The organism is Noviherbaspirillum aridicola, assembly GCF_019656455.1.
GTDB lineage: Bacteria > Pseudomonadota > Gammaproteobacteria > Burkholderiales > Burkholderiaceae_D > Noviherbaspirillum > Noviherbaspirillum aridicola.
Genome location: NZ_BPMK01000011.1, coordinates 112909 through 169508 on the forward strand (window position 1 = coordinate 112909; position 56600 = coordinate 169508).

The window sequence follows — 56600 nt, forward strand, 5'->3', positions numbered from 1 at the left end:
GCTCGCCTTCTGCGGCAACCTGCATCTGACTCCGCGCCCCGAGAGCGGCGTGCGCGAACTCAATCCGGCGCAGACGCTCATCCTGCAGCTGATGGACATGGTGCGCAAGAACGCCGACGTCAGGCAGCTCGAAAGCGTGCTCAAGCGCGACGCCGCGCTGTCCTACAAGCTGCTTCGCTACATCAACTCCGCCGGCTTCGGCCTCGGCTGCGAGATCCAGTCGCTGCGCCACGCCGTCTCCATGCTCGGCTATTCGCCGCTGTACCGCTGGCTGGCGCTGCTGCTGGCGACCGCGACCACCACCGGCTATTCCCCGGTCCTGATGCAGACCGCCGTGATCCGCGGCCGCTTCTCCGAGCTGCTGGGCGCCGGCTTCCTGCCGAAGAACGAGGCCGAAAACCTGTTCGTGGCCGGCATGTTCTCGCTGCTCGACCGCCTGCTCGGCGTGCCGATGGAAGACGTGCTCGAAAAGATCCAGCTGTCCGAGTCCGTCACCCAGGCGCTGCTTGCGCGCGAAGGCATCTACGGTCCCTTCCTCGCGCTGGCCGAAGCCTGCGAGCTGCACGATCCGAAACTCGACAGCATGGCCACCTCGCTCTGCCTCGGCAGCCGCCACGTGAACGAATCCCAGATGGCCGCCCTGGCCTGGGCACAGAACCTGGACATTTAGCAGGTTACAGGCTACAGGCTACAGGCTACAGGTTACAGGTTACAGAGGTCAGTACCAGAGGTCAGAGGTCAGGGGACAGAGGTCAGACACGCAAGAAATGGCCTTAGCATTCCTCTCTGACCTCTGTAGCCTGACCTCTGGTACTGACCTCTGTAACCTGACCTCTGACCTCTGATACCGATTAACGCGGCTTTTTTCCCCCTGTTCCCCGCATGGTTGTCCTGACATTTCGAGAATAATGCAGGCTATCCATCCGTGCGCGTCCATTCGGAAAGCGCGCCGGACGAAACAGGAGTGAGTCGGCGATGGCCGAGGATAGCGATCTCGAAAAAACCGAACCAGCGTCGCCCAGAAAACTGGAGCAGGCGCGAGAGGAAGGCGACATTCCCCGCTCGCGGGAACTCGCTACCTGCACGGTTTTGCTCGCGGCCGGCCTCGGTCTCTGGGTGACGGGGGAGCAGCTGGTGCGCCGCCTCAACCACATGCTCGCCGAAGGTTTGTCCTTCGAGCGCGAGCAGGCCTTCGATTTCAGCCTGCTGCTGATGCGTCTCGGCGACGCCTGCATCGATGTGCTGATCGCGCTCGCGCCGCTCGCCGGCATCCTGCTCCTCGTCGCGCTCGGCTCGCCGCTCCTGATCGGCGGCTGGCTGTTTTCCTCCAAATCCCTGGCGCCGAAGTTCGCGCGCCTGAATCCGCTTTCCGGCATCGGCAACATGTTCTCCACGCGTTCGCTGGTGGAGCTGATCAAGGCCATCGGCAAGACCGTGCTGGTCGGCGTCATTTCCTGGACCGTGATCGCCGGCCAGCTCGAACCCATGCTCGCGCTGAGCACCGAGCCGCTGCAGAACGGCGCGGCCCATCTCGGCGACATGCTGGTGATCGGTTTCATCACCATCGTCTTCGGCCTGGTGGTGATCGCGCTGATCGACGTGCCGTACCAGCTCTGGCACTACGCCAACAAGCTGAAGATGACGCGCGAGGAACTGCGCCAGGAGTCGAAGGAGTCCGACGGCGATCCCCAGGTCAAGGCCCGTATCCGCCAGCTGCAGCGCGAGATGGCGCGCCGCCGGATGATGTCCGAGGTGCCGACCGCCGACGTGGTGGTGACCAACCCGACGCACTATGCGGTGGCGCTCAGGTACACCGAGGGCAAGAACCGCGCGCCGGTGGTGGTGGCCAAGGGCGCCGACGAAGTCGCGGCGAAGATCCGCGAACTGGCGGCCGAGAACAATGTCGCGCTGCTGGAAGCGCCGCCGCTGGCGCGCGCGCTGTACAAGCACACCGAGCTTGGCGACGAGATCCCGGCGGCCCTTTACACCGCGGTGGCCGAAGTGCTGGCCTACGTGTTCCAGCTGCGCGTCTTCAACAAGCAGGGCGGCGCGCGTCCGAACATGCCGACCGAGCTGCAGGTGCCGGCCGACATGGACCCGGCCAATGCGGCCGCGGCTAGCGGAGGCGCACGATGAACAGCCTGCGCATGCCCGCCTGGCTGACCGCGAACACCCGTGCGATGGCCGCGCCCATCCTCATCATCATGATGCTGGCGATGATGGTGCTGCCGCTACCGGCCTTCGTGCTCGACATGTTCTTCAGCTTCAATATCGCGCTGTCGATCATCGTCCTGCTGACCAGCCTGTACACCGTCAAGCCGCTCGACTTCATGGCCTTCCCGGCGGTGCTGCTGGTTTCCACCATGCTGCGCCTGTCGCTCAACGTCGCCTCCACCCGCGTCGTGCTGACCGAAGGCCACAACGGCCCGGACGCCGCCGGCAAGGTGATCGAAGCCTTCGGCCACTTCCTCATCGGCGGCAACTACGCGGTCGGTATCGTGGTGTTCGTGATCCTCACCATCATCAACTTCGTGGTGGTCACCAAGGGCGCGGGCCGTATCGCCGAGGTCGGCGCGCGCTTCGCCCTGGACGCGATGCCCGGCAAGCAGATGGCGATCGATGCCGATCTCAATGCCGGCCTGATCGGCGAAGCCGAAGCCCGCCGCCGCCGCACCGAGGTGGGCCAGGAGGCGGAGTTCTACGGCTCGATGGACGGTGCCAGCAAGTACGTGCGCGGCGATGCCATCGCCGGCATCCTGGTCACCGTGATCAACGTCTTCGGCGGCCTGATCGTCGGCATGCTCCAGCACGACATGGCCTTCGACGCCGCGATGAAGAACTACACGCTGCTCGCCATCGGCGACGGCCTGGTGGCGCAGATTCCTTCGCTGATCATTTCCACCGCCGCCGGCGTGATCGTTTCCCGCGTCGCGAGCGAACAGGACATCGGCAACCAGCTCGTCACCCAGCTGTTCGCCAAGCCGCAGGTGCTGATGATCACCGGCGGCATCATCGGCGCCATGGGGCTGATCCCGGGCATGCCGCATATCGCCTTCCTGCTGCTCGGCGGCACGCTGTGCGGCGGCGCCTACCTGATGAGCCAGCGCGCGAAGAAGAAGGAAGAAGCGCCGCCGCCGGTGCCCGAGGCCGCGCTGCAGGCGCCGGAACAGGAGGAAGCGAGCTGGCAGGATGTGATGCCGGTGGATACGCTCGGCCTGGAAGTCGGCTACCGCCTGATTCCGCTGGTGGACAAGGCGCAGAACGGCGAGCTGCTGCGCCGTATCAAGGGCATCCGCAAGAAGTTCGCCCAGGAAGTGGGCTTCCTGTCGCCGCCGGTGCATATCCGCGACAATCTCGAACTCAAGCCCGCCGCCTACCGCATCACGCTCAAGGGTGTCGAAGTCGGCAGCGGCGAAGCCTATGCCGGGCAGTTCCTCGCGATCAATCCCGGCATGGTGAGCGGGACCCTGCCGGGTACGCCGACCACCGACCCGGCCTTCGGCCTGCCGGCCACCTGGATCGATGCGTCGATGCGCGAGCATGCGCAGGCGCTCGGCTACACCGTGGTCGACGGCGGCACCGTGATCGCCACCCACCTGAACCACCTGATCACCAGCCACGCCGCCGAACTGCTCGGCCGCCAGGAAGTGCAGGCGCTGCTCGATCACCTGACCAAGGAATCGCCGAAGCTGGTCGAGGATCTCGTGCCCAAGCAGCTGTCGCTGTCGGCATTGCAGAAGGTGCTGCAGAACCTGCTGGCCGAGGGCGTGCACATCCGCGACATGCGGACCATCATCGAGACGCTGGCCGAGTTCGCGCCGCAGTCGCAGGACCCGAACGAGCTGACCGCCATGGTCCGCATCGCGCTCGGCCGCGCCATCGTCCAGCAGATTTTCCCGTCGACCAACGAACTGTCCGTGATCACACTCGACAGCCGCCTCGAGCGCATCCTGATGCAGGCGCTGCAGGCGGGCGGGCCGGACGGCGCCGGCATCGAGCCGGGCCTGGCCGACACCATACAGCAGCAGGCCGCGCAAGCCGCGCGCCAGCAAGAACAAATGGGACTGACTCCGGTGCTGCTCGTGCCCGGGCCGCTGAGGGCGCTGCTGTCGCGCTTCCTGCGGCGCGCGCTGCCGCAGCTGAAAGTGCTGTCGCACGCCGAACTGCCCGATTCCAAGACAATTAAAGTGACCAGCCTGGTCGGAGGCCAAGCATGAACGTAAAACGATTTACCGCCACTTCCTCGCGCGACGCATGGCGCGATGTCCGCGAAGCGCTCGGACCCGACGCCGTGATCCTGTCGAACCGGACCGTCAACGGCATGATCGAGATCCTGGCGCTGGCGCCGGAAGACATGTCGGCGCTGGCGGAACCGGTGGTGGAAAAGCCGGTGGTCTCCGCCTCCACGCTGGCCGCCCTCGGCGGCGCGCGCCAACCGGCGGCTCCCGTCCAGCCCGTCCAGCCCGTCCAGCCCGCCCAGCCCGCCCTGCAAGAGCGTCCGGCCGAGGACCAGGCCTCGCGGCTGGCCGAGACGCTGGCGGCGAGCAGGGCGCCTTCCGGCGAGACCGCGGCCGAGTTCGCGCAGGTGATGAAAGAGCTGCGCTCGATGCGGGGCATGCTCGAATCGCAGCTGGCGGAAATCGCCTTCAGCAGTCAGCAGAAGCGCGAGCCGGGCAAGACCGCGGTGATGCGCGAGCTGCTGTCGGCCGGCTTCTCCGCCAGCCTGGCACGCTACCTGATGCAGAACATGCCGAAGCAGGAAGCCGAGGGCATGAACGCGGTGGCCTGGGTCAAATCGGTGCTGGCCCGCAACCTGAACGTGATCGGCAACGAAAACGAGATCCTGGAAAAGGGCGGCGTCTACGCGCTCGTCGGTCCGACCGGCGTCGGCAAGACCACCACCACCGCCAAGCTGGCCGCGCGCTGCGTGATGCGCCATGGCGCCGGCAAGCTGGCCCTGATCACCACCGACGGCTATCGTATCGGCGCCTATGAACAGCTGCGCATCTACGGCAAGATTCTCGGCGTGATGGTGCATTCGGTGAAGGACGAGACCGATCTGCGCATCGCGCTCGCCGAGCTGAAGAACAAGCACACGGTCCTGATCGACACCGTCGGCATGGGCCAGCGCGACAAGATGGTGGCCGAGCAGATCGCGATGCTGTCGGGCAGCGACTGCAAGGTCAAGCGCCTGCTCTGCCTGTCCGCCACCTCCAACGGCGAGACCCTCAACGAAGTGGTGCGCTCCTACCAGGGCGGCGGCCTGGCCGGCTGCATCATGACCAAGCTGGACGAGGCGGCCACCGTGGGCAGCGTGCTCGATGTGCTGATCCGCTCCAAGCTGCCGCTGTACTACGTGGCCAACGGCCAGCGCGTGCCGGAAGACCTGCATGTGCCGAACCAGCACTACCTGGTCGACCGCGCCTTCAAGCTCAAGCGGGAGACCGCGCCCTTCCAGTACCAGGACGAAGAGCTGCCGCTGGTGATCGGCAATACCGCCCAAGCGATGAACGACAAGGCCCTGCGCGAGGTGACTCTTGGCTAGTTTCGATTTCGATCAGGCGGAGGGCCTGCGCCGCATGCTGGCCGGTCCCCGGCCGCGGGTCTTCACCTTTCTCTCGGCCGAGACCGCCGAGGAAAAAAGCGCGATGCTGGTCAATGTCGCCGCCTCGCTGCAGCAGGCCGGGCGCGATGTGCTGATGCTCGACGCCTGCGTCGCGTCGCAGGGCATTGCGAGCCGCCTCAATGCGCAGAAGGCCGCGCCGCTGCATCAGGTCGCGCGCGGCGAACGCACGCTCGACGACGCGGTGCAGGCCATGCCGCAGGGCTTCGGCGTCGCCGCGCTGCGGCGCGGTGGCAGGGCGCTGAACGACGACGAGCGCGAGCGCCTCGACGGCATCTTCGATCTGCTTGCCGCCCGCACCGACATCCTGCTGGTCGACGCCGAACTCGATGGCGACGACGCCTTTCCGATCCCGGCCCTGGCCGACTCCGAAATCGTGGTGCAGGTCGCCAACAGTCCGGCGTCGATCAAGGCTGCCTACACCATCATCAAGCGCGTGCATGCCCAGCTCGGCCGGCGCCCGTTCTCGCTGCTCGTCACCGGGGCGAACGAGAAGGAAGCGCAGGTCGTCTTTGAAAACATGGCCCAGGTCGCCAACCGCTACCTGGCCGTCAAGCTCAACTCCGTCGGGTCCGTGCCCGCCGACGAACACCTCAAGCGCGCCATGAAACTCGGCAGGGCGGTGGTCGATGCCTTCCCGCTGGCGGGCGCGTCGGTCGCTTTCCGGCGTCTCGCGGGCCGCTTCGTGGTGGCCGACGCGGCGGCGGCGGGCTGAGCGGAATGACGCTGATGCCCGGCGCCCGCGCGGACCGGGCTTGCTATCCAGACTATGTACACCGTTAGCGGAAAATCGGACAAGAACCACCTGCTGCAGGAGCATTCGCAGCTGGTCAAGCGGCTGGCGCACCAGATGAAGGCCAAGCTGCCGCCGAGCGTCGAGGTCGACGACCTGATCCAGGCCGGCATGATCGGCCTGCTGGACGCGCTCGGCCGCTATGAAGAGACGCATGGCGCGCAGTTCGAGACTTACGCGGTGCAGCGCATCCGCGGCGCCATGCTCGACGAGCTGCGCAACAACGACTGGCTGCCGCGCAGCGTGCGCCAGACCATGCGCAAGATCGAAGAAGCGATGAACCGCGCCCAGCAACGGCTCGGCCGCCCGCCCAAGGAGGCCGAGATCGCGAAGGAAATGAAGATCTCGCTCGAGGAATACCAGGAAATGCTGGGCGAGGGCGGCGGCCACCAGCTGGTGTACTACGAAGACTTCCACGAGAAGGAAGACAACGACCATTTCCTCGACCGCTATTGCGTGGACCTGGTCAGCGATCCGCTGCAGGCGCTGATGAACAGCGGCTTCCGGCAGGCCGTGATCCACGCGATCGAAGCGCTGCCGGAGAGGGAGAAGATCCTGATGGGCCTCTACTATGAGCAGGAAATGAATCTCAAGGAAATCGGCGCCGTGATGGGCGTGTCGGAATCGCGCGTGTGCCAGTTGCACAGCCAGGCGATCGCGCGCATGCGCGCCCGTCTCAAGGAGCAGGCATGGACTGGGCTAGCCTGAGCGGGCTGCTGCTGGCGCTGGCCGGCATCTTCATCGGCCAGGCGCTGGAAGGGGGCGAGATCGCCTCCCTGCTGCAGCCGACCGCTTTCCTCATCGTCGCCGTCGGCACCATGGGCGCGGTGCTGCTGCAGAGCGGCATGGACAGCTTCATGCGCGGCATGAAAATGCTGCGCTGGGTGTTCAGGCCGCCCGTCGCCAAGAGCAATACGCTGCGCCAGGACGTGCTGCTGTGGAGCGCCACCGCGCGCCGGGAGGGTCTGCTGAGCCTGGAGCGTTTCGTCGAAACCGTCAACGACCGCTTCGCCCAGAAGGGACTGCGGCTGATCGTCGACGGCATCGACCCGTACAAGATTCGCGAAATCCTCGAGACCGACATCACCACGCACGAGCGCCGCGAGCGCCAGGCGGTGCGGATCTGGGAAGCGGCGGGCGGCTACTCGCCGACCATCGGAATTCTCGGCGCCGTGCTGGGCCTGATCCACGTGATGGAAAATCTGAGCGAACCAGCCAGGCTCGGCAGCGGCATCGCGGTCGCCTTCGTCGCCACCGTCTACGGTGTCGGCCTGGCCAACCTCGTCTACCTGCCGATCGCCGGCAAGCTCAAGACGCTCGTCGGCGAAGAAGTCCGGCGCCGCGAGATGCTGACCGATATCTTCTGCAGCGTCGCCAATGGCGACAACGCGCGCGTGGTCGAGGAACGACTCCTCGCCTATGCCTGAACCCGGGGCCGCGATGGCACGCGAACGACGCAGGCGGTTCGACGATGAAGAGGGCGACAACCACGAGCGCTGGGTGGTGTCGTACGCCGACTTCATCACGCTGCTGTTCGCCTTCTTCGTGGTCATGTACGCACTGTCCACCGTCAACGAGGGCAAGTACCGCGTCCTGTCCAATTCCCTGCTGAGCGCCTTCGGCCGCCAGCAGGTCGGTCCTGTTCCCGCCGACCTCCCGTCGGGCAGCGTGGCGCCGCCGCCCGTCGTGCCGCGCGGCGTGCCGATGAAACCGCGCAATGCCGAGGCAGTCCGCCGCGAGCGCGAGCATCTGACCAGCGTCGCCCGCGACATTCTCAAGGCGCTGGCGCCGCTGGTGGAGCAGGGCAAGGTGCGGGTCACCCAGACGCCGCGCGGCGTGACCGTCGAAATCAATGCAAGCGTGCTGTTCGCTCCCGGCGACGCCCGCTTGTCCGGTTCGAGCATCGCCGCGCTGCGCGCGGTCGCGGATGTACTGAAGAACGACGACCATTCGATACAGGTCGAGGGGCATACCGACAGCGTGCCGATCCGCAACGCATCGTTTCCGTCGAACTGGGAGCTGTCCGCGGTGCGGGCATCCGCGGTCGTGCGCCTGTTCATCGACGGCGGCATCGCCGAGGAGCGGCTGACCGCCGTCGGCCATGGCGCCACGCGCCCGGTCGAATCCAACGACACCGCGGAAGGGCGGCTGCGCAACCGGCGGGTATCGCTGATGATCCTGTCGAACGTGCCGGAAGAGCGGACCGAGGTGCCGGTGAAGTAGGGAGGCGTGCTATCTGCCTGGGTGGGGAGCCAACCAATACCAGAAATCTGCACCTTCACGGTGCTCATTTGCTTTTCTAGCACTGCTCCGGTAATCCCCCCGGAATTGAGGGCGTTTAGAAGTAAAGTCACGCGGCCATGGCCAGCCGCTGCTTTGGCGTAAAGCCGCCCAAGGTTTGCACTGCGCCGCTGATGTTTTCCGGTCCATTGTCACAGCGAATTGCGGCCGGCTTGCCGCGCCACTCGATGATCTGCTCCAGGGCTCGTATCACGCGCTCGGCCGGCAGGGAGAAATCGATCTCCCGGTTAAAGTCATCGATCACATTCAGTAGGCGGAAGCAGCGGCCATCACCGAGCTGATCATGCATGAAGTCCATGGACCAAACCTGGTTGATTGTTGTCGGCACCGTCAGCGGCTCCGGCCGCTCTCGCACCAGCCGCTTCCTTGGCTTGATCCGTAGATTCAGCTCCAGCTCCCGGTAAATCCGGTACACGCGCTTGTGGTTCCAGCCATACCCACGCACGTTGCGAAGGTACAGGAAGCACAAGCCAAAGCCCCAGTTGCGATGGTTGTCGGTCAGGCGCATCAGCCAGCCCGCAATTTCTTCATTCTCGGCGTTGCGCTTTGCACTGTATCGGTAGCAGGTCTGGCTGACCTGGAAGATATCGCACGCCAAGCGGATGCTGATCCCCTTGCTGTCAACGGCGTCCTTGGCCATCTCACGGCGTCGAGATGGCCTCAAAATTTTTTTGCCATTGCCTCTTTCAGAATGTCAGCCTTCAGACGCTCCTCGGCATACATCTTCTTCAGCCGTGCGTTCTCCGCTTCCAGTTCCTTCATCCGGGCCATCATCGACGTGTCCATCCCGCCGTACTTGGCACGCCATTTGTAGAACGTCGCCGAGCTGATCCCCAGCTCCCGGCACAACTCCGGCACCGCCAGCCCACCTTCCACCCGCTTGAGCGCTTCAATGACCTGGCTGTCGGAAAACTTCGACTTCTTCATGCAGAACTCTCCCTCAGTGAGAAAATTCTACTTCCGATCGCCACTTTTGGCCGGGGGGATTACCGCCTAACGAAACTGCTCGTTGCAAATTGTGCAACCATTAGGGTCTCGTGGTTATTTCCCAGTTACCAGAATTGCCCGAATTGGGGAGGCAAGAGGCGTCCCCTGCTCAGGCTGCCGCAGCCTCTCTCGATCTCGGGCTGCATGCGTTTCCAGATGTCGCCGGGCTCGATCTCGGGACGATAGGACATGGCGGCTTCGCAAATACGATCAATTATGTCTTCGGGGCGCGTCAACGCACAGTATTCACGTCCGAATGCAGCCAGGGATTCGCGGTCAGGCCAGCTCTTTGCGCCGGCTAGTTTCAGAGCAGGAATGTCCTTCTGGATGTAGCAAGTGGTATTGACGACATCATAAAGCGGCGACAGCCGGACGTCGTTCGTTTGGGGGCTCGTATAGAGCATGCCGAAGTTCTTCAGATGCGCATCGCCGTTCCGCAGCGAAACGGACAGCACCACGCTCGAGAACAGCGCGATCAGGGAGTCTTTTTCGTAATCCCGCGAGGAGAACAGCGAGACCGCCTTTGCAGCCATCTCGTAACTGCCGAGATATTTGTCTTCGTTGCGACGTCCGGTCAACGCAGTCAGATCTTCAAAGCCGAGGTATCTTCCATCTGGCAGAATGTCAAAGCGCTCCATGATGAACAGGCTGCGGTCGTCGGACAGCCAGAAGTTTGGGACTACGAGTCCGGCCTTACGCGCAATGCTCATGCAGTGATACTCGTTCTCCGGCAGCCCCGGGAAATCCTCGCCCGCCGATTTCACGATCAGGCGCCGGTCGCGCAAGGCACTCTTCTCGATGAATGGCGCGTCATCGTCTCGTGTTGCAGGTACCAATACCTTGGGCTGGACACCCGAAATGCCTGAATTGAGCGCATAGCGCTCCGCCAAGTAGTCGAAAAGAGACTCCGTGCCCTTCCAGGTCAGCAGGTCTTTGAGGCTGATGGGTGAGACGCCGTGGTCGGGAGGCTGTTCGGACCCTGCACACCGGACTCGGCCTATCATCTCGCCGCCGGTCAATGCGAGCAGGTTGAAGTCGTCCATCTTCATAAGTTTCGAGAACAGCCTTTCGCGAAACCAGTCACGCAGGTAGCCCTCGGGCAGGTTCTGCCTCAATACGCCGGGCAGCACATTAGCCGAGTAACTTTCCGCCTGCAGAGGCATTGTGAGACTGATCTCGCACTGTGGGTCATCAGTGTGGTAGCTGAATACATACTGACTCTCGCGGCTCAGGGGCCCGGCATAGCCCTGCGTGGTATGGAGATACAGCCTCTTGAGCCTACCCTGGGGAGCTGGCGCGCTCATTCATCCTCTCCGAAAATCTCGAGCAGTTCCGACTCGCGTGGGCGACGCTTCGTCCGTGCGGCCTCGGTCAGGCCGATTTCGAGGCCCAACACGCTGAGCACGGAGAGCAGGCGGGTGAGAGTGATGTCGGTTTTGCCGGCCTCGACGGCAATGAGGGTGCGGCGGCTGAGACCCGCGCGGACAGCCAGCTCTTCCTGCGTCATGTGCAGTTCGCTGCGCCTTGCCCTGATCCGGTTACCTATGGTCCTGGTCGTATCCATATGTGCAGGATACTGCACAAGAACTCTCTTCTCAAGGAAAATGTGCAGAGAACTGCACATTCATCGAGGCGCCGGAATGGATCCGGGGCGACCGGACAGCCGGTCGCCGAACATATGACAGGGAGATAAAGCGGAAACGGCCGGCGCGTAAGCGCTCAGCCGACCACCAGGCGCCGCGAACCGCCCTGCGATGCCGCCTGGCCGTTCGGCCCGTACAGCGTGCCGGCCGCCTGGCCGCCGCCTTGCAGCGCATTGAGTGCGTTCTGGTTGCGCGACATGTGCTGGCCGATCAGGAGGCCGTTGACGCGGTTGAGTTCCTTGCCCTCGCGCGCGACGGCCAGCAGCTGGTCCCAGTCGGCGCGGACGGAGGAAGGGGCGTTCTTCAGCAGGGACTGCATGCCGGCTTCGGAGTCTTCGATGCCGGCGTCCGCCAGCGCGCGCTGGCGCTGCATGGCGAATTCGCCCAGGCGGGCGAGGAGTTTCGATTTTTCCTCGGTAAGCGCGCCGAGCCCTTCGATGTCGGCGGCGATCAGGCATTCCTGCTCCTGACGCAGTACCTCAAGCAGGGCCTTGCCTGCCGCGATTTCCTCGCCGAACTGCAGCGCGGGTGCTTTACCGGTTTGTTGCATGAAAATTATCCCTTGCGGGTCTTGATCAGGTCGCTGACCGTGTCGAGCAGTCCGTTGGCGACCTTTTCCGGGTCGACCCTGAACGTGCCGTTGGCGATCGCTGCCTTGATCTCTTCCACTTTCTGGCTGTCGAATACGCCGCCGGCGCTGGCCTGGGCCAGCGACTGCGCGGTCGCGGACAGCTTGACGCTGTCGGTTTCCGCTGCCGTCTGGCTCACGCCCGCCGCCTTGTCGGCGCCCTTGCCGCGCGCCGGCGTGCTCGGCACGCCCAGACCCGCGGTTTTCTTGAGTGTGTCTTCGATCTTCACTTGCGTTTTCCTTGCTTGGTTAGCAGTCTTTCACTACTTCTCATTGTTCTTATCGACGCTCAGGCTCGAAACTTTAGCATCCCGACCGAAAAAACACTGATTTTCATCAGTAAGTTACTTCCACCACGCCGCCGGCCCGCGCCACCCCGCTGACCACCTGCCCGGAAGCGGTGCGCGCCTGCGCGACCTGGCCGTCGGCGGCATTGTTGAGAGCGCGGCCCTCGGCCGAAACCCTGAATCCGGGACCGGCGCTGACGATCCGCACCGTCTGCCCCTGCTGCACCGCCGCCACGCTGCGCAGCGAGTCGGCGCGCAGCGGCGCGCCGGCGGGCAGCGATATCGCCATCGTGCGTCCTACCGCCTGCGAGACATCGGTGACGATGCCGGCCGGCAGGGCGGTGAGTTCACCGCGCATGCCCACGATATCTTCCGGACCCAGCGTCTTGCCCTGGGCGAGCGGCGCGGCGGCGACCAGGTACTCGCCCTGGACCCTGACCGTCGCCGCGATGTAGATCGTCCATGTCGACGGCGCGTTGCAGCGGATGCCGACGGTGGTCTTGCCCCAGGCGCGGCTGCCGGCCGGCAGGAAGGCCTCGGGCGCGGGGCAGACCGCCAGGTTCATGCGCGGATCGACCTGGCCGACGCTGATCTGCGCCTCGCCGGGCAGCCCCGCGCTCTGCACCCGCAGGAACTGTTCCGCCACCTGGCGCAGCGCCGCCGGATCCTGGCGCGCGGGCGCCGGAGTCTGTGCGGACGCGGCGGCCGGAAGGCTCAGGGCGGTCAGTGCTGCCAGCAGGGCTTTGACGGAGATTCTCATGAACGGGAAGGGCTTTGAACCAGCGTCATTGTTCACGAGTCGCGCGTGATTCAAAAGCGCGAACAGGACGCGGTTTTCGAGTCTTATTCCCCGATCGGCGTGACATCTCCCTCCTTACCATCCAGCCTATATCAATCCATCATCGCTTTTCGGTCCCACGACCGGCGGTGATGCAGCGGCAATGCCTGGAGATCGACATGATAGGAAAGCTGGACGAACAACTGCGCTTCCACCAGACCGCGCTCCGACTGCGGTCGGAGCGGCAGGAGGTGCTGGCGTCGAACATCGCCAACGCCGACACGCCCAACTACAAGGCGCGCGACGTCGATTTCAGCGGCGCGCTGAAGCAGGCGATGGCCGGCCCGCAGGGCAAGGGCGGGGCGCCGGCGGACGTGCTGGCCAAGACCTCGCCGCGTCATCTCGGCGGTCTCTCCGCCGGCACCACGCTCAGCGGCGCGCAGCTGCTGTACCGCACCAACGCGCAGGGCAACGTGGACGGCAACACCGTCGACATGGATGCCGAGCGCAACCAGTTCATCGACAACGCGCTGCGCTACGAAGCCGGCGTCACCTTCGCCAGCGGCCAGCTCAAGACGCTGCTGACGGCCGTACAGGGACAATAATCATGTCGCTCTTCAATATCTTCAACGTCGCCGGCTCGGCAATGAGCGCCCAGGGCCAGCGCCTCAACACGGTCGCCTCCAACATCGCCAACGCCGACAGCACCACCAGCTCCACCGGCCAGCCGTACCGCGCCAAGCAGGTGGTGTTCGAGGTGGTGCCCACCGCCAGCCCGGCGGCCGCCGGCGTGAAGGTGGCCAAGGTGGTGGAAGACCAGTCGCCGCTGAAGACCGTCTTCGATCCCAAGCATCCGCAGGCCGACGAGAACGGCTACGTGACGATGCCGAACGTGAACGTGGTGGAGGAGATGGTCAACATGATCTCCGCCTCGCGCTCCTATCAGAACAACGTCGAAACCATGAACGCAGCCAAGACCATGCTCTTGAAGACGCTGACGCTCGGCCAGTAACAGGAGAACTGAATGGCAACCGTGCAAGGAACGAACAACAACGTCCCGGCGGATCTGATGGCGGCGATGAACGGCACCAAGGCCGCCACTACCAGCGTGCAGGAAACGCAGGACCGCTTCATGACGCTGCTGATCACGCAGATGAAGAACCAGGACCCGCTCAACCCGCTCGACAACGCGCAGGTCACCTCCCAGATGGCGCAGCTGTCGACCGTGACCGGCATCGACAAGCTCAACACCACGCTGCAGGCGCTGCAGGCGAGCTACCAAACCAGCCAGGCGCTGCAGGCGACCGACATGATCGGCCACGGCGTGCTCGCTCCCGGCTCCACCATCGGCCTGACCGACGGCCAGGCCATACTCGGCGCCGACCTGCCGGAAGCCGCCGACAGCGTGCGCGTCACCATCATGAACAGCTCCGGCGTGCCGGTGCGTACCCTCGACCTCGGCGCGCAAAAGGCCGGCACGCTGCCGATCACCTGGGACGGCAAGAACGATGCGGGCACCCAGCTCGCCAACGGCAGCTACACCTTCGAGGTGAAGGCCGTGCGCGGCGACACGGCGGTCGCCTCCACCGCGCTGTCCTTCGGCGAAGTCGTCAGCGTCACGACCAACGCGCAGGGCGTGAAAGTCACGATTCCCGGGCTGGGCACCGTGGCCTTCGCCGACATCCGCCAGATTTACTGATTCGTTGCATATCCTCCAAGGAGTAAGAAATGAGCTTTCAACAAGGACTGAGCGGCCTGAATGCCGCATCCAAGAACCTGGAGACGATCGGCAACAACGTCGCCAACGCCAACACGGTCGGCTTCAAGTCATCGCAGACACAGTTCGCCGACGTCTATGCGAATTCGCTGACCGGCGTGTCGGGCGCGCAGGCCGGCATCGGCGTGAAGGTGGCGGGCATCGTGCAGCAGTTCACCCAGGGGAATATCACTGCCTCCAGCAATCCGCTCGATGTGGCGATCAACGGCGGCGGCTTCTTCAGGATGAGCAACAACGGCGCGATCACCTTCGCCCGCAACGGGCAGTTCCAGATGGACAACCAGGGCTACATCGTCAATAACACCGGCGCCCGCCTGACCGGTTATGCGGCCAACGCCGCCGGCGTGCTGGCGACCGGTGCGCCGACCGAGATCAATATCCGCACCACCAATCTCCCGCCGCGCGCCACCACCGACGTGGATCTGGAAGTCAATCTCGACTCGCGCAGGGATGTGATCGCCGTGGCCTTCGATCCGACTCGGCCGGAGACCTACACCAATTCAAGCTCCGTCTCGGTGTTCGACAGCCTCGGCAACGAGCATGTGCTGCAGCTTTACTATGTGAAGGACAATCCCGCCGCCGAGCCCGGCGTGATGTCGACCTGGCAGGTTTATGGATCGCTGGACGGTGTCATGCTGTCGCAGGCCAATGCATCCGGCGTTGCGACAGCCGCGCCGTACGACGCGCTCGGACAATTGAGCTTCGATGGCCGCGGCCAGATCGTTCGGACTCCCGCCACCGCCACCACGCCGAGTCTGATCGGCACGGGCTCGATCCTTCCGGGCGGCATCAATCTCACATCGGTCGCCAGCGCGGTCACTGCCGCGACCGGCCGCACGGTAGTCAACAACGCCGTCACGCCGTTCAACTTTTCGTTCAACATGGGCAGCGCGACCCAGACCGGTTCCGCCTTCGGCGTCAGCAAGCTCGATCAGGACGGCTACACCACCGGCCGCCTGTCCGGCTTCAACGTCGGCGAGGACGGCGTGATCACCGGCCGCTACACCAACGGTAAGTCGGCGACGCTGGGGCAGGTGGTGCTGGCCAACTTCACCAACCCGAACGGCCTGCAGCCGCTGGGCAACAATGAATGGGCGGAGTCGTCGATGTCGGGCCAGGCCCTGGTCGGACCGCCGAACTCGGCCGGCCTCGGCACGCTGCAGTCGAGCGCGGTGGAAGACTCCAACGTCGACCTGACGGCCGAGCTGGTGAACATGATCACCGCCCAGCGCGTGTACCAGGCCAACGCCCAGACCATCAAGACCCAGGACCAGGTGCTGCAGACCCTGGTGAACCTGCGCTGATAAGCCATGGACCGCCTGATCTATACCGCCATGACCGGCGCCAAGCATATTCTCGAAAAACAGGGGAATACGGCGAACAACCTGGCCAACGTCAGCACCGACGGCTTCCGCGCGCAGGTCGACAGCTTCCGCGCGGTGCCGGTGCTGAATGCGCCGCTGCCGACCCGTTCGTTCGTGGTCGACGCCACCGTCGGCACCGACTTCCGTCCCGGTCCGATCCAGCAGACCGGGCGCGAACTCGATGTCGCGGTGCAGGGGCCGGGCTGGATCGCGGTCCAGCTCGAGGACGGCACCGAGGCCTACACCCGCGCCGGCAGCCTGAAGCTGAGCGAGAACGGCCAGCTGCAGACCCAGAGCGGCAAGACGGTGCTGGGCGACGGCGGCCCGATCGCGGTGCCGCCCGATGTCAGCGTCACCATTGCCAAGGACGGCACCGTCACCACCATCGATACCGGCTTCAAGCCGGGCGCGCCCAACATGCTGGGCCGGATCAAGCTGGTCAATCCGCCCGAGGCGGACCTGGTGCGCGGCGACGACGGACTGTTCCGGCTCAAGGCCGGCGGCGAGGCGGAAGCCGACGCCAACGTGGTGCTGATCGGCGGCGCGGTCGAAGGCAGCAATGTCAACGTGGTCGACGCCATGGTGGACATGATCGAGCTTGCACGGCAGTTCGAACTGCACATGAACTTGCTCAAGAACGCCGAGAGCAACGAGGCGAAAGCCGCTCAGCTCCTCTCTTTGACGGGCTGATGAACAAGCCACAATGACGATGCCGGCAATCTGCCGGCAATGTGCCGACAACGCGCGTCCGCGGGCATGAATCCCGGCGGAGGCGGTGGAGAATGCAATGATTCGATCCCTCTGGATTTCCAAGACCGGTCTCGATGCGCAGCAGACGCAGATGGACGTGGTTTCCAACAACCTGGCCAACGTCAGCACCGCCGGCTTCAAGCGCTCGCGCGCCGTGTTCGAGGACCTGCTGTATCAGACCATGCGCCAGCCCGGCGCCCAGTCCTCGCAGCAGACCCAGCTGCCTTCCGGCATGCAGATCGGCACCGGCGTGCGCCCGGTTGCGGTCGAGAAGATTTTCACGCAGGGCAACCTGCAGCAGACCGGCAATGAAAAGGACGTGGCCATCCAGGGCCCGGGCTTCTTCCAGGTGCTGATGCCGGACGGGACCACCGCCTATACCCGCGACGGCTCCTTTCAGACCGACAGCCAGGGCCAGCTGGTGACCGCCAGCGGCTTCCCGGTGCAGCCGGCCATCACGATTCCGGCCGACACCCGCAGCCTGACGATCGCGCGCGACGGCACGGTGACGGTGACCACGGCGGGCAACGTCAACCCGACCCAGATCGGCAACATCCAGCTGGTGACCTTCGTCAACCAGGCCGGCCTGGAAGCCAAGGGCGAGAACATGTTCGTCGAAACCGCGGCATCCGGCGCGCCGCAGGTGACCGCGCCCGGCACCAACGGCGCCGGCCTGCTGGTGCAGAACTATGTCGAGACCTCCAACGTCAACGTGGTCGAGGAACTGGTCAACATGATCCAGACCCAGCGCGCCTACGAAATCAACAGCAAGGCCATCACGACCTCGGACCAGATGCTGCAGCGCCTGTCGCAGCTGTAATCCGCCGCGAGTCCATGATCATGAAACGTCTTTCCGCCGTCGCCAGCCTCGCACCGCTGCTGCTGCTCGCGGCCGCGTGCTCCACCGTGCCCGACACGATCACGCACCAGCCCGCCGCCCGCCAGCCGATGCCGGCCCCGGCGCAGGCCGCCAACGGCGCCATCTTCAACAACGGCTACCGCCCGATGTTCGAGGACCGCCGCGCGCGCAGGGTGGGCGACATGCTGACCATCGCCATCAACGAGCGCACCAGCGCCGGCAAGTCGGCGGCCAATGCGGCCAGCAAGAGCGGCGATGTCGAATTCGGCGCGTCGCAGCTGTTCGGCATCCCGGCGGCCACGGTGGCCAAGCTGGGCCTCGGCGTGGAAGGCTCCAACAAGTTCGAGGACAAGGGTACGAGCAGCTCGAGCAATACCTTCTCCGGCACCATCACCGTCACCGTGATGGAAGTGCTGCCGAACGGGAATCTGCTGGTGAGCGGCGAGAAGCAGGTCGCGCTCGACAAGGGCGTGGAATATGTGCGCTTCTCCGGCGTGGTCAATCCCGACAACGTCATGAGCGGCAACGTGGTGTCGTCCACCCAGGTGGCCGACGCGCGGGTGGAATACCGCACCAACACCCGGGTCGACAAGGCCGAGCTGATGTCCCAGCTCACCCGGTTCTTCCTCAGCGTGATGCCGCTGTAACGAGGCGACGGGCAGATGGATCAGTATTTCGCAACGATGAAAAAAACCGCGGCCGCCGTGCTCTGCGCCTGCAGCCTGCTCGGCGCCGGCGCCGCCCATGCGGAGCGCCTGAAGGACCTGGCCAGCATCCAGGGCGTGCGCCAGAACCAGCTGATCGGCTATGGCCTGGTCGTCGGCCTCGACGGCAGCGGCGACCAGACCACGCAGACGCCGTTCACCGTGCAGAGCGTGGTGAGCATGCTGCAGAACCTGGGCGTGAACCTGCCGCCGAACAGCACGCTGCAGCTCAAGAACGTGGCCGCGGTGGTGGTGACCGCTTCGCTGCCGCCGTTCGCGCAGCCCGGCCAGATGCTGGACGTGACCGTGTCCTCGATGGGTAATGCCAAGAGCCTGCGCGGCGGTACGCTGCTGATGACGCCGCTCAAGGGCGCCGACGGGCAGATCTACGGCATCGCGCAGGGCAACGTGCTGGTCGGCGGCGTCGGCGCCTCGGCCAACGGCAGCAAGGCCCAGGTCAATCACCTGAGCGTGGGCCGTATTTCCAACGGCGCCACCGTCGAACGCGCGGTGCCGACCTCGCTCGGCAACGGCGATTCGGTATTCCTCGAACTCAACGACAGCGATTTTTCCACCGCCAGCCGGGTGGTGGATGCGATCAACCGCAGCTTCGGTCCGGAGACCGCCGCCGCCCAGGACGGCCGCGTGATCCGCGTGCGCGCCCCGCTGGAGAATGACAGCCGGGTCGCTTTTCTCGGCCGTCTCGAAAGCCTGAACGTGACGCCGGCGCAGGGCAATGCCAAGGTCATCCTGAATGCGCGCACGGGCTCCGTCGTGATGAACCAGGCGGTGACGCTCGAGGATTGCGCGGTCTCCCACGGCAACCTGTCGGTGGTGATCAATACCGAGCCGGTGATCAGCCAGCCCGCCCCGTTCTCGGCCGGGCAGACGGTGGTGGCCGGCAGCTCGCAGATCGACATCAAGAAGGAGCCGGGCCAGGTCCTGCTGCTCAAGGGCGGCACCTCGCTGGCCGACGTCGTCAAGGCGCTCAATGCCATCGGCGCCACGCCGCAGGATCTGCTGGCGATACTGCAGGCGATGAAAGCGGCGGGCTCGCTGCGCGCCGAACTCGAAATCATCTGACCGCACACCATGACCAGTCCCGTCAACAACAACGCCACCGACAGTTTTGCGCTCGACCTCAAGCAGGTCGGGGATCTGCGGCGCTCGGCGAGGAACAACTCGCCCGAGGCGCTGAAGTCGACCGCGACCCAGTTCGAGGCGATGTTCGTCAACATGATGCTAAAGAGCATGCGCGATGCGACGCCGCAGGAGGGCGTGTTCGACAGCCAGCAGAGCCGCATGTACACCTCGATGCTGGATCAGCAGCTGAGCCAGACCATGGCTTCCAAGGGCATCGGCCTGGCCGACGTGCTGACCCGCCAGCTGTCGAACATCGTCCGCCAGCAGGAGGGGCAGGGCGCGGTCGATCTCGACGCGGTCAAGCCCTTCGAGCTCGAGCGCCGGCGCTTCGAGGCCGCCAAGGGGAACGCACCCGGCGCGCCCGCCGTACCCGAGGCGGCGGCATCGAAGTCTTCCCGTCCGGCGCATGTGCGCGCATTCCAGGAACGCCTCGGCGCGCATGCGGAAGAAGCGAGCCGCAGCACCGGCATTCCGGCCAAGTTCATGCTCGGCCAGGCGGCGCTGGAGAGCGGCTGGGGCCGGCGCGAGATCACGGCGGCCGACGGTACCCGCAGCCATAACGTGTTCGGCATCAAGGCCGGCGCCGGTTGGAAGGGCAAGGTGGTGGAAGCCGCCACCACAGAGTATGTCAACGGCGTGCCGCAGACGAAGATCGAGCGGTTCCGCGCCTATGACACTTACGCCGATGCCTTCCGCGATTACGCCAGCCTGCTCAAGAACAACCCGCGCTACAAGAACGTGATCGCCAATGCCCAGGACGCGGTCGGCTTCGCGCACGGCCTGCAGAAGGCCGGCTATGCGACCGATCCCCAGTACGGCGCCAAGCTGGCGCGCATCATCACGCGCTCATTGTCGGCTTAATAACGAAAACGGCAGCGTGGCAGGCGGCCCTCAAGTTTCCGCCGGCGCTGCCGTTCAAACAGACATCGAATCCCGGGAAAACCCACCATGAGCTCAATCCTCAGCATCGGCAAGAGCGCGCTGGCCGCGGCGCAGGCAGGCCTGGCCACCACGGGCCACAATATTGCCAATGCTGCCACGCCGGGCTACTCCCGCCAGGAAGTGCTGCAGACTTCGGCGGGCGCACAAAACCTCGGCTCGGGCTACATCGGCAAGGGCACGGCGATTTCCGACGTGCGCCGCATCTACAGCGACATCCTCGCCGGGAACGTGCGCACCGGGATGTCGGCCCAGGGCCAGACCGAGGCGTACTACACGCAGCTCAACCAGATCAACAATGTGCTGGCCAACAGTTCGGCCGGTCTGTCGCCGACGCTCCAGGACTTCTTCGCCAGCATTCAGAATCTGGCGTCGCACCCGAACGCCAACGAGGCGCGCCAGTCGGTGATCTCCGCCGGGCAGACGCTGGTGTCGCGCTTCCAGGCGCTCGACGGCCAGATGCGCGAGCTGGCGGGCAACGTCAACAGCCAGATCGAGTCCACCGTCACCACCATCAATACCTACGCCGAGCAGATCGCCAAGCTCAACGACGCGATCGAACTCGCGGCCGGCGCCGCCGGCGGCAAGGCATCCAATGACTTGCTCGACCAGCGCGACCACGCGATCACCGAGCTGAGCAGGGAAATCAAGACCACCGTCGTCCGCCAGGGCAACAGCTATAACGTCTTCGTCGGCAACGGCCAGCCGCTCGTGGTCGGCGCCAACGACTACAAGCTGACCACGGTGGACTCGGAATACGACCCGACGCGTACCGAGGTCGGCTATCTCAGCAACGGCAAGATCATCGAGCTGGGACAGAACAGCCTGTCGGGCGGCCGTCTCGGTGGCCTGCTGGAATTCCGCAGCAAATCGCTCGATCCGGCATTCAGCGCGCTCGGCCGGGTGGCGATAGGCCTGGCGTCGACCTTCAATGCGCAGCATCGTCTTGGCGTGGACCAGAACGGCGCCAACGGCGGCGACTTTTTCAGCATCGCGCTGCCGACCGCCCAGGGCAGCAAGGACAATACCTCGGGCGCGAGAATACAGCTTGCGCTCAGCGATGCCGGCGCGCTGACCGGCGACGAATACGAGCTGACGTTCAACGGCGCCGCGAGTTACACCCTGGTCAACCGCACGACCGGCGAGCGCTCCACCGGTCCGTTCGACGAAGTCACGTCGAGGATCAAGGGCGTAACCGTTTCCGCGCCGTCGCCGGCCATGGCGAACGGCGAGTCCTTCCTGATCGCGCCCGCCCGGAGCGGCGCCGCCGATATCAAGTTGGCGGTGACAGACGTCGCCAAGCTCGCGGCAGGGTCGCCGGCGGTATCGTCGGCCCCGACCGGCAATACGGGATCGGGCAAGATTTCCGCGGTCACCGTGAACTCCTCGGTACTGATGCAGGCTGCGCCGCTGAGCCTGACTTACGCCGGCGCCTCGCCCGGTGGAACACTGTCAGGCTTCCCCGCAAACCAGCCGGTTTCCGTGACGCGCGGTGCCACCACCACCAGCTATCCCGCAGGCACCGCGAGCGTTCCTTACGATACCGGCGATGTCGTCACGGTCGGCGGGGTGGCGCTGCACGGCATTCCTGCCGTAGCCGGAGCCCATCCGATCGATCGGCCCTACACCACGTTGCAATTCAGCGGCGGCAGTCTTCGGAATTTCCCCGACAATGCCGTCGTCAGCGTCAGGCATGCCAACGGCACGACAGCGACGCACAATGTCGCAAACTGGACGACGACCATCCCCTACGCCGAAGGCGATACCTTCAGCTTCGGCGGCATCAGCGTCACCATTACTGGCACGCCAGTGGATGGCGACAGCTTTGTCATCGGGCCCAATCCGACCGGCGCCGGCGACAACCGCAACGCGCTCGCGCTCGGCGCGCTGCAGACGGCGAAAACCATGGCCGGCGGCACGACGACCTACCAGGGCGCCTACGGGCAGCTGGTGAGCGCGGTCGGCAACAAGACGCGCGAACTGGAGGTCTCCAACAAGGCCGAGACCAAATACCTTGAACAGGCGGAAGCCGAGTTCCAGGCCGAATCGGGCGTCAACCTCGACGAGGAAGCCGCCAACCTGATGCGTTACCAGCAGGCCTACCAGGCCGCCGCGAAGATGATGCAGACCGCCAGCCAGCTGTTCGACATGCTGCTGCAGATGGGCGGATAAACCGGGCAGCGCCAGCAAGACGGGAACATGACATGACCATACGCATCAGCACCAACTCGCTATTTTCGACCAGCTCGGGCCGCCTGAGCGATCTGCAGGCGCGCCTGAACAAAATGCAGGAACAGATTTCCCTCGGCAAGCGCATCACCGTGCCGTCGGACGACCCGGTCGGCGCTGCCCAGGTGCTGGAACTGACCCAGGGACAGTCGATCAACAACCAGTTCGCGGTCAACCGCAACAATGCGAAGGCGGCGCTCGAACTGGAGGAACACATGCTGCAGGGCGTCACCACGCTGATCCAGAACGCGCAGACGCTGGTGGTCTCGGCCGGCAACGGCAGCCTGCTCGACCAGGAGCGCGGATTCATCGCGACAGAGCTGGAAGGCCATCTTGCCGACCTGTTCGGTCTGGCCAATTCTCGCGATGGAGAGGGCAACTACATCTTCGGCGGTTACAAGGTCAATGACCCGCCGTTCGTGAAGACGCCGACTGGCGCGCGTTACGACGGCGACCAGGGGCAGCGGCAGCTGCAGGTCGGCCCGATGCGCAACCTCGAAATTAACGATGCCGGCAATCGGGTATTCGAGGACATGCGTACTGGTACCGGGCTGCTGACGACCAGCGCGGCAGCCGGCAACAGAGGAACTGGAATCATTTCCAATGCGGCGATCAAGGGCAGCTTGACCACCGATACGTACACGATCGCGTTCACCAGTGCGACGCAGTACACCATCCAGCGCAACGGTGATCCTGCCTCCCCTCCAATCGACTATGTGAGCGGCCAGTCGATCAGCGTCGGGCCCTATGAACTCACCATCACGGGCATGCCGGCCACGGACGATGTCTTCCGACTAGAGCCAAGCCCGAAGCAGGACCTCTTTAAAACGATGACCGACCTGATCGAACTGCTCAAGAGGCCGGCGACGAGCGATGCTGACAAGGCCAGGCTGGCCAACGGCCTCAATATGGCAGGCAACAACCTCGCCAACGCGCTCGACAATGTGCTGACGGTGCGCGCCGGGGTCGGCGCCCGTCTCAAGGAAGTGGATGCGCTCGACACGCAGGGCGAGGAGCGCGATACGCTGTACGCGAAGAGCCTGCAGACCCTCCAGGACCTGGATTACACCAAGGCCATCTCCGACCTGTCCAAGCAGCAGATCATCCTGGAGGCGGCGCAGCAGTCCTTCGTCAAGACCTCCGGCCTGAGCCTCTTCAATTACATGTCCTGATCCGGCGCGGCGGGCGGCCGCACAGGCCGCGCTTCCCGCACCCCCCGGGCGAGCCGGGGAATGGCGATCGCCGCTTTCGGCGCTCGCAGGGATGCCTGCCCTCCCTATTCAGACCGTGCGTTCCCCGGCGCGGTTTCCCGTCGTTCGCGGTTCAACGCGCGGGCACGACCAGCGTCTGGCGGATGAAGCCATTCCCCTGCTCGAACATCCGTTCGATCGGCCCCCGCAGGTAGGGCAGGGACAGCATCAGCACGATGAAGCCCGCGCCGAGCGTGACCGGAAAACCGATGCCGAACAGGTTGAGCTGCGGCGCGGCGCGCGTGAGGATGCCCAGCGCGATGTTGGTCAGCAGGAGGGCGGCGATGACGGGCAGCGCGAGCTGCACGCCGGCGCTGAAGATCAGGCCGCCCCACAGCGCGAGCTGGCGGAAGCCGCCGGCGCCCATCGGCGTCGCGGCGATCGGCAGGCTGACGAAGCTGCGCGCGAGCGTTTCCAGCATCATCAGGTGCACGTCCAGCGCCAGGAAGATCATCAGCGCCAGCAGGGCGAGAAACTGCGCCAGCGCCGACGTGCGTGCGCGCGTCTGGGGGTCGAAGAAGGTGGCGAAGCCGAAGCCCATCGTGAGGCCGGCGGCTTCTCCCGCCATCTCGACCGCCGCCATCACCAGCCGCATGGCAAATCCCATCGCCAGGCCGATCACGAGCTGCTGCATCAGGATCAGCAGGCCCGCGAGCGACATCGGGTCGGCGGCGGGCTGGGCCGGCACGGTGGGCGCGATGACCAGCGTGAGCATGATGCCCAGCCCGAGCTTGACCCGTACCGGCACCGACAGGTTGCCGAACAGCGGCGCGGCGGCGATCAGGCCGAGGATACGGGTCAGCGGCCAGAGGAAGCCGGCGACCAGGGCATAGAGTTCTGTGTTGGTGAAGGAGATCATTGCAGATCGGGCTTAATGCCGCCCAGCGCGGGTTTCCGTGCCTGTGTCGCGGTGCTCGAGGCGGTGGCACTGCGCGGCGACGGCGCTCTCTTGTTTTTCGTCGGTGCCCCGGCACGCCTGCTGATACTGCGGCGTCGCTTCGTGTTCCTCGGCTTGCACTGCTGGTCCGGCTTTCCTAGCCCAGCATCCCCGGAATCCCGGTGAACATCTGGCGCATGTAATCCAGCATCACGGTCAGCATCCACGGACCGGCGATGATCATGGTGACGAAGATCGCGACCAGCTTGGGAATGAAGGAGAGGGTGGTTTCGTTGATCTGGGTGGCGGCCTGGAAGATGCTGACGATGAGGCCGACGATCAGCGCCACGAGCAGCATCGGCGCAGCGACCATCAGCGTGACTTCCATTGCGTGGCGGCCCATCGTGATTACGCTTTCGGGTGTCATCGGCGGTCCTCAGTAGAAGCTTTGCGCAAGCGAGCCGATCAGCAGCTGCCAGCCGTCGACCAGCACGAACAGCATCAGCTTGAACGGCAGTGAAACGATCGCCGGCGACATCATCATCATGCCCATCGACATCAGGATGCTGGCTACCACCATGTCGATGATCAGGAACGGAATGAAGATCGCGAAGCTGATCTGGAACGCGGTCTTGAGTTCGCTGGTGATGAAGGCCGGGATCAGTATGCGCAGCGGCACGTCCTCGGGGCCGTTGAGCTGCGGGCTGTCGGACAGCTTGACGTAGAGCGCGAGATCGGATTCCCGGGTCTGGCGGATCATGAAGGTCTTCAGCGGCGCGGCGCCGCGTTCGAGCGCCTGCTGCATGGTGATCTTGTTTTCAGACAGCGGCTGGTAGGCCTCGGTGTAGACCCGGTCGAGCACCGGTCCCATCACGAACAGCGTCAGGAACAGGGCCAGGCCGACCAGTACCTGATTGGGCGGCGCGGTCTGCGTGCCGAGCGCCTGGCGCAGCAGCGACAGCACGATGATGATGCGGGTGAAGCTGGTCATCATCAGCAGCGCCGCCGGCAGCATCGACAGCGCGGTCAGCAGCAGCATGGTCTGCAGGCTGAGGGTGTAGGTCTGGCTGCCGCCCGGTCCGGGAGTGCTGGTGAAGGCCGGCAGGCCGGCCTGCTGCGCCCAGGCGAATGCGGGCAGGCAGAGCAGGGCGGCGAGCGCGAAAGTGCGGGTGAATCGTGTCACGGAAAATCCTGCGGCGCGTGCCTCAGCGGGCATTGCGCCTGTCCATCGTTTGTTTGAGCCAGGCCGGGAAGTTCGGCTGCGAGGCGGCGGGCACGGCGGAGGCCGGCGCCTCGCCCCGGGGCATGGTGGAGAGGGCGCTGACGCGGCCGGGGGCGACGCCGACCACGATCCACTGGTCGCCGACTTCCACCACCAGCACCCGCTCGCGGTTTCCGACCGAGACGCCGCCGACGACGCGGGCGACGCTGCCCGCGGCGCCGCGCGCCAGGCCGGTGCGCTTGGCCAGCCAGGCGGTGCCGGCCAGCAGCGCCAGCACGACCGCCAGCCAGAGCAACACCTGCAGCAGACCGCCGGCGCCGACTGCGGACGGCGCCGACGCGGAAACGGCGGGCGCCGCGGTGCCGGCGGTCTGCGCCAGCGCGGGCGCGGCGGCCGCGAATGCGATGACGGTGGCCGGCAGTAGTGCGCGCATCTTCATTTGTTCAGCTTGCGGATGCGTTCGGAGGGGGTGATGATGTCGGTCAGGCGGATGCCGAACTTGTCGTTCACCACCACCACCTCGCCCTGGGCGATGAGGCAGCCGTTGACCAGCACATCCATCGGCTCGCCGGCCAGGCCGTCAAGCTCGACCACCGAACCCTGCGCCAGCTGCAGCAGGTTCTTGATCGCGATCTTGGTGCGGCCGAGTTCGACCGTCAGCTGGACCGGGATGTCGAGAATGAAGTCGATGTCGTTGTGGGTGCCGGTCTTGATGCCGGCGCCGGAAAACTCCTGGAACACGTCGGCCGGGGCCTGCTTGGCAGCGGCGGCGGCTTCCGCCTGGGCCTGCTCGGCGATCGCCGCGCCCCAGTCGTCCTCGGTGATGCTGCCGTTTTCGTCAGCCATGATCTTCTCCTGTTAATTCATTGACGGTGTGCGTCAAAAGCTTTTCCACGCGCAGCGCATACTGGCCGTTGAACTTGCCGTAGCGGCATTCCATCACCGGCACGCCGTCGACCTTGGCTGCGATCATTTCCGGCACGGCGATCGGAATCACGTCGCCCGCCTTCATGTTGAGTATGTCGCCGAGGGTGAGCGTGGCGTGGCCGAAGTCGGCCACGATCTGCACCTCGGCGGTCTGGATCTGCTGCGTCATCAGACGTACCCAGCGCTTGTCCATCTCCAGCGTCTCGCCCTGCAGGCTCGAGGTCAGGATGTCGCGGATGGGTTCGATCATCGAGTACGGCGTGCAGAAATGCATCTCGCCGCTGACGGGGCCGAGCTCGATGGTGAAGGTGGTGGCGACCACCACCTCGTTCGGCGTGGCGATGTTGGCGAACTGGGTGTTCATCTCCGAGCGCACGTACTCGAACTCGACCGGATACACCGGCTCCCACGACTTGGCGTAGGTCTCGAAGACGATGTTGAGGATGCGCTGGATGATGCGCTGCTCGGTCTGGGTGAAGTCGCGGCCTTCGACCCGGGTATGGAAACGTCCGTCGCCGCCGAACAGGTTGTCGACCAGCAGGAACACCAGGTTGGGGTCGAACACCATCAGCGCGGTACCGCGCAGCGGCTTCATGTGCACCAGGTTGAGGTTGGTCGGCACCACCAGGTTGCGGATGAACTCGCTGTACTTGTGCACCCGCACCGGGCCGATCGACACTTCCGCGCTGCGGTGCAGGAAGTTGAACAGGCCGATGCGCAACAGGCGCGCGAAGCGCTCGTTGATGATTTCGAGCGTCGGCATGCGGCCGCGCACGATGCGTTCCTGCGTCGCCAGGTTGTACGGGCGTATTCCGGAAGCATCTTCCGGCGCGGCGGTATCGTCCTGGTCGCCGGTGACGCCCTTGAGCAGGGCATCGACTTCTTCCTGTGACAGGAAATTGTCGGCCATGGGCTTACTGGATCACGAAAGAGGTGAACAGCACGGCGGAGACGTCGAGCGGGTCGCCCTTCTTGGTGAACGGCTTGCTGACGGCCTCGACGATTTCTTCCTGCAGCTTTTCCTTGCCCTCGGTGGTATTGAGTTCCGATGCCTTCTTCGATGCGAGCAGCATGAGGATGCGGCTGCGCACCAGCGGCATGTATTGCTTGATCAGCTCTACCTGGGTATCGTCGGCGACCTGCATGGTGACCGTGACCTGCAGATACTGGTCGATGCCCTCGGACTGCAGGTTGACGGTGAACGGTTCCATCGGGACGAAGACCGGCGGCTTGCCCGGCTGCTGCTTGGCGGCCTTGGCCGGCTTGGCCTCCTCGGCCTCGGCGTGGTCCGATCCTTTCATGAAGAACCAGGCGGCGCCACCGCCGCCGGCGGCGAGCACGACGGCCGCGAGGGCGATGATCATGAGCTTCTTGGTGGATTTCGGCGCAGCCTTGGCTGCGTCATCCAGCGGTACGACTTTAGCGGATGCCTTGGGAGCGGTTGCCATCTTCTATCCTTGGTGCGCTGTCTTCCGACAGACTCGTATGCCTATGATTATCCTGCCGGGCGCGCCAACGGAATGCGCTGAACAGAAGGCCGAAGAACCCCCTGTTTCATGCTTGCCCTCGCCGGACGTGCGCGTCAGGCGAAGGTATCGACCAGACCGTTGCCGCCGCCGGCGCGCACCACGGTCGACACGCGCTGCCCGCTGTCGCCGCCGGTGCCGCCGCCACGGCCGGTGCCGCCGTTGCCGTTGCCGCGCGCGCCGGACTGGTCCGTGCCGCCCTGCTGGTTGGGCGCGCCGCTGTTGACGCTCGCCTGGCCCAGCTGGATGCCCGCTTCGCCGAGCATGTCGCGCAGTTTCGGCAGCGCCGCTTCAAGCGCTTGCCTGACTTCCGGCTGGGCGGCGGTGAAGGTGGCGCTGGCTTGCGAATTCGACACGCTCAGCACTACCTGTAACGGCCCGAGATCGGGAGGATTGAGGGTAAGGGATGCGGATTGCTGTTCGCCGGCCACCATCCAGACCACTTTCTGTCCGAGCGCCTGGTCCCAGGCCGGCGTGCCGACCGCCGGTGTCAGCCTGTCCGCGGCGGCGGGCTGCGCATGGCGCATGGCCTGCAGCGCGGGGTTCTGGGCGACCGGCGTGGCGGCCGCCATGCGGCTGGCGGACTCCTGCATCGCTTCGAGGAAGGCGGCCTCGCCGGCCTTGCCGGACTTTCCGTCCGCGATCTCCATGCCGGGCAGAAGCTCGCCGGTCCCGGCGGTCCCGTCAGCCGGGGCGGCGGCCGCTTCGGTGTCCCTGGCGTTCGCGCCGAGGACGGCAGACAGATCCGTTTCAGCCTTGCCGGTGGCGGTGCCGAGTTCGAGTGCCGGCGCATCCGCGCGGGCATCGGCGGCGGCGTCGGGCCTGTTCTGGCCGGTGATGCTGTTGATCGCCGCAACGAGCGCCAGCATCTCGGCGGAAAACTGGCTCGCGCTGTCGGCGGCCGCGGATCCGGCGCCGCCGTCCTCATCGGACTTGTCGGCCTTGTCAGCCTTGGCGGACTTTTCGGGGCCGCGGGTTTTTTCCGCCGTCCTGCCGTCCGCCTGCCTCGCGGGCGAAGGCGTCTGCGCCGTCTCCGGCTTGTCGTTGGACGAAGACGAGCGTTGCTCGCCGCGGCCGGCGACTTCACGCGACAGCGCCTGGTCGAAGCCTTGCCCGCCGTCGTTGTCGACCTGCTTGCCGGGCTGCCTGGGGCCGGAAAGCATGCTTGCCGGGCCGTTTACTTGTGTTGTCTGCATGTTCGCTGCCTACCGTTTGTAGTTCGCCAGGCGTGTGGCGTATTCATCCATCATTTTCTGGTCGCGCTTGTTTTCCTTGCGCTGTTCCAGCGCCTGCGCGCGTGTGGCGAGCGTGTCGTACGACAGCCGCTTGCGCTCGCAGGACTGCCATTGTCCGCGCTCGTTCTCGATGCGCTGGCGCGCGTTGTCGACCGCTTTCTGCTGGCCGGCGATCGCCGTGTCCAGCTTTTCCAGGAACTGCTGGAAATTGCGATAGCCCGCCATGCTGATGCCGTTGGCGACGCCCGCGCGGAAGCGCGCTTCGTAGTCGTCGCGGTACTGCATCAGCATGGCCAGCTTCTGTTCGTTGTCCTCGCATGCGCGGACCGCGACGCCGAGCCGCCTTGCGGCTTCGTCGCTTTGCGTGCTTGCCAGTTCGATAAGTATGTCGAGGGCTGAGTTCTTGGCCATGCTGCATTATAGGCAGCGGTCCTTGCCGCCTATCCGCCGAATAGCGAGGCAAGTTGCCCCAAGCTCTCCGCTATGCCGGAGCGCTCGTCGATGTCCTGCTGGAGGAAGGCCTCGATCCTGGGAATGAGCGCGATGGCCTCGTCCAGCACCGGATCGGTCCCCGCGCTGTAGGCGCCGACGCTGATCAGGTCGCGGTTGCGCTGATAGCGGCTGTACAGCTGCTTGAGACGCCGCATCTGCTTCTGATGCCCGGCGTCGGTGATGTTGTGCATCGCGCGGCTGATGGATTGCTCGACATCGATGGCAGGGTAGTGACCGGCTTCGGCCAGCGCGCGATTGAGGACGATGTGGCCGTCGAGGATGGCGCGCGCGGAATCGGCGATCGGGTCCTGCTGGTCGTCGCCCTCGGTCAGCACGGTATAGAAGGCGGTGATCGAGCCGCCGCCTTCCTTGCCGTTGCCGGCCCGCTCGACCAGCGCCGGCAGCTTGGCGAACACCGACGGCGGATAGCCCTTGGTGGCCGGCGGCTCGCCGATCGCGAGCGCGATCTCGCGCTGCGCCATCGCATAGCGGGTGAGGGAATCCATGATCAGCAGCACGCTCTTGCCCTGGTCGCGAAAATACTCGGCGATGGTATGGGTGTAGGCCGCGCCCTGCAGCCGCATCAGCGGCGGCGTGTCGGCCGGCGCCGCGACCACCACCGAACGGGCGAGGCCGGCGGTGCCGAGAATCTGCTCGATGAATTCCTTGACTTCGCGTCCCCGTTCGCCGATCAGCCCGACCACGATCACGTCGGCGCCGGTATAGCGCGCCATCATCCCCAGCAGCACGCTCTTGCCGACGCCGGAACCGGCGAACAGGCCCATGCGCTGGCCGCGGCCGACCGTCAGCATGCTGTTGATCGCGCGCACGCCGACGTCGAGCTTGTCGGTGATCGGCGCCCGCGCCAGCGGGTTGGCGGCACGCACCGACAAGGGGGCGGAGTGCACCGAGTTGAGCGGGCCGAGGCCGTCGAGCGGACGGCCGGCGGCGTCGAGCACCCGGCCCAGCAGTTCATCGCCCACCGGCAGATGGCGTCCGCGGTCGCTCGGGCGGCGGCGCGGATGGCTGACCGCGCCGGGACGGGGCAGGGTGGGGGCCACTTCGATCGGGAAGACGCGTGCGCCGGGGACCACGCCCTCGACATCGCTTTGCGGCATCAGGAACAAGCGATCGTTCTCAAAGCCCACGACTTCGGCTTCGATGCGCGATCCGCTCGGCAGCGCGATGGTGCAGCCGGCGCCGACGGCGAGGCGCAGGCCGACCGCTTCCATCACGAGGCCGGCGACCCTCGTCACGCGTCCGGAAACCAGCATCGGTTCCGGGATCGTCGCCAGCGCGCCGCAGTCGGCCAGAAAGGCCTGCCAGCGGGCGGCGTGGGATGCCGCGGCTTCGTTCATTCCAGCCAGTCCGTGTTGTCGCCGAGCGCCTCGGCGATACGCTGCCAGCGCACCGGGGTGGTGGCGTCGATCTGGTTGCTCCCGGTATCGATGCGGCAGCCGCCGGCGTCGATCTGCGGGTCCTCCGCCAGCCGCCAGCCGCCGCGCTCGAGCTCGTCGCCGATGTGCGAGCGGACGATCTCGGCGTCCTGCGGATTGAGCACCAGCAGGGCGGGCTGCTGCACGCTGGGCAGGTAGCGTATGGCTTCGGTGACGACGGGCAGCACGAGTTCCGGCCGGACCTTCAGCGCGGTTTTCAGCATGGCCTTGGCCAGGTCCAGTGCGAGGTTGAGCATGTCGGCCGCGACCGTCTCGTCCGCCGCCGCGAGCGCGCCGCTGAAGCCGCCGGCCAGCGCGCGCAGGCGCTCCGCCTCCTGCGCGGCGGCGGCGAGGCCTTCGGCGCGGCCGGCTTCGCGGCCTTCCCGCAGGCCGGCTTCCAGGCCGGCCGCGTGGCCTTGCTCAAAGCCCTGTTCGTAGCCCTGCTGCCGGGCCTGCTCCTGCATAGGTGCGGCTTCCTCGGCGGCCGCGCGGGCGGCGAGCAGCTGCGCGTCGGCCGCGGCATGCTTGGACGAGGGGCGTTCGTCGCCAAACGAGGCCATTTCCCAGCGCTGGTAGGCGGACAGGTGTTCCTTGGGGATGACGGGAGAGCTCATACGTGGTCAGTGTCGCCGTGTCAGATGAAGGCGTCGTCGCCCTTGGCGCCGAGGATGATCTGGCCCTCGTCGGCCAGGCGGCGCACGATCTGCAGGATTTCCTTCTGCTGCGCCTCGACCTCGGACAGGCGGACCGGTCCCTTCGACTCCAGGTCTTCGCGCATCATTTCGGCGGCGCGCTGCGACATGTTCTTGAAGATCTTGTCGCGCAGCTCCGGGCTGGCGCCCTTGAGCGCGACGATCAGGGTCTCGGACTGGACTTCGCGCAGCAGGACCTGGATGCCGCGGTCGTCGATGTCGATGATGTTGTCGAACACGAACATCTCGTCCATGATTTTCTGGGCGAGGTCGGTGTCGTAGTTCTTCAGGTTTTCCATCACCGACGCTTCGCTGTCGCCGCTGAGGAAGTTCAGGATCTCGGCCGCGGTCCGCACGCCGCCGATCGGCTTCTTCTTCAGGTTCTCGTTGCCGGTCAACAGCTTGGTCAGCACTTCGTTGAGCTCGCGCAGCGCGGCCGGCTGCACGCCGTCGAGCGTGGCGATGCGCAGCACCACGTCGTTGCGCAGGCGGTCGGTGAAGTAGGTCAGGACCTCGCTGGCCTGATAGCGCTCGAGGTGCACCAGGATGGTGGCGATGATCTGCGGATGTTCGTTGCGGATCAGGTCGGCCACCGACTGCGCGTCCATCCACTTCAGGCTTTCGATGCCGCTGGCGTCGCGCGTGCCGAGGATGCGGTTGAGCAGGGTGGAGGCCTTGTCCTCGCCGAGCGCCTTGGTCAGCACCGAGCGGATGTATTCGTCCGAGTCCAGGCCGAGCGCGCTGCTCTTCTCGGCCTCGGTGCGGAAGTCGCTCAGCACCGCTTCCAGCTGTTCATTGGGCACGCCCTTCATCTTCGACATCGCCGCGCCGAGCTTCTGCACTTCGCGCGGGCCGAGGTACTTCATCACCTCGGCGGCCTCTTCCTCGCCGAGCGCCAGCATCAGGATCGCGCCCTTGACTACGCCGTCCTCACTCATTTTCCACCCATGACTTGACTATGTTGGCGACCACCTTGGGGTCGTCGCGCGCCAGCTTGCGCGCCGCTTCCAGGTTGTTGAGGTAAGCGGGCAGCTTCGGCGTCTCATCCTCTTGCTCGGCCTGGTTCGCGATCTGCACCACCGCGTCTTCCTGCTCCTCGCCTTCTTCCTCTTCCTTCTTTTCCTCCGCCGGCGGAGGCGGCAGGTAGGGCGCGATGATGCGGCGCGTCAGCGGCCGCAGCACGCCGAAGAACAGATAGGCCAGCACGGCGGCGGCGACCAGCCACTTGGCGGCGACCAGTGCGAGGTCGATCATTTCCGGGCGCTGCCAGAACGGAATCTCCGGCAGCACTTCCTTCTCCAGCCCGGCGAAGGGGCTGTTGACCACGTTGAGCGTGTCGCCGCGATCCTTGTTGTAGCCCATGGCTTCGCGCACGAGGTCGGCGATCTGCGCCTTCTCGGCCTCGGACAGCGGCTTCATCGTCACCTTGCCGTCCTTGCCGACTTCCTTGCGGTAGTTGACCACCACCGCCACCGACAGCCGCTTGATGCCGCCCATCGGCTGCTGGACATAGCGCACCGTCTTGTCGACTTCGTAATTCACGGTCGATTCGCGCTGTACGCTCGACGGCGGCGATCCGGTCGCCTGGGCCGGCGCGGCGCCGGGCGCGGTCGCCCCGGGCGCGGCATTGGCCGGGGCATTCACGGGCGCGGTCGCGTTCGGCTGCGGCTGGTTGGTCAGCGCGCCGGGGATGCCGCCCACGCCCGCGCCGCCGCCGACGTTCTCGCTCGTCTGCTGGCTGCGGATGGCGGAATTGGTCGGCTGCCCGTTCGGGGTGTAGACCTCCGCCGCCTGCTCGCTGTGGGAAAAGTCGACGTCGGCCGTCGCCTCGGCGCGCACGTTGGCGGCGCCGACGATGGGCGTGAGGATGGATTCGATGCGCCTGACGATGTTCTGCTGCAGCTCCTGCACATACTTGAGCTGGGTGGGATCGAGGCCGTTCATTCCGGCCTGCTTGCCGTTTTCCGACAGCAGCGTGCCGTTCTGGTCGACCACGGTCACGTTCTTGGTCGAGAGCTCGGGCACGCTGCTGGCGACCAGGTGAACGATGGCGCTGACCTGCTGCGGGTCGAGCGTGCGGCCGGGATGCAGATTGAGCAGCACCGAGGCGGTCGGCTTCTGCTGGTCGCGCACGAACACCGAGGCCTTGGGCATCGCAAGGTGCACGCGCGCCGCCTGCACCGCGGCCACCGACTGGATGGAACGCGCCAGCTCGCCTTCCAGCGCGCGCTGGAAGTTGACCTGTTCGAGGAACTGGGAAATGCCGAGCTTCTGGTTTTCCATCAGCTCGAAGCCGACGCCGCTGGCCTTGGGCAGGCCCTGCGCGGCCAGCTTCAGGCGGGCGTCATGCACCTTGTCGGCCGGGACCAGGATCGCGGTGCCGCCCTCGGCGAACTTGTAGGGAACGTTCTGCTGCTGCAGCGCGGCCACGATGGCGCCGCCGTCGCGGTCGGAGAAATTGGAGAACAGGACGCGGTAGTCCGGCGTCTGGCTCCAGAGCCACACGCCGGCCATCACCGCGAGCACGGCCGCCACGCCGAGCATGAGGAAGAAGTTCTTGCCGCCCGGCGTCTGCGCGAAGCCGATGAGGCCGGAGGGCGGCGTGGCCGGAACGGTAACGGCGCCTTCGCCTGCTGGCGTCATCGCAGTGCTCCCGGCGCGCGGCCGTTGGTCAGGTTGACGATTTTCTCTTGCATGGGAATCGATGTTCCGGGCTTTTTCCTAGGCTCGCATTGTCACCCCGCGGCGGCAAATCAAATCCGCGAATAGAAGGCGATTCCCGCGCCTAATCAGGCAAAAAACATGCCGCGCGCGGTGTTAACTTTGCAGCACTTGGAATGGGGTCCGTTTTGCGACGGGCCGAAAGCATGAGGCAGTCATGAAAACAGGTGGAATCGATACCAGCAGGATCGAGTCGATGATCGCGCAGCTCAAGGCGGCGGCGACGCGGCCGGAGAATGGCGTGAAGGCGCCGCAGCAGGACGACGCGCCGGCGCCGAAGGTGGATTTCGCGGCGGCGCTCAAGGCCTCGCTCGACCAGGTCAGCAACGCCCAACGCGGCGCGGATGCGCTTGCCAGGCGCTTCGTCGCCGGCGACGACAGCGTGAGCCTGTCGGATGTGATGATCAATTCGCAAAAGGCGAGCATCGCCTTCCAGGCCACGGTGCAGGTCCGCAACAAGCTCGTGAGCGCGTATCACGACATCATGAACATGCAGGTATAGCGCGCCGCCCGGGCCTCGCGCCGCCGCGCCGGCCCGTGCGTGCGATCCGCTTCCTTTCCTACCGGGGGCGCACCGCTTCCGTCTCTCTGCCGAGGTGCATCTGCACCCGGCCCCGTCCCGCATCCTTGGCCTGATACATCGCCCGGTCGGCGCAGCGCATCAGGCTCGCCTGGTCGGTGGCGTCGCCCGGATAGGTGGCGATACCGATGCTGGCCGAGATATTCAGCACATGGCCGTCCAGCTCGAAAGGACGGTTGAGCGCGGCGAGAATGTTTTCGCCGATCGCCTGCGCGTCATCCTCCGCGCCGATGGCCGGCAGCAGGACCACGAACTCGTCGCCGCCCACGCGCGCCACCGTGTCCGACCCCCGCAGGCAGCCGCGCACGCGTTCGGCCACCGCTTCGAGCAGCCGGTCGCCGGTGGCATGGCCCCAGGTGTCGTTGACCGGCTTGAACTTGTCGAGATCGAAGTAGATCAGCGCCAGCGGCGTGTTCTCCCGCCGCGCGCGCAGCAGCGCCTGCTGCAGGCGGTCGTTCAGGAGCGCCCGGTTCGGCAGGCCGGTGAGCGGATCGTGCCGCGCCATATGCTCGATCTGCGCCTCGCGTCGCTTGCGATCGGTGATATCGCTGAAGGTCCCGACCATGCGCAGCGGCTTGCCGCTGCGGCTGCGCTTGACGAGCATGCCGCGCGAGAGAATCCATACCGGCGGCTTGCCGCCGAGCGAGCGCACCCGGTGTTCCATCAGATAGGTCGGCGTTTCTCCGACCAGATGCTTCTGCAAGGCGCTGCGCACCGCATTCAGGTCGTCCGGATAGACGAGATCCTGCAGGGCTTCCATCGTGCCGGGCACTTCGTTCTGCTCGAGCTGCAGGATCTGGCGGGTGCGCTCGCTGATGGTCACGCTGCCGCGCGCCAGGTTCCAGTCCCAGACGCCGTCGCCGGAGCCCTCGAGCGCAAACTTCCAGCGCGCCTCGCTCTCGGCCAGTGCATCGACGGCCCGCGCGCGGTGGCGCGCCGCCAGCAGCAGCAGATAGCCGGCGCCGGCCACGAGCAGCGACGCGCCCAGTCCGGCCAGCAGGAAGGCGCGCTGCTGCGCGGCATAGCGCGCCCGCACCGATTCCACGGAGCGTCCGGTCAGTACCGTGAGCTGGTAGCGGGGCAGGTCACGCCAGGCATAGATGCGCTCGATGCCGTCGACTTCCGATACGCGGCGATACAGGCCTGCCGCCGGTCCCTCGGGGCGCAGGAAAAGGCCGGCGTCCATGCGTCCGCCGATGCCCTTGCCGTCCGGGCCGGCGGGATTGCGCGCGAGGATGTCGCCGCCCTGGCGCACCAGCGCCACCGTCGCATCCTCTCCCAGGTTGATCTTGTCGAGGAAGCGTACAAAGTAGGCTGGCGCCACGGAGGCGACGATCACGCCGTCGAAGGTCCCGTCTTGCCGGTACAGCGGACGGGTGAACTGGATCGACCACTGGCCGCTGACGCGGCCGAGTATCGGCTTGCTGATGAAAAGGCGGTCGCCCTGTCGTTCCATGTGCACGCGGATGTGTTCGCGGTCGCTCAAATCCATGCCGACGGCGCTCGTGTCGACGCTCGAGTAGACCAGACGCCCGCGTGCGTCGGTGATCGCCACCTGGAACAGGACGGTCTCGCCGATATGCTGCTGCAGCCGGCGGATGATGCCGCCGAGATCGGCGCGCTGCTGCTGCAGGCGGTCGCGCAGGCCGACGAGCGACAGGTCGATGGTGCCGACGGTGGCGCCCACTTCCTCGGCAAATGCGTGGACAAGGTTGCCCACCTCGGATTTCGTTTCCTGCTCCGCCGCCGCCCGCAGGCGCATGATTTCAAATCCGAGCAGGCCCCACATCGGCGGCAGCACCAGCAGGAGCCCGAGCGCGAGCTGCAGGCCGATGCGCAGGCGCCCGTAAGCGAGATAGGCGGAGTACAGGCCGGTGCCGAGCCGGGTGGCGGCCATCATGCCGCGTCCCCCTTGCCGGCCGCGGCCTGCAATGCCTCGAGATGGCGCAGCAGTTCGCGGTGCAGGTCGAGCAGGGAAGGCGGCAGGGCGGTGGGCGCCGACGGATCGGCAAGCAGATCCGCCGCCATCCGGTGAATGGCTTCATGCGTGGCGAGCAGCGGCGGGAACGCAGGCCGGCTCCCGAAGCGCTGGGCGGCCTCGCCGTGCAGCCAGATGCCGAAGCGGCACTTGTGATGGTCGAGTTCCGGCCCGCTGTCGGCCGCGCCGGCCAGCCGTGCTTCCAGCGCGCGCATCCAGGCGCGGTGCTCGACGCTCGCATACAGCAGCGGCAGGTCGTCGCGCTGCAGCGTGGGGCAAGCCGCCCAGTGCGGCGGCGGATGCCAGCCGCGCAGCCAGCCCGGCAGCGCCGCGGCCGGCATCGGGCGCGCGATGCCGTAGCCCTGGGCGTGGACGCAGCCGAGGCGCAGCAGCAGTTCCGCATGCTCCAGCGTCTCCACGCCTTCGGCCACCGTATCGCGCCGGAAGGCGGAGGCGAGACCCAGAATGCCTTCCAGGATGGCCAGGTCTTCCGGATCGTCGAGCATGTCGCGCACGAAGCCCTGGTCGATCTTGATCTGTTGCGCGGGCAGGCGCTTCAGGTAAAGCAGCGAGGAATATCCGGTGCCGAAGTCGTCGAGCGCGAACGGCACGCCGATCTCCCTGCAGGCAGCGATCACGGTCGTCACATGCCCGATGTCGTCCAGCGCGCTGGTTTCCAGCACCTCCAGCTTCAGCTGTCCCGGCATGAGCGCCGGATACGCGGCCAGCCTGGCCTGCAGCCGCCGCACGAATTCGGGCTGCGCCAGCTGGCGCGCGCCGACATTGACGCTCACGCCGATCCGCACGCCCCCGGCGCGCCAGGCATCCATCTGGGCCAGCGCGGTGTCGAGCGTCCAGTCGCCGATCTCCACGATGAGCGGATGGTCCTCGATCTGCGGCAGGAATTCCATCGGACCCAGCAGGCCGCGCGCGGGATGACGCCAGCGCAGCAGGGCCTCGGCAAAGGGCACCGCGCCGCTGCGGAGGTGCACCACGGGCTGGTAGTACAGCTCGAACTCGCCGCGGCGCAATCCCAGGCGAACCTGCTCCAGCAGTTCATTGCGGCCCTTGACGCTGCGGTCGAGCGCGGTGTCGAACACGCTGTAGCGGTTGCGTCCGGCCAGCTTGGCCTGGTACATCGCCTGGTCGGCCTGGCGCAGCAGCTGGTCGGCGTCGACTTCCTCCGCCTGCGGGAAGAGGGTGACGCCGGCGGAGGCATTGATATGGATGGCGCGGGCGCCGAGCTGCACCGGTTCGGCGACCGCCGCCAGCAGGCGCGTGACCTGTGTCTGATAGTCGGCATTGCCGGGAAGGTCGTTGAAGACCGCGACGAACTCGTCTCCGCCTAACCGGGCGACCGTGTCGCACTCGCGGATGACCTGCTGCATGCGGCCGGCCAGCGCCACCAGCAGGTGATCGCCGACCGCATGGCCGTAGCGGTCGTTGACCTGCTTGAAGCCGTCGAGGTCGAGGCAGGCGATCGCCACCCGCGTGCCGTGGCGGCGCGCGCGCGCCAGCGCCTGGCTCACGCGGTCGGCCAGCAGCAGGCGGTTGGGCAGGCCGGTGAGGGCGTCGTAATGGGCAATCTGCTCCAGCTGCTGTTCATGCGATTTCTGCGCGCTGATGTCGGAAAACAGCGAGACATAGTTGAGCGTCGCGCCACCGGCGTCGCGCACCGCGCTGATGGTCAGCAGCTCGGGATACACCTCGCCGTTCTTGCGGCGGTTCCAGACCTCGCCTTCCCAGTAGCCCTGGCTGGACAGCTGCTGCCACAGGGCGGCATAGAATTCCTTGCCGTGGCGCCCGGACTGAAGGATGCGCGGATTGCGTCCTTCCACTTCGTGCCGCTCGTAGCCGGTGATGCGCAGGAAGGCATCGTTGACGTTGAGGATGGTGCCGTCGGTGGCGGTGATCATGATCGCTTCGCGCGCATGCGTGAACACGCTTACCGCCAGCCTTACCTTTTCCTCGGCCTCCTTGCGCCGGCTGACATCGACCAGAGTGCCGGAAATGCCCCGCCTGCCTTCGCTGTCCACCGTCAGCCGCGCGATCAGCTCCAGCCACCGGGTGCCGCCGTCGCGATGCAGGCAGCGCAGCTCATGGCGGCAATGATCCTGGCTGCGGTCGAGCAGCGGACGGAACATGTCGAGCCAGCGCTGTTTTTCCGCGGGGTCGAGATAGTCGAGGAAATGCGTGCCCAGCGTGTCCTCCACCGGATAGCCGGTGATGTCGGTCCAGGCCGGATTGAGGAAGGTCCACAGTCCGTGCTCGTCGGTCTGGAAGATGACTTCCTTGATGCTGTCGACCACGGAGCGGTAGCGCGCCTCGCTCTCGCGCAGCCGGAGCGCCGCGTTGCGGCTCTCGGTGATGTCTTCCACGGTGGACCATACGCAGGGCGGCCGGTCCGGTTCACGCACCGCCATCGCGGTCACCCGTACCGGCACCCAGTGGCCCGCCCGGTGCAGATATTCCTTTTCATAGGGGCCGAGGCGGCGATGCTGCTCAAGTTCGGCGATGAGCCGCGGGTGCGCCGCGCGGTAGCGGCCGCCGGTCAGCTCGTGATAACCGAGTCCGGTCAGCGAGGCGTCGTCATGCCCGAGGATGCGGGCGAAGGCGGCGTTGTGTTCGATCAGGCGGCCGTTTTCATCCCACAGCGCGATGCCCAGCGGGCAGAGTTCATAGAACCTGGCGAGCCGGGCGCGGGCGGTCTCGCCGCTGTCGATGCTCGGCCGGACGAAGGCGCTGGCGCCGGCGAAGCGGCCGTCCTGGTCAAGGTGCGGCATCGCATGGACGCGGCAGCGTATCACCGTGCCGTCGCTGCTTCGCAGCCGCCGCTCGTAGTGTCCGGGCAAGCCCGCGATGCGGCGTGCCTGCTCGGCGCGGTGGGATTCGCCGTCCTCGGCCAGGATGAAACGGTCCGCGGGCAGGCCGACCAGCATCGCGGGATCGTCGTAGCCGAGCATCGCCGCCAGGGCAGTGTTCGCGTACGTCGTGGTGTAGTTCGCGTCGACCTGCCAGAACCCGTCGTGCGCGTCGTCGAGCAGCGCTGGCGGAACGGCATGCAGGGGCAGGGGAGCCCCGAAAAAATCCTCCGGCTCGGGAAGCTTCATCGGCCCGCTTCCCGTGCTGCAGGACAGGATGCGGAAGGCGTGTGGCGGGACAGGGGAGCGCGGGTCATGGTTCTCGTGGCTGTGCCTGCCTGCGGCGGGCAATGAAACAAAGCGTCGGCGAAGCCGTCGCCCTGTTTATAACAGCCCGTGACATAAAGAAACATTGACCTGGGTCAATTGTGCCCGAAGCGCGGGCCGGGATGTCAGCTCAGGCCGGTCGCCTTGGCATTGCGCTCGCGCTCGAGCTTGGTGATATAGCGCTGGATGGTCGCCATCGTCGCATTGGGCAGGTCGACGAACATGCAGCCGAGCTTGCGGATGGACCGGCTTGCGGAAAGCTGCAGGTCGGCGGAATTGCGCACCTGCAGCGTGCAGACCACCGGCCCGGCGCCGGGCAGGTCGATGCGGCAGTCCTTGTAGTTGCGGCCGACGGTATTGTCGAGCAGCTTCTTTTCGTCGATCACCCCGATGCCGCCGCCGCTGATGTCCTTGAGCGTGACGACCACCGTCGCGCCGCCAAGCCCGTGGTCGTCCGGTGGGATGGTGATGGTGCAGCGCACCGGGTTGGCCACCGGGGTAGGCACCCGGTAATGCTCGCGCCGCTGCAGGCGGACCAGGCTGCCCGGGATCGCGATATACAGCGCCGGCGAACCGTCATACAGGCATTCGCCGACTTTTTCGGCGAAGAACATAATGCGGATATTGTCGAGCACGGTTTCGAAGGACACATTGTCGCTGTCGATGATGCGCTGGTTGACCGTCCTGCCCGGCGCCCGGTCGATCACCACCAGGCCGGCATCCTCGTCGACGTCGAGCACGGAGGTCACTACGGCGTCGGCGCCGCCGCCCGCCTGCATGCTGACCAGCTGGTTGCGTTCATGCATGGCCCTGAGCAGGCCGATGATCTCGCGGCGGGAATGGACCTGGTACGGACTGACGTCTTCCGTGCCGAACTTGGTGTTGAATGACATTGTCTCTTCTTCTATGAATCGCTCAGGGACAGTTTCTGGGGTCCCTTATTTTTCAGCGCGTCGATATGGTATAGCCATGCGAGCAATTCCGCCACTACGCGATAGAGTTCCGGCGGAATATGGCGGTCCAGCTCGACCTGCATCAGCAGCGCCACCAGCTCCTTCGACTCGTGCACGAACACGCCGTGCTCGCGCGCGCGGGCGATGATCTGTTCCGCGATCATGCCGCGCCCCTTGGCCACCACCTTGGGCGCCGCGTCGCCCGTCTGATACGCGAGGGCGACAGCGTTCTGCAGGCGGTCAGGCCGATTCATCGCGCTTCACCAGCAGGCCGTCGAGCGAGGCGCCAGCGGCCTGCAATGCATCGGCCAGCGAAGCCGCATGCCCGCGCAGCAGCGTCGCGCTGTCCTCGCTGGCGGTATTCACCTGCAGCTGCACATGGTTGCCGGACAGCCGGATCGTCGCCGACACCGTGCCCAGGTGCGGCAGCTCGAAGCGCACCGCGCTGTTCCAGACTTCCTGCTCGGGCGCCTGGCCGTCGTCGCCGCGCTGCTCGCGGCTGACATCCCATTCCAGCTCCTGTCCCGGCCAGAGTTCGCCGCGCCACCGCAGCTGCTGCTGTTCGAGCGCGTTGAGCTGGAGTCCGATCAGGCGTGCGGCCTCGGGATCGATGGCGGGCATCGCCGCGCCGCTGCGCGCAATCACATCGGCATCGAGCAGTTGCGGATTGGCGGCCGGCACGCGCGCGTCGCGCATCAGGTCGAGCAGCTTGTTCACCCCCTCGCCCAGCTCGCGCAGATTGCCCGCCAGCTGCGCCAGTTCGCCGTCCGCCTGCGGCGCCGCGCGCCCGAAGCCGGCCTGCGGCTCCTGCGCCAGCTGTTCGGCGGTGCGGCGTCCATTCATCCATTCCTGGAGGTGCGATTCATAGAACAGCCCGCTGCGCGCCAGCTGGTCCCTGAGCGCATCCGCGATGCGGCCCGGGTCGGCCTGGGCGGAAGAGGGAAGCAGCGGCGTGCTGCCGGTCACGCCGTCGGCGTCGGCGGCGGCATGCAGGGCATGATCGATCAGGCGGGCGGTCGCGGACAGCGTGGCCGGCGCGCTGCCGCCGGACTGATTGAGAAGAAAGGTGGGCCGCGGTTCGCGCGCGATGAAGATCAGCGACAGCTGGTCGCCGACCCTGGTCCCGACCGGCAGCGCCATGCGCGCATTGCCGTCCGCGATGCGCACCAGGTAGCTGCCGTCGTCGAGCATGTTGTCGACCGTCGCCTGCAGCTCGCGGCCGATCGCGATCTGGTCGAACCGCCGAAAGACCTCGAGCCGGGCGTCGGTGGAGGACACCGACCGGGTCGAGGCTTCGACCGAGGACGGGGGGCGGGCGGTATTGAGGTCGGCCCGCGGCAGCATGACTCAGCCGGACTGGTTCGCGCCGTAGGCCTGCGCGAGCTTGCGCTCGACGCCGGCGCTGTTCATCAGCTTGGACAGGCGCGCCATCCACGGCTCGGTGATATTGCGGATCTGGCGGTCGTCCTCCAGGATCTTCTTGATGATCCGGGTCTTGTGCTCGCGCGCGGTCGGCGTCAGCGGCTCGCGCGGCGAGTCGTTGCGCTTGATGATCTCGACCTGGCTGGAGCACTTGGATTCGAGCGCCGCGAGCTGTTCCCAGTCGCCGGTCCTGGCCGCGGCCAGCATCTTGTCGGTGATGTCGGCGACGGACTCGTAGAGGGAGATGATTTCCTGGTTGTCCATGGTCAGGCTTTCACGAGGCGGTTGGGCTGAGGGGCGAGGGGATCGGCGGCAGCGGGCGCAACGGCTTGCACCGGGCGCGCGGCTTCGGGATTGATCGATTCCCAGGCGTCCTTCAGGCCTTTCAGTAACTGATGCACTTCTTCCAGTATTTGCGGCTGATTCTTGATATTGGCGATCACGAGGCGGTCGCTCATGTACTCGTACAGCGCGTCCAGGTTGAGCGCGATCTCGCCGCCGACCTTCTTGTCGAGGCTGGCGCGCAGGCCGCTGTCGATGATGGTAATCGCCTTGGAAATGGCTTGTCCCTTCGCGGGGATATTCCCGGCCTGCATGTGCTGGATCGCCGAAGCGATCGCCACCATGGCGCCGTCGAAAAGCATCACGACCAGTTTGTGCGGGCTGGCGGCGGCGACGCCGGTCTCAACACCCACATTTGCATAGGCGCTTGCGCCCATCCTGTTCGAACCGAACATTCTCGTCCTCTTATTTGAGTGCAGACAGGCTTGCCAGCTGCTGCGTCAGGTAGTTGCTGGTTGCGGCCATGCTGGTAAGCAGGCTGTCGAGCGCCACGTACTCGGCGCGCAGACGTTTTTCCGTTTCCGCCAGCCGCGTATTGAGTGCGGTGCGGCTCTTGTCGATATCCTTGATCGTGCGGTTGAGGCCGTCGGTGCGGTTCTTGAGCATGCCCGAACTACCGAGGTAGCTCTCGATGGTCTTGCTGAGCTGTCCGGCGATGCCGGTCGAAAAGTCGATGCTGCCGCGCGGACCGGTCGTGCCGCCGTTGACCTGTATTTTCAGCCCATCGACGGCGGTATTCGTGGCGCCAGTCAGGACCTGGCCATTGCCGGCGGCCGGCATGCCACCGATGGAGCCGGCGACGTCTTCGCCTTCCGCCTTGGTAATGACAGCTCCGAAAAGCGTCGCGATGCCGGTGCCGGCGTCGTCAGTTATTGCGACCTTGGAGGCCGGTCCATAACGATTGGAGGTGACTTTCAGGCGACCGCCTTCGTCAAGCGACACTGCAACCGAGTTCCCGGCGCTGGAGAACGCCGAGGTGCCGTTGATCGCTGCCTGCATCATGGCGACCAGCTCCTGCGGCGCATAACTGCCTGCGGTGAGCCCCACCTTCGCGCTGACGCCGTCGAGTGCCACGTTGAGCGTCGTGCCGGCGGCAATCGTGACCGGTCCGCTCAGTGCGGCGTCGCCGGTCTGATAACCCTGCTTTGGAAGATTGGAAATCGACACGTCGTACTTGCCGGCCTTGGTCGAAGCCTTGGAGCCGGTCACGCTGATAAGACTGTCGCTGGCCCGTCCCACGGTCGAAAACAGCGCCGCCAGGTCTTCGGGACTACCGCTGACTGCCTTCTGCAATTTCGAGTTGTCGAGTGCGAGCGTGCCGTCCTTCTGAAAGGATATGCCGGCCGCGGAAAGGGTCTTCAGGGATCCAGCATTGTCATTGCTTGCACCGAGCATCTGGCGCATGCTGGTCTGTAGGGAACGGATGGTCGGGTCGCCTAGCAGGATGCCGGCAGCCTTGGTCTCTGTGTTGTAGGAGGTCAGCTGTTTGAGCGTGGATTGCAGGTCATTGTAGGCCTTGACGAAGGACGTCACCGTGTTCGTCACCTGCGCGCTGTCCTTGCTGACGCTGAACGTCGTGCTGCCGGCCTTGAGCACGTTGAGCGTCACGCCCTGGATCGCGTCGGACACGCTCTTGGTCTCGCTGCTGATGCTGATGCCGTTGACGGTCAGCAGGGCATTCTGACCCGCCGCCGCCTGCGTCATCTTCTGGCCCCCGGCCGTGGTCGGATCGAACGCGAGCAAGTCTTGCAGCGCCGTATCCCCGCTGACGGCGATTTTCATGTTCGATGCCGCCCCGGTTTTGTCCGAGGTAAGCACCAGGCGGTTCGGGGTCGCGCTGCCGTCGGAAATGATGGTGGCGGTGACGCCGAGCCCGGCCTTGTTGATTGCGTCGCGAATGCCCTGCAGCGAGTTGTTGGTGCCGTCGATCTTGATGGTGCCCGTGGTACGCGTGGCGCTCTGCGTAAACTTTGTGCCGTCGGGGTACACGCCGTCGCTGGCCGCCGTGGTGTCGTAGCTGCCGAACTGGAAGGTGATGGTGGTTTCCGCGCCGGTGCCGATCTTGGCGGTGCTGCTGCCCATGCCGGCGGACTTGAGCGTCTGTGCCTGCGGCAGCTGGGTGACATTGATGTTGTAGCTTCCGGCCGCGGCCTTCGTGCCCGCGCTCGCGGTGAGGATGGTGGCGTCGCCGACGCTCGCGGACATACCCTGGTATTTCGCCGGGTCCGCGAGCTTGCCCAAAGCGTCCTGGAAGGTCGACAATGCGCTGCTGACGCTGCCGAATGCCGACACCTTCGCCTGATAGCTCGCTTCCTTCTGGGCCAGCTTGGCAAGGGGGCGCTGCTCGATCGCCATGAGCTGCGACACGATGCTGTTGACGTCCAGTCCTGAGCTGACGCCTGATGTCGATGTGGCCACGTCACTCTCCCGATAAAGTTGCACTATAACTTTTTATCGGCATTCCCAAATCCGACTTTAGAGGAGGATTTACGGTGCTATTCCGGGGCTTGGGGGGTACGGGGATGCCGTCGCCGTGATTAAAACGGCAACGGGCAGTGACGGCGGGAAATCGCCGCGAAGAGAAAAGCCGCGGACCGCCGGTCAGGCGGTCTGACGCAACAGCAGGCCCTGGACACGGTCCAGCGCCTTGGAAATTTCGAGGGCTTCCTCGGTCGGGATCTGGCGGATAACGTCGCCGGTCTCCGCATCGCGCACCCGGACAATCGGCTCCTTGCTCTCGGCATCGACCGAGAATTCGATCTTGTTGGACATGGCCTTCATCGCCGAGTTGATGTCCTGAACCGCCTTCTTGACCTGTTCTGCGTCCGGAACGCCACCCGGTTGCTGAACCAGTGCGCCAGCGATGGTGGGATCGGCTGCCGGCTTTTGCGCCGGCGCCGTGCCAGGCAGAATGGGGGCGGGCGCTGCGCCAGCCGCGTTTCCTGTACCTACTGGGCGTATGTCCACGATCATCTCCCGAATGTGAAGAAACCCGGCCGAAAAATTCGACCGGGTTTTGTTGCCGTTTGACTAAGCGATTAGCCGCGCAGCAGGCTCAGCACGCTGTTGGGCAGCGAGTTCGCTTGCGCGAGCATCGCGGTACCGGCCTGTTGCAGGATCTGGCTGCGGGTCAGGCTGGCCGTCTCGGCAGCGAAATCCGTGTCCTGGATGCGGCTGCGTGCGGCGCTCAAGTTCTCAGACGACGTTTGCAGGCTGGTGATTGTCGATGCGAAGCGGGACTGCAGTGCACCAAACTTCGCGCGCTCGCCGTTGATCATGTTCAGCGCGGAGTCGATTGTCTTGATCGCTTCCTGTGCCTTGTTGAAGGTGGACACGTCGACTTCGGAAACCTTGTTCAGCTTAGAGTTCGTCGTTACGGCGCCTATTGCACCGAGGATGTTGGTGCCGCTATCAGCTTGGACAGCCGAGAAGGACTTTTCGGAGTCGAAGGTCACGAGGCCCGTGGTATAGGCGGTGTTGACGTCGGTGTCGACGGTCAGGACGGCTGGATCACCTACGGCTGTGCTGCCGTCGGCCTTCAGACCTTGCACCGTCGTCGTGCCGCCGTTGGCGACTGCCGTGTCGGCGATGACAATGTCCGCACCGGTCGAGCTGGTCAGGATCACGGCATCGCCCGTGCTGTTGAGCGATGCGGTAACGCCGGTCTTGGCGGACTTGTCGTTGAAGGCCGTGACTGCCGAGGACAGGCCGTCGGCTGTGTTGAATGCGGACAGCGAGAAGCTGACGGTCTCAGCCGTGTCGTTGTCACCCTTGATCGTCAGGTTATACGAGCCGCTGGCGCTAAACGAGACTTTCGCATCGGTACGGGCGGTAGCGGTGACGCCGGTGTCGGTCGTGACCTGGTTAACCTTGGCTGCAACCGCCTTGGCGCTGTCGCCAGCGCCGACAGCGATGTCTTTCGAGCCTGCGAAACCATTGACCGTCACGGCGCCGGCGGTCACTGCGCTGCTTGTGGCAACAGCCGAGCCCACGCCTGCACCGGCAGCGGTAGTCGCCTGGTTGTTGCCATAAGCGGAGGTGCGCAGGTTGGCGGTGTTGGTGGTGATCGTCTGACCTGCGTTCGCGCCGACCTGGAACTGGGCGCTGCCGAATGAGCCGTCGAACAGCTTCTTGCCGTTGAACTCGGTGGAGTTGGCAAGACGCTCGAGTTCCTGGGTCAGCTGGCCGACTTCGGCGTTCAGCGACTGGCGGTCGCCTGCGGAGTTGCTGGCATTGGACGACTGGACTGCCAGTTCGCGGATACGCTGCAGCAGGTCGCCGGCGTTGCCGAGCGCGCTCTCAGCGGTCTGGGCCAGCGACACGCCGTCGTTGGCGTTGCGGCGGGCGACGTCCATGCCGTTGATCTGAGCGGTCATGCGCTGGCTGATGGCCAGGCCGGCGGCATCGTCCTTGGCGCTGTTGATACGCAGGCCGGAAGACAGGCGCTGCAGCGAAGTCGACAGGGCGCCTTCGGACTTGTTCAGGTTGCGCTGGGAGTTCAGCGAAGCGATGTTGGTATTGATGTATGCAGCCATGGTGTTTCTCCTGTTTTGACTGAGTGCCGTTTGCTTCCGGCTTGAGTCTCTGGGTCTCGGTTCCGCCGCTTTTACCGGCCGTTTGAACCGCTGTTGCTAGCTTTATCGGACAAGACTGGAAAAGCTTTAGGATTTTTTTGCCTGTCGTTTTTCCAGTCCAGCCCTGCTCGAGCCAGACAAACCGTTCTTCGGAAGCCTTGGGAAAAACTTTAACTACGGAAACTGTTTTTTTGGGGAGGATGCCCCGGAAGGTTGAGGCAGCACGCAGGGCACGATCCGCCGTGCCCGCAAGTGCTTGATTTTGAGGAGAGAATTGTGATGAGGGGCCGAGCGCCTGACGCCGGGAATTTCTGCTTTCAAATCAAGGGCTAAAGTATTTTGAAACGGCGCCGTAACGCGTCGTTCGCGCGCGTTGGATCAGGCACGACGCCGAACCGGCGCGGCCTCGTTCTGCTGACCCCGATGTAGAACCGCCTCGACCAGCGTATCGATATCCTGCTGCCGCGTCCGGTGATTGAACAGCGCAGCACGAATGGCCAGCCGGCCGTTGACGATGGTGGTCGACGGCGCGACCAGTCCCGACTCCTGCAGCGCGATCACGATTTCGCGATTGACCTCGTCCGCCTCCTCGCAGCGATAGCCGAAGCACACGATGTTCAGCCCCACCGGCGCCAGCAGTTCCAGCCGCGGCTCGCTCTCGATCCGCTGCTTCAGATCCTGCGCGAGCCGGCAGCCGTGGCTGATGACCTCGCCCAGCCGTTCGCTGCCATAGGCCTGGATCGCGAACCAGGTCTTGAGCGCGCGGAAGCCGCGCGACAAATCCGGCCCGAAGTCGCTGAGCCACGGCGAATTGGCCGCCATGCCGCGCGTCTCCCGCGCCAGGTAGGCGGCCGGCGATGCAAAGCTGTCATGATGCAGCCGGCCGTCGCGCACGAGGATGAAGCCCGCGTCGTACTGCACCTGCGCCCACTTGTGAAAATCGAAGGCGATGGAATCCGCGCGCTCCAGTCCCGCGAGGCGCGGCGCGATCTCGGGCGACAGCATGGCAAGCGCGCCATAGGCGCCGTCGACATGAAACCAGAGGCCTTCGCGCGCGGCGATGTCGGCCAGCGCCGGCAGCGGGTCGATCGCGCCGATGTCCACCGTGCCGGCGCTGCCGACGATGATGAAGGGCGTGAAGCCCTGGCGGCGGTCGTGCGCGATGGCGGCTTCCAGCGCGACCGTGTCCATGCGGCCGAGCGCGTCCACCGGGATCAGTCGCAGCGCGTCGGTGCCCAGGCCGCACAGGTCGACCGCCTGGCTGACGCACTGGTGGGCGGCGACGGATGCATAAGCGGTGAGCCGGCGACCGGAGGCGGCGAGGCCGGTCTTGCGCACCCCGGTGCCGAGCGCGCCGGTGCGGGCCACCAGCACCGCGATCATGTTGGCCATCGAGCTGCCGGTGACGAACAGGCCGCTGGCCTCGTCGGGGAAGCCGAAGAGTTCCCGCACCCAGTGCAGCACCTGGCGTTCCACTTCGACCGGGATCTGGTCGCGGCCGCCGAGATTGGCATTGAGGCCGGCCGCCAGCATTTCGGCCAGCATGCCGACGGCGGTGCCGCCGCCCTGGACCCAGCCCATGAAGCCGGGATGGGCGTTGCCGATCCCATAGGGGAGAATCTCGTCGAGAAAACGCGCATGCACCTCGGCCAGCGGCGTCGGCTGGCGCGGCAGCGGCTCCCGGAAAGCGTCGCGCACTTCCTGCGGCGCCGGCTGCCATACGGGTTTTTGGCGCAGGCCGGCCATGTGATCGAACATGTCGTCGAGCATGCGGTGGCCCTGGGCGCGCAGTTCATTCCAGTCCGTCGGGTCGAGTGAGCTGTATGGCTTGTCTTGCATGGGAATCTGTCCGGCCGGCGCGTCGGATTGTGCGCCGCAACGCGACTATACGGGTTTTTGGAAGGGCAGGCCTATTTGGAAGGGCGGCCTATTGCGCGGCCACGACGCGGTTCTTGCCGGCGCGCTTGGCTTCATAGAGCGCCTCGTCGGCGCGCTTGGTCAGGGATTGCTGGTCCTCGCCCGGACGGCGCAGCGCGACGCCGGCGCTGAAGGTGATCAGCAGGCGCTGGTTTTCGTGCATGAAGATCTGCTTGGTGAGTTCGCGCTGCACCCGCGTCACCGTCTGCATCGCCTCGGGCAGCGGGGTGTCCGGCAGCACGATCATGAATTCCTCGCCGCCGAAGCGCGCCACCACGTCCATCGTGCGCAGCGTGTCCTTGATGACGCGCACCAGGTGGATCAGCGCCTGGTCGCCGGCGGAGTGGCCATAGGTGTCGTTGAGGCGCTTGAAGTCGTCGAGGTCGAGCAGGGCGACGCAGAGCGGGCTTTCCCGGCGCACCGAGCGCGCCATCTCGCGCTCGAACACGTCGTCGAGGCCGCGCCGGTTGAGGCTGCCGGTCAGCTGGTCCTCGCGCACGAGTTCGCTCATCTGCTCCAGTTTGGATTCCAGCTCCTGGATGCGGGCCTCGGCTTCCTGCACTTCCTGGCGGGCGGCGATCATTTCATCGCGCGAGCGCAGCGCCTCGTCCTGCGCGGCCTTGGTGTCGCGCATCATGTCATCGAGGATGTGGTTGAGCTCGACCATGCCCCTGGCGCCGGCGATCTTCTGCTGGTAGTTGTCGATTTTCTTGTGGAAGTCGCCGGTGCTGACGGCCACCGCGCCGAGCCGGTCGATGAAGGTCATCATCATGTTCTTCACCGTGACCTTGGCTTCCTTCAGGCTGTGCTTGAGCACGCCCTGCTTGTAGATCACTTCCTTGAGGCTGCGGTGGGCGTCGAGCAGGGCGGCGTGGCTGATCGGGCCGGACAGCAGGTCCTGGACGTTGGCGATCTGGCCGCTGAGCCAGGAATCATCGTCGAGCAGTTCGCTGACGTTTTCCAGCAGCAGCTGGAACAGCCGCAGCAGCAGTTCATGCTCTTCCGCCATGTCGTCGGCCTTGAGGCCGACCTTGAAGCACAGCTGCTTGAGCCGTCCGCCGATCTCGTTGAGCGCCTGCTCAGTGTAGGCGGTACGGATCGCCTCGGCCAGGGATTCGGCTTCCTCGGCCAGTCTGGGCGCGCCGCGCAGCATGGACACGAGCGCCAGCGTCAGGGTGCGGATCAGCAGGTCGCGCAGCAGCTGCATCTGCCGGGTTTCCTGCACCGCCGGCGCGAGCGCCTCGAAGGTGCCGGACGCCGGCTCCGGCGCGGGCTGCGCCGCGCGGCTGAGCTGCAGGTCGATCAGGCGGTTGAGGTTGCGGCTGCAGTCCTGCCAGTCGCGCTTGCCGGCGGCCAGCTGCAGCTGGGCGGCGAGCGCGGCGATGTCCTTCGGTCCGCGGACGAGGGCGGCGGCGAAGTCGGCGAGCACCTGTTCCGCCCCCGGCTGCGCGGTCGTGCCGGCGATCTCTTCATAGATCTCGCGATAGGCTTCCGGTGTCGGCGCAATGCGCCGCACCGCGAGGCGCTTGAATGCCTCGCGCGCGATTTCGGCTGGACTCTGCTCCGGCTTGTTGAGGTTTTCCCGCATCCCGCGCAATCGACCGTCGGTTAAAAATCACGCCACTTTACGTTGATAAACGGAAAATGAGAAGACCCGCAAAAACAACGTCCGCCTTATTCGACGAGGTGATTCTTGATCGCGTAATGGGTCAGCTCGGCGTTGTGCCGGAGTTTCATCTTTTGCAAGAGCCGGGAGCGGTACATGCTGATGGTCTTGACCGACAGCGCAAGCTCGGCGGCGATGTCGCTTACCGTCTTGCCGGAGGCGATCATGACCAGGGTCTGGTATTCGCGGTCGGACAGGGTTTCATGCGGCGGGACTTCGCGGTTCTCGTCGCCGACGTGGTTGGCCAGTTCCTGGGCGAGGGCAGGGCTGATGTACTTCTTGCCGGCGGCGACGAGGCGGATGGCGTCGACGAGTTCGGCCGGCGCGCTCTGCTTGTTCATGTAGCCGGCCGCGCCCGCCTTGAGCGAGCGGATCGCGTACAGGTCTTCGCGGTGCATGGACAGCATCAGCACGGCGAGGCGGGGGTTGTCCTTCCTGACCTGCTTGAGGACTTCGATGCCGCTGCGGTCGGGCATGGAGATGTCGAGCAGGAGCACGTCGGCGTCGCTCTTGCGGGCGAGCTTGATGGCGTCGTTGCCGTTCTCCGCGTCTCCGGCGACCGTGATGTCCTTGTTATCGGTGAGGATCTGGCGCAGGCCCTCGCGCACGATCGCATGGTCATCCGCGATCAGGACTTTGATGGTTTCGGTGGCTGTCATTGGTGCTGCTTTCTATTGTTTCAACGGCAGGGGAATCCTGATAGCGACTTTCGTGCCACCCCCCGGCGCGCCGCTCACCTCCAGCTCGCCGCCGAGCGCGCCGACCCGTTCTTCCATGCCGCGTATGCCGAAGGATTTCGGCTTGAGCCTGTCTGTCGGCACGATGCCGCGGCCGTTGTCGGTCACTTCCAGCAGCACGCTGTCGGCGCTGCGCTGCAGCGTCACCGCGACCCGGCCGGCCTGCGCGTGTTTCCCGATATTGGTAAGCGCTTCCTGAAAAATGCGAAACATCGCGGCCGCTTGGTCGGCCGGCAGCTCGATGTGTTCATCGCTGCTGACTTCGCAGGGGATGCCGAGCTGCTTTTCGAATTCCCGCGCCTGCCATTCGATGGCGGCGACGATGCCGAAATCGAGAATGCCCGGCCGCAGGTCGACCGTGATGCGGTGGATCGCCTCGATGGTGCGGTCCACCAGCGTGTCGACGTAGGCGGCCTTTTCGGCCAGCGCCGCGTCCTCCGGCGGCAGCCGCTTCTTCACCAGCGCCATCGCCATCTTGATGGCGGTGAGATTGCCGCCGAGGTCGTCGTGGATCTCCCGCGCGATGCGGGTGCGTTCGATTTCCTTCACCGTCTGGATATGCGCGGACAGCTCGGCCAGCTGCGCCCGCGAGCGCCGGATCTCCGCCTGCTCCAGCTTGCTCTGGGTGATATTGGTCATGATGCCTTCCCACTGCACGTCGTCGCCCGAGAGGGCGCGCGGCGTGGAGCGGATATTGATCCACTTGGTGTCCTTCCACTTCGCGACGTGGATGCGGCCTTCCCAGTTCAGTTCCTTCATGCCCGCAGCCGATGCGTTGAGCGAGTCGATGAAGGACTGCCGGTCCTCGTCCACGATCAGGGCGACGAACTGCCCCGGATCGGCCCGCAGCTGTTCGGCGCTCACGCCTAACAGCGCATGGCAGCCGTCGCCGAGATAAGGCATGGTGGTGGTGCCGTCTGCCTTGCGCAGCAGCTGGAAGAACAGGCCCGGCGTGTTGGAGACGATGGTGCGGAAGCGCGCTTCCGACAGCCGCAGCGCCTTGGCCGCCGCATGCCGCGCGCTGGTGTCGTTGCCGATCATGACATAGGCCGGCGCCGTGTCCGACGCGCAGTGATAGAGCCTGAACTCGACCGGATAGGTGGAGCCGTCCTTGCGGGTATGGACGGTATCGAGCGAGGCGCGGCTCGCCTTGCCGCAGGCGAGGGGCATCAGTATGTTTTCCAGCACCTCGCGCGATACCTGGCGGGCGAGGTCGAGCGGCGTCATCGCCGCGAGTTCGGCCGCGGTGTACTGCAGGTTCTTGCGGGCGGCGGGGTTGGCGTGCAGGATGCGGAAGCTGCCGCGGTCGACGATATAGATCTCGCTGAACGATCCCTGCATGACGACCGGCAGCCATTCGGAGCGCAACATCTTCTTCCTCGTTGTATCGGTGCGGACGGCCTCGCGGCTTTCATCTGACTGCCGGGCGCGTCGCCTGTTCTGGCTCTGCTCCGCGCCGCGCCGGATAGGGGGCGGCGGTGCTGTAAAGAAATGGGTGCGGCGACTTTAACACAAGTGCACGGGGGCTCAGCCAGGGGGATGCGGCGGACGGGGCAGGGCGGCGGCGCGGGCGGCAGGATTAATTTCCGCGGAGGGCTTCCTTTTTTTATTGAACGGGTGCTATACTTTCGTTTTACGCGGCTGTAGCTCAGCTGGATAGAGTACTTGGCTACGAACCAAGGGGTCGTGGGTTCGATTCCTGCCAGCCGCGCCAGCATCACCCGAAGGGGCCTGTCGAAAGACAGGCCCCTTTGCTTTGGGGCGCGGGTTTTCGTGTGATGGTTTCTTAGGGGTGGGCGTTGGTCGCACGGCCTGCGCGACCCGATGCGACCTGCGCATCAATCGCTCTCCGACTCAGCCCAAGTAGGGCCGGCCTCCGTGCCGGCCCAGCGGAGGTGGCACGACCTGCATCGCCCCGCGCGACTGACGTATTACCCTTTCTCCGGACCGCCGTCGGTTGGGCCGGCAGGGACGCCGGCCCTACTTTCTTGGAGTGAGTGGGCCCGTCGCGCGCGGAGGTGGCACGACCTGCGCTGCCCGGTGCGACCTGTGCATCGGTCGCTCTCCGACTTGGCCCAAGTGGAGCCGGCCTCCGTGCCGGCTCAGCGGAGGTGGCACGACCTGCATCGCCCCGCGCGATTGACGTATCAACCGTTCTCCGGACCGCCGTCGGTTGGGCCGGCAGGGACGCCGGCCCTACTTTCTTGGAGTGAGTGGGCCCGTCGCGCGCGGAGGTGGCACGACCTGCGCTGCCCGGTGCGACCTGTGCATCGATCGCTCTCCGACTTGGCCCAAGTGGAGCCGGCCTCCGTGCCGGCTCAGCGGAGGTGGCACGACCTGCATCGCCCCGCGCAACTGACGTATCAACCGTTCTCCGGACCACCGTCGGTTGGGCCGGCAGGGACGCCGGCCCTACTGGCCTGGAGTGTACGCACGGCGAAGGTCGCGCGACCTGCGCTGCCCGGTGCGACCTGTGCATCGATCGCTCTCCGACTTGGCCCAGGTGGAGCCGGCCTCCGTGCCGGCTCAGCGGAGGTGGCACGACCTGCATCGCCCCGCGCGACTGACGTATTACTCTTTCTCCGGACCGCCGTCGGTTGGGCCGGCAGGGACGCCGGCCCTACTGGCTTGGAGTGAGTGGGCCCGTCGCGCGGTGGAGGTGGGACGACCTGCATCGCCCCGCGCGACCGACGTATCAACCGTTCTCCGGAACACCGTCGGTTGGGCCGGCAGGGACGCCGGCCCTACTGACCCGGCTGCCCTCCGTGCCGGCGTATGCAGTCACCTCTCGAAGTGCGAACGAATCAGGCGGCCAGTACCGCCGCCCCCGGGTCATACTGCGCGAGCAGGTCCCGCGCCGCGTCCCGCAGCGCCTGCGGCGCAAGGCTCGGCAGCTCGATCAGCGGCGCCTGCGACAGCGCAGTGTAGTGGCGCGTGGTCGAGCGTGTGTAGGCGGGGTCGTAATGAACTTCCATGATGCGCTGGAAAAGCGCCGGCATCCTGCGCTCGCGGGCCATCTCTTCCCATACCGCGAACTCCGCGCCGCCGATCAGCTTGCGAAGATGCTCGAGGCGGGCGACGAAGGCTTCCGGGTCGTCCTCGAAATGTCGATAGTCTTCCCGCCACAGCAGGACGCGCTCCGCCATCGGCGCATCGATGCGCAGCAGGCGCGAGCGTTCGTGCATGGTGTCGAGCAGTGCATCGGGCAGGCGTACATTGCCGATCTTCTTGGACTCGGCTTCGACCCAGATCGGGCGAGCCGGGTCGAAGGCGGACAGCTTCTGCACCAGCAGGCTGTCGAAATACTTCTGCGTCGGTTGCGCCAGTCCGGGCACGGCGCCGATGACCGAGCCGCGATGGTTGGCGATGGCTTCGAGGTCGAGCACCTGGGCGCCGAGCGCATCGAGCTGATGCAGGAGCCGTGTCTTGCCGCAGCCGGTCGGGCCCGACAGGACGATGTAGGAGAACTGCGAGGGCAGGGTCTCGAGCTGCTCGTTGATCCAGCGGCGGTAGCCTTTCCAGCCGCCTTCCAGCTTGTGGACCCGGTAGCCGATGGTGTCGAGCGCGTCGAACCACAGCCGGCTGCGCTTGCCGCCGCGGAAACAGTACACCAGTATCTGCGCATTACGGGGACGTCCGGCGATGACCTGGTCGAGGTGGCGCGCGATGTTTCTGAGGGAGTAGCTGACGCCGATCAGGTAGGCGCGCATCTTGTCGGTCCGGTGCAGGGTGCCGACTTCCGCGTATTCCTCGTTGTTGACGACGGGCAGACTGATCGCGCCGGGAATGTGGTCTTCCTCATATTCGCGCTCGGAACGGGCATCGATGATCAGGTCGTACTGTTTGAATCTTTGCATGGCAGGTCTCGCGTGACGGGCGTCGATTGTGCCACAGCTTGCGGCGCGGCTTGTCTTTTCCGGGGTGGAGGGGGCGCGGGCGGGTTTCGGGGAAAATTGATCTAGATCATTAAAAAATCGGGTGCGGTCGCGCATCCTCTCGGCACGATTGATTCCAGGGCCGTCGCCCGGCCGAGGCAACAAAAATGAGGATGGAACGCGCC

At 65.7% G+C, this 56600-nt stretch carries 54 protein-coding genes, 1 tRNA gene and 1 pseudogene (2 of these 56 only partly in view); 22 read left to right on the forward strand and 34 right to left on the reverse strand.

From position 1 onward, the window contains the following. The 8 genes from NCCP691_RS13535 to motD form a co-directional block, all read left to right on the forward strand. Positions 1–670, forward strand: the 3' portion of a protein-coding gene (locus tag NCCP691_RS13535) for an EAL and HDOD domain-containing protein (protein ID WP_220809069.1). Its footprint begins 539 nt before the window's first position; only the last 670 of its 1209 coding nucleotides appear in the window; the start codon falls outside the window, past its left edge; it ends in the stop codon at positions 668–670. A gap of 305 nt (positions 671–975) precedes the next feature. Further along, the gene (gene flhB, locus NCCP691_RS13540) at positions 976–2136 is read left to right on the forward strand and encodes a flagellar biosynthesis protein FlhB (protein ID WP_220809070.1); all 1161 of its coding nucleotides are present in this window, start codon (positions 976–978) and stop codon (positions 2134–2136) included. Then, on the forward strand, positions 2133–4217 hold the full coding sequence (gene flhA / locus NCCP691_RS13545; RefSeq protein ID WP_220809071.1) for a flagellar biosynthesis protein FlhA: 2085 nt from the start codon (positions 2133–2135) through the stop codon (positions 4215–4217). Before flhB ends, flhA begins: the two co-directional genes overlap by 4 nt. Continuing rightward, complete coding sequence (gene flhF / locus NCCP691_RS13550; protein ID WP_220809072.1) at positions 4214–5545, forward strand: flagellar biosynthesis GTPase FlhF; 1332 nt, start codon at positions 4214–4216, stop codon at positions 5543–5545. The genes flhA and flhF overlap by 4 nt, the downstream gene beginning before the upstream one ends. After that, positions 5538–6338, forward strand: coding sequence for a MinD/ParA family ATP-binding protein (locus tag NCCP691_RS13555; RefSeq protein WP_220809073.1), 801 nt, complete (start codon positions 5538–5540; stop codon positions 6336–6338). Before flhF ends, NCCP691_RS13555 begins: the two co-directional genes overlap by 8 nt. Before the next feature lie 54 nt (positions 6339–6392). Then, entirely contained in the window at positions 6393–7124 is a 732-nt protein-coding gene (locus tag NCCP691_RS13560; RefSeq protein WP_220809074.1) for an RNA polymerase sigma factor FliA, read from the forward strand. After that, on the forward strand, positions 7106–7843 hold the full coding sequence (locus NCCP691_RS13565; RefSeq protein WP_220809075.1) for a flagellar motor protein: 738 nt from the start codon (positions 7106–7108) through the stop codon (positions 7841–7843). Before NCCP691_RS13560 ends, NCCP691_RS13565 begins: the two co-directional genes overlap by 19 nt. Next, positions 7836–8639 (forward strand): flagellar motor protein MotD, encoded by an 804-nt coding sequence (gene motD, locus NCCP691_RS13570; protein WP_238482429.1) that lies wholly within the window; start codon positions 7836–7838, stop codon positions 8637–8639. The genes NCCP691_RS13565 and motD overlap by 8 nt, the downstream gene beginning before the upstream one ends. Before the next feature lie 187 nt (positions 8640–8826). Here the strand turns inward: motD and NCCP691_RS13575 are convergent. The 6 genes and pseudogenes from NCCP691_RS13575 to flgA form a co-directional block, all read right to left on the reverse strand. Then, a pseudogene (locus NCCP691_RS13575) lies at positions 8827–9644 on the reverse strand (IS3 family transposase); the annotation flags it as partial. Positions 9645–9769: 125 nt separating this feature from the next. Next, positions 9770–11008, reverse strand: a complete 1239-nt coding sequence (locus NCCP691_RS13580) for a type II toxin-antitoxin system HipA family toxin (protein WP_220809076.1) — start codon at positions 11006–11008, stop codon at positions 9770–9772. Continuing rightward, positions 11005–11328 carry a helix-turn-helix transcriptional regulator gene (locus NCCP691_RS13585; protein ID WP_309295122.1) on the reverse strand — a complete coding sequence of 108 codons (324 nt, stop codon included), beginning with the start codon at positions 11326–11328 and terminating at the stop codon, positions 11005–11007. Before NCCP691_RS13585 ends, NCCP691_RS13580 begins: the two co-directional genes overlap by 4 nt. A gap of 95 nt (positions 11329–11423) precedes the next feature. Then, entirely contained in the window at positions 11424–11897 is a 474-nt protein-coding gene (locus NCCP691_RS13590) for a flagella synthesis protein FlgN (RefSeq protein WP_220809078.1), read from the reverse strand. A gap of 5 nt (positions 11898–11902) precedes the next feature. Continuing rightward, entirely contained in the window at positions 11903–12205 is a 303-nt protein-coding gene (gene flgM, locus NCCP691_RS13595) for a flagellar biosynthesis anti-sigma factor FlgM (RefSeq protein ID WP_220809079.1), read from the reverse strand. Positions 12206–12311: 106 nt separating this feature from the next. Next, positions 12312–13022 (reverse strand): flagellar basal body P-ring formation chaperone FlgA, encoded by a 711-nt coding sequence (gene flgA / locus NCCP691_RS13600; RefSeq protein WP_220809080.1) that lies wholly within the window; start codon positions 13020–13022, stop codon positions 12312–12314. A gap of 197 nt (positions 13023–13219) precedes the next feature. Between flgA and flgB the strand changes: the two genes are divergently transcribed. The 11 genes from flgB to flgL all read left to right on the forward strand — a co-directional run bounded on the left by flgB (position 13220) and on the right by flgL (position 23977). Beyond that, entirely contained in the window at positions 13220–13645 is a 426-nt protein-coding gene (flgB, locus tag NCCP691_RS13605; protein WP_220809081.1) for a flagellar basal body rod protein FlgB, read from the forward strand. Between the two features lie 2 nt (positions 13646–13647). Next, complete coding sequence (gene flgC, locus NCCP691_RS13610; RefSeq protein ID WP_220809082.1) at positions 13648–14052, forward strand: flagellar basal body rod protein FlgC; 405 nt, start codon at positions 13648–13650, stop codon at positions 14050–14052. Between the two features lie 12 nt (positions 14053–14064). Then, the gene (locus tag NCCP691_RS13615) at positions 14065–14739 is read left to right on the forward strand and encodes a flagellar hook assembly protein FlgD (protein WP_220809083.1); all 675 of its coding nucleotides are present in this window, start codon (positions 14065–14067) and stop codon (positions 14737–14739) included. 29 nt (positions 14740–14768) lie between these two features. Then, the gene (gene flgE, locus NCCP691_RS13620; RefSeq protein WP_220809084.1) at positions 14769–16121 is read left to right on the forward strand and encodes a flagellar hook protein FlgE; all 1353 of its coding nucleotides are present in this window, start codon (positions 14769–14771) and stop codon (positions 16119–16121) included. Positions 16122–16127: 6 nt separating this feature from the next. Further along, positions 16128–16871 carry a flagellar basal-body rod protein FlgF gene (flgF, locus tag NCCP691_RS13625; protein ID WP_220809085.1) on the forward strand — a complete coding sequence of 248 codons (744 nt, stop codon included), beginning with the start codon at positions 16128–16130 and terminating at the stop codon, positions 16869–16871. A gap of 97 nt (positions 16872–16968) precedes the next feature. Then, a complete protein-coding gene (gene flgG, locus NCCP691_RS13630; RefSeq protein WP_220809086.1) occupies positions 16969–17751 on the forward strand; it encodes a flagellar basal-body rod protein FlgG in 783 nt (260 codons plus the stop codon). Positions 17752–17771: 20 nt separating this feature from the next. Further along, positions 17772–18437, forward strand: a complete 666-nt coding sequence (locus NCCP691_RS13635; RefSeq protein ID WP_220809087.1) for a flagellar basal body L-ring protein FlgH — start codon at positions 17772–17774, stop codon at positions 18435–18437. A 15-nt stretch (positions 18438–18452) separates the two neighbouring features. Continuing rightward, complete coding sequence (locus NCCP691_RS13640; RefSeq protein ID WP_373870358.1) at positions 18453–19577, forward strand: flagellar basal body P-ring protein FlgI; 1125 nt, start codon at positions 18453–18455, stop codon at positions 19575–19577. 9 nt (positions 19578–19586) lie between these two features. Beyond that, positions 19587–20498 (forward strand): flagellar assembly peptidoglycan hydrolase FlgJ, encoded by a 912-nt coding sequence (gene flgJ / locus NCCP691_RS13645; RefSeq protein ID WP_220809088.1) that lies wholly within the window; start codon positions 19587–19589, stop codon positions 20496–20498. Between the two features lie 87 nt (positions 20499–20585). Further along, positions 20586–22748: a flagellar hook-associated protein FlgK gene (gene flgK, locus NCCP691_RS13650; RefSeq protein ID WP_220809089.1), complete on the forward strand. Its 2163-nt coding sequence runs from the start codon at positions 20586–20588 to the stop codon at positions 22746–22748. A gap of 32 nt (positions 22749–22780) precedes the next feature. Further along, positions 22781–23977, forward strand: a complete 1197-nt coding sequence (flgL, locus tag NCCP691_RS13655) for a flagellar hook-associated protein FlgL (RefSeq protein WP_220809090.1) — start codon at positions 22781–22783, stop codon at positions 23975–23977. A gap of 151 nt (positions 23978–24128) precedes the next feature. On the opposite strand, the gene fliR is transcribed toward flgL, so the two are convergent. From fliR to fliF, 13 genes are all read right to left on the reverse strand, one after another. Continuing rightward, positions 24129–24914 carry a flagellar biosynthetic protein FliR gene (gene fliR / locus NCCP691_RS13660; protein ID WP_220809091.1) on the reverse strand — a complete coding sequence of 262 codons (786 nt, stop codon included), beginning with the start codon at positions 24912–24914 and terminating at the stop codon, positions 24129–24131. A gap of 175 nt (positions 24915–25089) precedes the next feature. Further along, entirely contained in the window at positions 25090–25359 is a 270-nt protein-coding gene (gene fliQ / locus NCCP691_RS13665; RefSeq protein WP_220809092.1) for a flagellar biosynthesis protein FliQ, read from the reverse strand. Between the two features lie 9 nt (positions 25360–25368). Next, positions 25369–26148 carry a flagellar type III secretion system pore protein FliP gene (fliP, locus tag NCCP691_RS13670; RefSeq protein WP_220809093.1) on the reverse strand — a complete coding sequence of 260 codons (780 nt, stop codon included), beginning with the start codon at positions 26146–26148 and terminating at the stop codon, positions 25369–25371. Further along, on the reverse strand, positions 26138–26587 hold the full coding sequence (gene fliO / locus NCCP691_RS13675; protein ID WP_238482430.1) for a flagellar biosynthetic protein FliO: 450 nt from the start codon (positions 26585–26587) through the stop codon (positions 26138–26140). Before fliO ends, fliP begins: the two co-directional genes overlap by 11 nt. Before the next feature lie 2 nt (positions 26588–26589). Then, positions 26590–27000, reverse strand: a complete 411-nt coding sequence (fliN, locus tag NCCP691_RS13680) for a flagellar motor switch protein FliN (protein ID WP_220809095.1) — start codon at positions 26998–27000, stop codon at positions 26590–26592. Then, positions 26993–27991 (reverse strand): flagellar motor switch protein FliM, encoded by a 999-nt coding sequence (gene fliM, locus NCCP691_RS13685; RefSeq protein ID WP_220809096.1) that lies wholly within the window; start codon positions 27989–27991, stop codon positions 26993–26995. Before fliM ends, fliN begins: the two co-directional genes overlap by 8 nt. A 4-nt stretch (positions 27992–27995) precedes the next feature. Then, entirely contained in the window at positions 27996–28529 is a 534-nt protein-coding gene (gene fliL, locus NCCP691_RS13690) for a flagellar basal body-associated protein FliL (protein ID WP_220809097.1), read from the reverse strand. Between the two features lie 134 nt (positions 28530–28663). Beyond that, a complete protein-coding gene (locus NCCP691_RS13695; protein WP_220809098.1) occupies positions 28664–29803 on the reverse strand; it encodes a flagellar hook-length control protein FliK in 1140 nt (379 codons plus the stop codon). 9 nt (positions 29804–29812) lie between these two features. After that, the gene (gene fliJ, locus NCCP691_RS13700; protein WP_220809099.1) at positions 29813–30253 is read right to left on the reverse strand and encodes a flagellar export protein FliJ; all 441 of its coding nucleotides are present in this window, start codon (positions 30251–30253) and stop codon (positions 29813–29815) included. Positions 30254–30282: 29 nt separating this feature from the next. Continuing rightward, positions 30283–31692, reverse strand: coding sequence for a flagellar protein export ATPase FliI (gene fliI / locus NCCP691_RS13705; RefSeq protein WP_220809100.1), 1410 nt, complete (start codon positions 31690–31692; stop codon positions 30283–30285). After that, entirely contained in the window at positions 31689–32384 is a 696-nt protein-coding gene (fliH, locus tag NCCP691_RS13710; protein ID WP_220809101.1) for a flagellar assembly protein FliH, read from the reverse strand. Before fliH ends, fliI begins: the two co-directional genes overlap by 4 nt. Before the next feature lie 20 nt (positions 32385–32404). Next, entirely contained in the window at positions 32405–33400 is a 996-nt protein-coding gene (gene fliG, locus NCCP691_RS13715) for a flagellar motor switch protein FliG (protein WP_220809102.1), read from the reverse strand. Next, on the reverse strand, positions 33393–35168 hold the full coding sequence (fliF, locus tag NCCP691_RS13720) for a flagellar basal-body MS-ring/collar protein FliF (protein ID WP_373870359.1): 1776 nt from the start codon (positions 35166–35168) through the stop codon (positions 33393–33395). The genes fliG and fliF overlap by 8 nt, the downstream gene beginning before the upstream one ends. 172 nt (positions 35169–35340) lie before the next feature. On the opposite strand from fliF, the gene fliE reads away from it, so the two are divergent. Continuing rightward, on the forward strand, positions 35341–35685 hold the full coding sequence (gene fliE / locus NCCP691_RS13725) for a flagellar hook-basal body complex protein FliE (protein ID WP_220809104.1): 345 nt from the start codon (positions 35341–35343) through the stop codon (positions 35683–35685). 58 nt (positions 35686–35743) lie between these two features. On the opposite strand, the gene NCCP691_RS13730 is transcribed toward fliE, so the two are convergent. From NCCP691_RS13730 to NCCP691_RS13795, 14 genes are all read right to left on the reverse strand, one after another. Then, on the reverse strand, positions 35744–37663 hold the full coding sequence (locus NCCP691_RS13730) for a sensor domain-containing diguanylate cyclase (protein ID WP_220809105.1): 1920 nt from the start codon (positions 37661–37663) through the stop codon (positions 35744–35746). Continuing rightward, complete coding sequence (locus NCCP691_RS13735; RefSeq protein ID WP_220809106.1) at positions 37660–40851, reverse strand: PAS domain S-box protein; 3192 nt, start codon at positions 40849–40851, stop codon at positions 37660–37662. Before NCCP691_RS13735 ends, NCCP691_RS13730 begins: the two co-directional genes overlap by 4 nt. A 203-nt stretch (positions 40852–41054) precedes the next feature. Beyond that, positions 41055–41822: a flagellar brake protein gene (locus NCCP691_RS13740; protein WP_220809107.1), complete on the reverse strand. Its 768-nt coding sequence runs from the start codon at positions 41820–41822 to the stop codon at positions 41055–41057. An 11-nt stretch (positions 41823–41833) separates the two neighbouring features. Beyond that, entirely contained in the window at positions 41834–42136 is a 303-nt protein-coding gene (locus tag NCCP691_RS13745; protein WP_220809108.1) for an EscU/YscU/HrcU family type III secretion system export apparatus switch protein, read from the reverse strand. Continuing rightward, on the reverse strand, positions 42123–43226 hold the full coding sequence (fliK, locus tag NCCP691_RS13750) for a flagellar hook-length control protein FliK (protein ID WP_220809109.1): 1104 nt from the start codon (positions 43224–43226) through the stop codon (positions 42123–42125). The genes NCCP691_RS13745 and fliK overlap by 14 nt, the downstream gene beginning before the upstream one ends. Positions 43227–43229: 3 nt before the next feature. Next, a complete protein-coding gene (locus NCCP691_RS13755; protein WP_220809110.1) occupies positions 43230–43568 on the reverse strand; it encodes a flagellar protein FliT in 339 nt (112 codons plus the stop codon). Positions 43569–43570: 2 nt separating this feature from the next. After that, positions 43571–44041: a flagellar export chaperone FliS gene (gene fliS, locus NCCP691_RS13760; RefSeq protein WP_220809111.1), complete on the reverse strand. Its 471-nt coding sequence runs from the start codon at positions 44039–44041 to the stop codon at positions 43571–43573. A gap of 10 nt (positions 44042–44051) precedes the next feature. Beyond that, positions 44052–46064: a flagellar filament capping protein FliD gene (gene fliD, locus NCCP691_RS13765; RefSeq protein WP_220809112.1), complete on the reverse strand. Its 2013-nt coding sequence runs from the start codon at positions 46062–46064 to the stop codon at positions 44052–44054. A 183-nt stretch (positions 46065–46247) separates the two neighbouring features. After that, entirely contained in the window at positions 46248–46613 is a 366-nt protein-coding gene (locus tag NCCP691_RS13770) for a flagellar protein FlaG (protein ID WP_220809113.1), read from the reverse strand. Positions 46614–46684: 71 nt separating this feature from the next. After that, the gene (locus tag NCCP691_RS13775) at positions 46685–48181 is read right to left on the reverse strand and encodes a flagellin N-terminal helical domain-containing protein (RefSeq protein ID WP_220809114.1); all 1497 of its coding nucleotides are present in this window, start codon (positions 48179–48181) and stop codon (positions 46685–46687) included. 417 nt (positions 48182–48598) lie between these two features. Next, on the reverse strand, positions 48599–50059 hold the full coding sequence (locus tag NCCP691_RS13780; protein ID WP_238482431.1) for a pyridoxal phosphate-dependent decarboxylase family protein: 1461 nt from the start codon (positions 50057–50059) through the stop codon (positions 48599–48601). Positions 50060–50147: 88 nt separating this feature from the next. Next, positions 50148–51725 carry a GGDEF domain-containing protein gene (locus NCCP691_RS13785; protein WP_220809115.1) on the reverse strand — a complete coding sequence of 526 codons (1578 nt, stop codon included), beginning with the start codon at positions 51723–51725 and terminating at the stop codon, positions 50148–50150. 86 nt (positions 51726–51811) lie between these two features. Next, the gene (locus tag NCCP691_RS13790) at positions 51812–52462 is read right to left on the reverse strand and encodes a response regulator (RefSeq protein WP_220809116.1); all 651 of its coding nucleotides are present in this window, start codon (positions 52460–52462) and stop codon (positions 51812–51814) included. A gap of 12 nt (positions 52463–52474) precedes the next feature. Next, positions 52475–53911 carry a PAS domain-containing sensor histidine kinase gene (locus NCCP691_RS13795; protein WP_220809117.1) on the reverse strand — a complete coding sequence of 479 codons (1437 nt, stop codon included), beginning with the start codon at positions 53909–53911 and terminating at the stop codon, positions 52475–52477. 266 nt (positions 53912–54177) lie between these two features. On the opposite strand from NCCP691_RS13795, the gene NCCP691_RS13800 reads away from it, so the two are divergent. Beyond that, positions 54178–54254: transfer RNA gene (locus tag NCCP691_RS13800), tRNA-Arg, on the forward strand. 1090 nt (positions 54255–55344) lie between these two features. Here the strand turns inward: NCCP691_RS13800 and mnmH are convergent. Continuing rightward, positions 55345–56397, reverse strand: coding sequence for a tRNA 2-selenouridine(34) synthase MnmH (gene mnmH / locus NCCP691_RS13805; protein ID WP_220809118.1), 1053 nt, complete (start codon positions 56395–56397; stop codon positions 55345–55347). A gap of 185 nt (positions 56398–56582) precedes the next feature. Between mnmH and NCCP691_RS13810 the strand changes: the two genes are divergently transcribed. Next, on the forward strand, positions 56583–56600 hold the start of the coding sequence (locus NCCP691_RS13810; protein WP_220809119.1) for a Crp/Fnr family transcriptional regulator. Its footprint extends 693 nt past the window's final position; the window shows 18 of its 711 coding nt (coding positions 1–18); the start codon lies at positions 56583–56585; the stop codon falls past the right edge of the window.

Bases quoted from the DNA above. Each gene is read 5' to 3' on its own strand.
- flhB (WP_220809070.1), top strand. From the start codon at position 976: ATGGCCGAGGATAGCGATCTCGAAAAAACCGAACCAGCGTCGCCCAGA.
- flhA (WP_220809071.1), top strand. From the start codon at position 2,133: ATGAACAGCCTGCGCATGCCCGCCTGGCTGACCGCGAACACCCGTGCG.
- flhF (WP_220809072.1), top strand. From the start codon at position 4,214: ATGAACGTAAAACGATTTACCGCCACTTCCTCGCGCGACGCATGGCGC.
- NCCP691_RS13560 (WP_220809074.1), top strand. From the start codon at position 6,393: ATGTACACCGTTAGCGGAAAATCGGACAAGAACCACCTGCTGCAGGAG.
- NCCP691_RS13565 (WP_220809075.1), top strand. From the start codon at position 7,106: ATGGACTGGGCTAGCCTGAGCGGGCTGCTGCTGGCGCTGGCCGGCATC.
- motD (WP_238482429.1), top strand. From the start codon at position 7,836: ATGCCTGAACCCGGGGCCGCGATGGCACGCGAACGACGCAGGCGGTTC.
- NCCP691_RS13580 (WP_220809076.1), bottom strand. From the start codon at position 11,008: ATGAGCGCGCCAGCTCCCCAGGGTAGGCTCAAGAGGCTGTATCTCCAT.
- NCCP691_RS13585 (WP_309295122.1), bottom strand. From the start codon at position 11,328: ATGTGCAGTTCTCTGCACATTTTCCTTGAGAAGAGAGTTCTTGTGCAG.
- NCCP691_RS13590 (WP_220809078.1), bottom strand. From the start codon at position 11,897: ATGCAACAAACCGGTAAAGCACCCGCGCTGCAGTTCGGCGAGGAAATC.
- flgA (WP_220809080.1), bottom strand. From the start codon at position 13,022: ATGAGAATCTCCGTCAAAGCCCTGCTGGCAGCACTGACCGCCCTGAGC.
- flgB (WP_220809081.1), top strand. From the start codon at position 13,220: ATGATAGGAAAGCTGGACGAACAACTGCGCTTCCACCAGACCGCGCTC.
- flgC (WP_220809082.1), top strand. From the start codon at position 13,648: ATGTCGCTCTTCAATATCTTCAACGTCGCCGGCTCGGCAATGAGCGCC.
- NCCP691_RS13615 (WP_220809083.1), top strand. From the start codon at position 14,065: ATGGCAACCGTGCAAGGAACGAACAACAACGTCCCGGCGGATCTGATG.
- flgE (WP_220809084.1), top strand. From the start codon at position 14,769: ATGAGCTTTCAACAAGGACTGAGCGGCCTGAATGCCGCATCCAAGAAC.
- flgF (WP_220809085.1), top strand. From the start codon at position 16,128: ATGGACCGCCTGATCTATACCGCCATGACCGGCGCCAAGCATATTCTC.
- flgG (WP_220809086.1), top strand. From the start codon at position 16,969: ATGATTCGATCCCTCTGGATTTCCAAGACCGGTCTCGATGCGCAGCAG.
- NCCP691_RS13635 (WP_220809087.1), top strand. From the start codon at position 17,772: ATGAAACGTCTTTCCGCCGTCGCCAGCCTCGCACCGCTGCTGCTGCTC.
- NCCP691_RS13640 (WP_373870358.1), top strand. From the start codon at position 18,453: ATGGATCAGTATTTCGCAACGATGAAAAAAACCGCGGCCGCCGTGCTC.
- flgJ (WP_220809088.1), top strand. From the start codon at position 19,587: ATGACCAGTCCCGTCAACAACAACGCCACCGACAGTTTTGCGCTCGAC.
- flgK (WP_220809089.1), top strand. From the start codon at position 20,586: ATGAGCTCAATCCTCAGCATCGGCAAGAGCGCGCTGGCCGCGGCGCAG.
- flgL (WP_220809090.1), top strand. From the start codon at position 22,781: ATGACCATACGCATCAGCACCAACTCGCTATTTTCGACCAGCTCGGGC.
- fliR (WP_220809091.1), bottom strand. From the start codon at position 24,914: ATGATCTCCTTCACCAACACAGAACTCTATGCCCTGGTCGCCGGCTTC.
- fliQ (WP_220809092.1), bottom strand. From the start codon at position 25,359: ATGACACCCGAAAGCGTAATCACGATGGGCCGCCACGCAATGGAAGTC.
- fliP (WP_220809093.1), bottom strand. From the start codon at position 26,148: ATGCCCGCTGAGGCACGCGCCGCAGGATTTTCCGTGACACGATTCACC.
- fliO (WP_238482430.1), bottom strand. From the start codon at position 26,587: ATGCGCGCACTACTGCCGGCCACCGTCATCGCATTCGCGGCCGCCGCG.
- fliN (WP_220809095.1), bottom strand. From the start codon at position 27,000: ATGGCTGACGAAAACGGCAGCATCACCGAGGACGACTGGGGCGCGGCG.
- fliM (WP_220809096.1), bottom strand. From the start codon at position 27,991: ATGGCCGACAATTTCCTGTCACAGGAAGAAGTCGATGCCCTGCTCAAG.
- fliL (WP_220809097.1), bottom strand. From the start codon at position 28,529: ATGGCAACCGCTCCCAAGGCATCCGCTAAAGTCGTACCGCTGGATGAC.
- NCCP691_RS13695 (WP_220809098.1), bottom strand. From the start codon at position 29,803: ATGCAGACAACACAAGTAAACGGCCCGGCAAGCATGCTTTCCGGCCCC.
- fliJ (WP_220809099.1), bottom strand. From the start codon at position 30,253: ATGGCCAAGAACTCAGCCCTCGACATACTTATCGAACTGGCAAGCACG.
- fliI (WP_220809100.1), bottom strand. From the start codon at position 31,692: ATGAACGAAGCCGCGGCATCCCACGCCGCCCGCTGGCAGGCCTTTCTG.
- fliH (WP_220809101.1), bottom strand. From the start codon at position 32,384: ATGAGCTCTCCCGTCATCCCCAAGGAACACCTGTCCGCCTACCAGCGC.
- fliG (WP_220809102.1), bottom strand. From the start codon at position 33,400: ATGAGTGAGGACGGCGTAGTCAAGGGCGCGATCCTGATGCTGGCGCTC.
- fliE (WP_220809104.1), top strand. From the start codon at position 35,341: ATGAAAACAGGTGGAATCGATACCAGCAGGATCGAGTCGATGATCGCG.
- NCCP691_RS13730 (WP_220809105.1), bottom strand. From the start codon at position 37,663: ATGATGGCCGCCACCCGGCTCGGCACCGGCCTGTACTCCGCCTATCTC.
- NCCP691_RS13735 (WP_220809106.1), bottom strand. From the start codon at position 40,851: ATGAAGCTTCCCGAGCCGGAGGATTTTTTCGGGGCTCCCCTGCCCCTG.
- NCCP691_RS13740 (WP_220809107.1), bottom strand. From the start codon at position 41,822: ATGTCATTCAACACCAAGTTCGGCACGGAAGACGTCAGTCCGTACCAG.
- NCCP691_RS13745 (WP_220809108.1), bottom strand. From the start codon at position 42,136: ATGAATCGGCCTGACCGCCTGCAGAACGCTGTCGCCCTCGCGTATCAG.
- fliK (WP_220809109.1), bottom strand. From the start codon at position 43,226: ATGCTGCCGCGGGCCGACCTCAATACCGCCCGCCCCCCGTCCTCGGTC.
- NCCP691_RS13755 (WP_220809110.1), bottom strand. From the start codon at position 43,568: ATGGACAACCAGGAAATCATCTCCCTCTACGAGTCCGTCGCCGACATC.
- fliS (WP_220809111.1), bottom strand. From the start codon at position 44,041: ATGTTCGGTTCGAACAGGATGGGCGCAAGCGCCTATGCAAATGTGGGT.
- NCCP691_RS13775 (WP_220809114.1), bottom strand. From the start codon at position 48,181: ATGGCTGCATACATCAATACCAACATCGCTTCGCTGAACTCCCAGCGC.
- NCCP691_RS13780 (WP_238482431.1), bottom strand. From the start codon at position 50,059: ATGCAAGACAAGCCATACAGCTCACTCGACCCGACGGACTGGAATGAA.
- NCCP691_RS13785 (WP_220809115.1), bottom strand. From the start codon at position 51,725: ATGCGGGAAAACCTCAACAAGCCGGAGCAGAGTCCAGCCGAAATCGCG.
- NCCP691_RS13790 (WP_220809116.1), bottom strand. From the start codon at position 52,462: ATGACAGCCACCGAAACCATCAAAGTCCTGATCGCGGATGACCATGCG.
- NCCP691_RS13795 (WP_220809117.1), bottom strand. From the start codon at position 53,911: ATGTTGCGCTCCGAATGGCTGCCGGTCGTCATGCAGGGATCGTTCAGC.
- mnmH (WP_220809118.1), bottom strand. From the start codon at position 56,397: ATGCAAAGATTCAAACAGTACGACCTGATCATCGATGCCCGTTCCGAG.